Genomic DNA, 57,671 nt, shown 5'->3' on the forward strand with positions numbered 1-57,671 from the left:
CTATACATGTCTGGTGACGATGGCGAAGAGGTCACACCCGTTCCCATCCCGAACACGGAAGTTAAGCTCTTCAGCGCCGATGGTAGTAAGGGGACTCCCCTTGCAAGAGCAGGACGTTGCCAGGCAATCAAAAGGCATTCTCAAATGAGAGTGTCTTTTTTTTGTTCAATGCCGAAGGCAATAAAAAGAAACATACACCATGTTAAGGTAGTAAGTACTCCTGAAAAAGCGGAGGAACTACCTCAATCGGGCTATTGAGACAGTATGTACCCCTGAAAAAGCAGATAAACTACCTCAATCGAGCTATTGAGGTAGTAAGTACCCTTTAAAAAGCAGAGGAACTACCTCAATCGGGTTATTGAGGTAGTAAGTGCCCCTGAAAATGCAAAGGAACTACCTCAATAGGACCATTAAGATAATAGTACCTCTGATATAGGGTGTGATTCGCTAGGAAAATAAAAAAGGTTAGGATTCCAGCACGAAATAACTATAGTTCATGACGAGATATGGATATTGCTCAGAATATCTTTTCTTAAACTTTACCGAACCCACCCCACCAACCCTTTACAAAAGCTTCTTACTTAAATACTCCTCAACCAGAAATGGTCCTTTTTTTTCCGTGATTTCAAGAAATGATTTTATAAAAGGATAATCAGAATTTGGAGTTGTTTTTATTAAATCAATCCACCATTCTGTTTCATAGCGTGAAATCATGCTTAAATTATAGAGTAATAAGTAATGGACGATCATATCTGGCAGCCCCATATTAGAGTGTTTTTCTGCAGGGAGATAAAGGTTTTGGTTGAAAATATGATAGCGAAAAGGAGGAGAAATGATTTTTTGTTTTTTAAAAGCAGGTAACTCTAGTTTTTCATCGTCCCATAGGATCTCCTCAACATATTTACCATTCAAATATTCTTTAAGTCTTATTCTATCCATATAGTAGGATTCATAGATTTTTTTTGGAATTACCCACTTTTTCTCATCAATTCGTTCAAGGGAAATCATATTAGATCGCCCCAAAATAGGCAGCATTACATCTTCTAACTCAACAATTAGCGTTAGAAGGTCAACCATGTGAAATTTTTCTCCTTCTAAGTGTTTCACGTGGAACAGTTGTTCCGAAAAAAAGGTACATAGGCCGTTTTTTTGCACTTTAATTTCATCATGTAAAAATTTATAATGTCGTTTTTTTCGTTTCCTCGTTGTTACTCCATGTGCTAATACGGATGTGGAACTTGGATAAAATGGATCAACCGTTAGAAGACAGGCTTTAATTAAGTGAATAAGACCATAAAATAACAAAATAGGTCTAATTGATAATGGAGATAAAGATGCTTGTCTATAAAATACTTCACCTTGTTCAAGGTAGTACATAAATGCAAAGCAATTATCGTAACTTTTTGTATCGACTTCATTATTTATTATTCCGGAATAACACTTTTTTAAATAGTGTTGTGTCGTTTCAGCAGATTGGAAAACAGTAAAGCGTTTCCATATATCGTCCTCTATATACAAGCTTAAAACCTCCAAATTGTTTGAAAAATAGAACATCAAGACATATCCTTGACAGTATTTTAACCAATTGATAACCTACTAATAATATTTTGGGCAGGGGGACGAAAAAATGTGGGAATCAAAGTTCGCTAAAGAAGGTTTAACATTTGATGATGTATTATTAATTCCGGCAAAATCGGAAGTTTTACCTAAAGACGTAAGTATGAAGGTGGAGCTGACTAAAACGTTGAAGTTGAATATTCCCATCATTAGTGCGGGAATGGATACCGTTACTGAATCTGCCATGGCGATCTCAATGGCACGTCAAGGCGGTCTTGGAATTATTCACAAAAATATGAGCATCGAGCAGCAGGCTGAACAAGTGGATAAGGTAAAACGTTCTGAGAGCGGTGTTATTACGGATCCTTTCTTTTTAACTCCTGAACATAAAGTGTACGATGCCGAGCATTTAATGGGTAAATATCGGATTTCGGGTGTTCCTATTGTAAATAATGAAGAGGATCGAATTTTAGTAGGGATCATTACAAATCGCGATATGCGTTTTATCCAAGACTATTCTCTATTGATTACAGACGTTATGACGAAAGAAAACCTTGTAACTGCCCCAGTTGGAACATCCCTTGCAGAAGCAGAGAGCATTTTACAGCAACATCGTATTGAAAAATTACCTCTTATTGATGAAAAAGGTGTGCTGCAAGGATTAATTACGATTAAAGATATTGAAAAAGTGATTGAGTTCCCTAACTCTGCCAAAGACGATAAAGGTCGATTATTAGTGGGAGCTGCTGTTGGCGTTACAAAGGATACAATGAAACGAGTGGAAATGCTCGTGAAATCCCATGTCGATGTCATTGTCGTTGATACAGCCCACGGACATTCAGCAGGCGTTATATCGACTGTAAAAGAAATTCGTGATCAATTCCCTAATTTAAACATTATTGCGGGAAATGTAGCAACAGCTGCGGCGACTGCAGAGCTATTTGAAGCAGGAGCGGATGTTGTAAAAGTAGGAATAGGGCCGGGTTCTATATGTACAACACGTGTCGTAGCAGGAGTAGGTGTTCCGCAAATTACAGCTGTTTATGATTGTGCGACAGAAGCTAGAAAACGCGGGAAAGCAATTATAGCGGACGGTGGAATTAAATATTCAGGGGATATCGTCAAAGCACTGGCTTCAGGTGGACATGCTGTCATGCTTGGAAGCATGCTTGCAGGAACGTCTGAAAGTCCTGGGGAAACAGAAATTTTCCAAGGACGCCGTTTTAAAGTATACCGAGGAATGGGCTCGGAGGCAGCAATGGAAAAAGGCTCAAAGGATCGTTATTTCCAAGAAGATGCGAAAAAATTTGTACCTGAGGGCATCGAAGGCCGTCTGCCGTACAAAGGACCTCTTGCTGATACACTATATCAATTAACTGGCGGTCTGCGTTCAGGAATGGGCTATTGCGGCGCAGCGGATTTACAGGACCTCCGCGAGCATGCCCAATTTATTAAAATGACAGGTGCCGGTTTAAGAGAAAGCCATCCTCATGATGTGCAAATTACGAAAGAAGCTCCAAACTATTCTATTTCATAATAGTGTTCGAAAAGATTTCATATTTTAGTGTCAAAGGCGCTTTCGCTTTTTTTTGTCTAGCTACAGCGCCTATCGACTAGCAAACTTCCTGTCCTTCTTCCTACGATAAGGAAGCCAGATTCGTCCTATCGGATTCATCGTGTTTCCTTTATCTCAGTCGATGGCCCTGAAGTTTGTACGTCGATGAACAGGCGCTTTCGCTTTTCTTTAATGGTGGGACCATGTGCTTCCATGCTCATGAGTTTCTGCCATTTTTTTGTTAGAGATGAAATACCTTTGTAATCTACAAAAACACCATTTTCTATGTTAAAATGACAAAGGTGTACATATTACGTTGGAGGGCTAACTTGTGAAAAAAAGATCGTACAAAGTTTTTGTTGCTTTATCCTTGGCCATATTAATGCTTTTGAGTTCGATACAGTTACCAAATCGCGCTTTTGCACAAGATACTTTAAATATACATGCAGATGCTGCTATCCTCATAGAAGCGAGTACAGGCAAAGTCCTATATGCTAAAAATGAAGATACCGCTCTAGGTATTGCATCTATGACGAAAATGATGACTGAGTATGTTATGTTTGAAGCGATCCACGAAGGAAAAATCAAATGGGATCAAGAGCAAACGATTAGTGATTATGTAAATAAAGTTTCAGTAGATACAAATCTATCAAATGTCCCGCTTGAAAAAGGGAAAAAATTTACGATTCGTGAATTGTATGAAGCGATGGCGATTTATTCTGCAAACGGTGCAACGATTTCCATTGCCGAAGCGATTGCCGGTTCAGAATCAAAATTCGTTAAAATGATGAATAAAAAAGCAAAAGAACTTGGATTGAAAAATTATAAATTTGTAAACTCTACTGGATTAAATAATCGTGATTTAAAAGGTATGCATCCTGAAGGAACTGGTGCAGAGGATGAAAATGTGATGTCAGCTAGGTCTACTGCACAATTAGCTGCATATTTATTAAGAGATTATCCAGAAGTATTAGAAACGACAAGTATCACAAAAAAAGAATTCCGTACAATGCCTGGCGAAATGAAAAACTGGAACTGGATGCTTCCTGGATTGGTATACGAATATGATGGAGTAGATGGACTGAAAACAGGGACGACTGATTTTGCAGGATATTGCTTTACAGGTACTGCGATACGGAATGATTTAAGGGTTATCACTGTTGTCATGAACGCGAAAAATGCGCAAGGACAAGGTGATTATAAATCACGCTTCGATGAATCTAAAAAAATGATGGAATATGCTTTTACGAACTTTTCAATTAAGGAACTATATCCGAAAAATTATGTCATTAAAAGCGATAAGTCATTGCCTGTTACAAAAGGGAAAGAAAAGTCCGTTAAAATTTATACGGATAAGCCTGTAAAAGTAGTAGTAAAAAATGGCGAAGAAAAGTTATATAAACCAACCTTTAAGGTTGATAAAAAGAAACTAAATAAAGAAAAGCAATTAACAGCTCCAATCAAGAAAAATGAAGAAGTAGGTACACTAAGCCTTGTTTACAGTGGAGAAAATGATTACGGCTACCTTTCAAAAGACTTTGCACCAAAAATCAAAGTCGTCACCCAAGAAAAAGTCGAAAAAGCAAATTGGTTCGTATTAATGATGCGCGGAATTGGTGGATTTTTCTCTGATATTTGGACAAGTGTAACGAAGACGGTAAAAGGCTGGTTCTGAGTGCCAGGCACCTGAACAACTCTGGAACAATTCTGAATTGTGTCGAAGTTGTTTGAGTGCCTGGCACTGTTGACACGTATGTGTTTTTGTAGTTAACTAAAATTATTCCGATAGTATTAATGAGATTAGAATTTTTTCATGAAAAAGGGGCGACTGGGAATGAAAACTGGAACAGATCGGGTGAAACGCGGCATGGCAGAAATGCAAAAGGGCGGCGTCATCATGGATGTAGTTAATGCGGAACAGGCGAAGTTGGCGGAGGAAGCTGGAGCGGTAGCGGTTATGGCGCTTGAGCGGGTTCCATCTGATATTAGAGCAGCGGGTGGAGTAGCTAGAATGGCTGATCCAACTATCGTTGAAGAAGTAATGAAGGCAGTTTCTATTCCAGTTATGGCAAAAGCGCGAATTGGACATATTGTGGAAGCTCGCGTCTTGGAAGCAATGGGTGTCGATTATATTGATGAAAGTGAAGTTTTAACTCCTGCGGATGAAGAATTTCATTTAAATAAAAAAGATTACACTGTCCCATTTGTGTGCGGATGCCGTGATTTGGGTGAAGCAGCTCGCCGTATCGGTGAAGGAGCTTCAATGCTTAGAACGAAGGGTGAACCTGGGACAGGCAATATCGTTGAAGCGGTGCGCCATATCCGTAAGGTCAATGCGCAAGTACGTAAAGTCGTTAATATGAATGAAGACGAATTGATGACGGAAGCAAAGCTTCTTGGAGCTCCTTATGAGCTATTACTAGAAATCAAACGTCTTGGCCGCTTGCCAGTTGTAAATTTTGCAGCGGGTGGTGTAGCTACGCCGGCGGATGCTGCTTTAATGATGCAGCTTGGAGCTGACGGTGTTTTTGTAGGATCAGGAATTTTTAAATCTGAAAACCCTGCAAAATTTGCGCGTGCGATTGTCGAAGCAACAACTCATTATCAAGATTATGAATTGATTGCTGAACTTTCAAAGGGTCTAGGGACTGCGATGAAAGGTATTGAAATTTCTACACTTACAAAAGAAAATCGTATGCAAGAGCGCGGGTGGTAATATGATCACGGTCGGCATACTCGGATTGCAGGGAGCGGTTCGTGAACATGTAAACGCCGTAGAGCAATGCGGAGCGAATGCAGTTGTAGTAAAAACGGTTGAACAGTTGACTGAGCTGGACGGATTAATCCTTCCCGGCGGCGAAAGCACGACGATGCGTAGATTGCTGGATCAATATCATTTTATTGAACCATTGAAGGAATTTGCTGCAAGTGGAAAGCCGATGTTTGGTACATGTGCTGGGCTAATCCTTCTTGCGAAGCGGATTGGTGAAACCGAGGAAGTGCATTTAGGTCTGATGGATATTACGGTTGAACGGAATTCTTTCGGGCGCCAGCGAGATAGCTTTGAGGCAGATATTGCCATAGCGGGAGTAGCGGACTCTATGGCAGCTGTTTTTATTAGAGCACCGCATATCGTTGAAGCTGGAGAAAACGTTGAGGTTCTTGCGAAATATAATGGAAGAATTGTTGCAGCAAAAGAAGGTCAGTTCCTTGGCTGTTCATTCCATCCAGAATTAACGGATGATACACGTTTTACGCAGTATTTTATTGATATGTGTAAAAACGCAAAAAGGGTTGCAATCGACGTTTCGATATAGTATATTATGAAGAAATTTATCATGAGTAATGCAATGAGAGGAAATAGTAGCAAGCTATGTAGTCAAAAAGAGAGCCGATGGTTGGTGTGAATCGGCGGCGCATACTGTGAATCCATCCTCGAGTAAAATGCTGAACGCTATAAGCCTGTAAGCATTTTCGGTTCAGAGCCGTTATCTATTAAGTGGAAGGCGAAAGCTTTCAATTTGGGTGGCAACGCGGGTAACTCTCGTCCCTTTTTAGGGGACGGGAGTTTTTTGGTTTTTTAGGAAAAATTTTTAGGAGGAATGAAAAAATGCTTGATATTAAATTGTTGCGTGGCAATTTAGAAGAAATTAAAGCAAAGTTGCAGCACCGGGGCGAAGATTTAAGCGACCTGGACAAATTTGAGACTTTGGACCATAAACGACGTGAATCGATTGTAAAAGTCGAACAGTTGAAAAGCAAGCGCAACGAAGTTTCTCAACAAATTGCTAAAATGAAAAAAGAAAAGCAAAATGCCGATGAATTAATTGCCGAAATGCGTGCAGTTGGAGAAGAAATAAAAGAGCTTGATACGACAATTCGAGAAGTGGAAGAAGAGTTGGATCATTTAATGTTATCGATCCCGAACATTCCACATGAAAGTGTACCCGTTGGTGAAACTGAAGATGATAATGTGGAAATCCGTAAATGGGGTGATGTTCGGGAGTTTGATTTTGAACCAAAGCCGCATTGGGAAATTGCTGGTGATCTTGAAATTTTAGATTTTGAACGAGCAGCGAAAGTAGCAGGCAGCCGGTTTGTTTTTTATAAAGGATTAGGAGCGCGCTTAGAGAGGGCACTCATGAGTTTCATGTTGGATCTTCATGTAGAAGAACACGGTTATGAGGAAATCATGCCTCCTTATCTCGTGAATCGTGCAAGTTTGACAGGGACTGGGCAACTTCCAAAATTTGAGGAAGATTCTTTCCTAGTTGGGGAAGAAGATTATTTCTTAATTCCAACAGCGGAAGTGCCTGTAACAAATTATTATCGTGATGAAATTATTGACGGCGATCGGCTTCCAATAAACTATGCTGCATATAGCGCTTGTTTCCGTTCTGAAGCGGGTTCAGCTGGTCGGGATACTCGCGGTCTCATACGTCAGCACCAATTTAATAAAGTGGAATTGGTGAAGTTTGTAAAACCTGTGGAATCTTATGCAGAGCTTGAGAAATTGACGAGCCACGCGGAAAAAGTGTTGCAGCTTCTTAAGCTGCCATACAGAGTTTTGAGCATGTGTACGGCAGATCTTGGTTTTACTGCAGCCAAAAAATATGATTTGGAAGTATGGATTCCGAGCCAAGAAACATACCGCGAAATTTCTTCTTGCTCAAACTTTGAAGCATTTCAAGCAAGACGTGCAAATATTCGCTACCGTCCTGAACTAAATGCGAAGCCGCAGCATGTCCACACATTAAATGGTTCTGGATTGGCGATTGGAAGAACCGTAGCGGCAATTTTAGAGAACTTCCAACAAGCGGATGGAACAGTCATCATTCCTGAAGTGCTTCGTCCATATATGAGAAATAAAGAAGTTATTGGTTAAAAAGTGAGCCCTGTGAAGAAAATCACAGGGTTTTTTATTTTTTTGTTGACTTTAAAACTTGGCACTGTTAAAATAATTTTTGTTGCCATGGAGGAATACCCAAGTCTGGCTGAAGGGATCGGTCTTGAAAACCGACAGGCGGGTTAAACCGCGCGGGGGTTCGAATCCCTCTTCCTCCGCCATAACATTAACATAGCATAACTTTGGAGATAGAAAACCCGCTTGCGAGTACGCAGCGGGTTTTTATATTACTTCTTCTTTACCACATGAAAATTATCTGTTATTAAGAGCCAATTTTGTGGAAATGATAATCCAAGCTTCCAGTAGCTGACTCCCCGAAGTTTTAATTCCTTAACGAGGTCAAATTTAGCTTGTATAGATCTTGCATCTTCGAACCATACTTCATGCTTTTTCCCATCTTGCGCTGTATACGTAAAAAATGGCGCCTGTGCTTTTTGGTCATATTGGATGGATACATTATTGGCGGCGGCGATTTCTATCGCACGTTGCGGACTGACTGCTTTGGCGGTCGTTCCCTTCACAAATGGGAGTGTCCAATCGTACCCATATAAATTTTGACCCATCATTATTTTATTTGCAGGTATTTCCGTTAAGGCATACCTCAATACGTCGCGAACAGGTCCAATGGGTGAAACTGCCATTGCCGGCCCTCCGCTATAGCCCCACTCATATGTCATGATGACAACATAATCAACAATCTCACCATGAGCTTTGTAATCGTGGCCTTCATACCATTCGCCTTTTTGAGTGGAGCTTGTTTTAGGCGCAAGTGCAGTAGAAATCATTAAACCTTCGTTATGCAATCGGTCCCTAGCGGTTCGCAAAAAGCGATTATACGGTTCACGATCCCTTGGAAAAAGTCGTTCCAAATCAAAGTGGACGTCACCAAAGCCAACCCGTTTTGCTTCTTTAACGATATTATTTAAAAATGTGTTTTGAACCTGTTGATTTGTCAGTAAAACGTGACCTAATTCTGAGCTGAATTGTCCAGCTTCCTGATTGGCAATCACCATTACTAATGTGTCACGATTCGCACGAGCAATAGCTGGAAAATTATTAAGTGGAGGAGCGGTCAATGACCCGTCGCTTTTTGCTAAATATCCGAACGGTGATAAATACGTTAAATAGGGTGCCGCTTGTCTTGCACTTGTTTCGAGAGCCGCGGAGACGGTGCCCCCAAATGGTTCAACATAGGCGTTAAATTCTCGATTTGACTTTGGTCTTTCAGGAATATAAAGACGTAAGCCAACATGAATCGGATGATTAACGGGAATTCCATTGATACGGGCAAGCTCCTGATAGGGAATTCCAAATTTATGTCCAATTGACCAAAGGCTGTCCCCGCTTTGCACCCAATAAAAACTTCCTACGATTGGAATGACTATTGCCTGGCCAACAACTAATTGATCGGGATTGGGAAGATCATTTGCTTCTGAAATGGTATTGGGTGGTATGCTATACCTCGCAGCAATTGACGTTAATGTCTGATTAGGCTCGACAATATGAATTTGCATATATTTCAACCTCCTTAAACTTAGAAAAGCGTAAGCGCCTAGCTCATCGACGTACAAACTTCAGGGCCTTTGACTTGCGATAAAGGAAACACGACGAGGAACGAGTCGATGTTGACTACGCAAGCGAAAAGGACAAGAAGTTTGCTAGTCGATAGGCGCTGAAGCTGGACATTACAACCTAAATATAAAATGGAAGGCATTGTAAATTTTATATTTTCAATAGAACCAAAGAGATGGTTGTAACCATTTTATGAGGTGAAAATTGGGAATAGACATGATTTACATGTAAAATAAAAGATATTCATGAACGGGGAGAAATTCAATGGAACAAACTGATGAACACTATATGCGAGCGGCGATTATGGAAGCAGAAAAGGCTAGAGGCTGCAATGAAGTACCGATTGGAGCGGTTATTGTGTTAGATGGGGAGATTATTGCAGCTGCCCATAATCTGCGGGAAACAGAGCAAAATGCTACCGCACACGCCGAAATTTTAGCGATTGAAGAGGCTTGTAAAAAACTCGGAACATGGCGATTGGAAAACGCAAAAATTTATGTGACTCTAGAACCATGTCCGATGTGCAGCGGTGCGATAATTTTATCAAGAATAAAAAAAGTCGTTTACGGGGCAGCCGATCCAAAAGCGGGATGTGCGGGAACATTGATGAACCTACTACAAGACGAACGATTTAATCATCAAAGCGAGGTTGTGGAAGGTGTACTGAAGGATGAATGTGGGAAGCTATTAAGTGATTTTTTTCGGAACTTAAGAGAAAAAAAGAAACTGGAAAAAGAAAGCAAGCAGTAACTGCGTAGAGACATTGATTTTTTAGCTAAAAGATAGTATACTAATTGATACGCGGAACTAGTTTCGCTAATGAATATTGGTATCAATTTTGCCGTGCTAGATGGGGAAGTAGCGGAGCCCTGTAACCCGCAATCCGCTCCAGCGGGGTTGAATTCCTTCCCGAGGCTGTTGTACTGTAGGGTCTGCCTCAAGTAAGTGGTGTTGACATCTGGGTCCTGCGCAATGGGAATCCATGAACCATGTCAGGTCCGGAAGGAAGCAGCATTAAGTGGAATCTCTCATGTGCCGCAGGGCAGCCTGGATTGAGCTAACTGCTTGAGTAACGCTTATGGTGCACAGTCAGAGGAAGGTGTGCGGCAGTTTAAATGGTATACAAAAACCCATTCACTTTGTGGATGGGTTTTTTATTGTTGAATCCTTTTATATTTTCATTCGTATTGCTAAGTAGAGGTGATTACATGAAAAGAAGCTTCATAGTTGCTTTCGTTATCTTTTTTATATTGATGATACCTGTGCAAGTATTTGCGGTAGATTTTTCAATTACTAATGTGAAAATTGATGCCTACATGTTAGAAAATGGAGATGTAGATGTTAAAGAAGTCCATACCTATTCATTCGAAAGTAAATTTAATGGCATTACCCGGGAAATAATCCCGAAAAAAGGTGCTGAAATAACTAATTTCCTAGCGAATGAAGATGGAAAAACACTAAAAGTGGAGAAAAAGGGACATTTATATAAGGTGCACCGAAAAGGCAAAAATGAAGAAATTAATGTTGAACTTCAATATAAGATTAAAAATGGCGTAAGTAAATATACAGATATGACAGAGTTTTATTGGCCATTTTTTGATCAAAGAAATGAGTCACCTTATGGAGAGATGACAATCATTATCCACCCGCCAAAACAAACAGATGATGTGATAGCATTCGGTTATGATCGGTCATTTCGTTCTGAACAGATTAATCAAAATGGTATTGTACAATTCAATCTTGGCAAGGTTTTGGATGGTGAAAATGGAGATATAAGAGTCGCTTACGATTCCTCACTTTTTCCTGGGATGACAACGACGTCTAATACAAAAATAAAAGATCAACTTGTAAAGGAAAAGGAGAGCTTAGAGATAAAAGCGGAGCAATTCGCTGAGAATCAAAAAAACATGTCCATTTTTGGCATATACGCCATTATCATTACCTTAATACTATTAATCGGAATATCTGCGATTGAATATTTAAGTGCAAAACGCAAACGGGCATTGGTTATTCAAGAAATAGAGAAGCTAAAATTGCTTGTTCCGTCCCAGAAAATGAGCATGGCAGCTACCATCATGCATACGAAAGGTCTAACACAAACGGGAATAGTGGCAGCTTTGCTGGACCTAGTTCGTAAAGGGAACGTGGAACAAGTATCTGATGATGAATTTATCATTCTGAATCGAAATAGCGAGCAAAATCATGAAAAAATACTAATAGAGTGGTTGTTTGATGAAATTGGCGAAAATGGGGTATTTCGTTCCGGGGATATAGATGAATATATAAAAAATAAGAAAAACCTTCAAACATACAATGGAAGCTGGCTAAAATGGTACCAAGCAGTAAAAAAGGAAGTAAAGGATTTTGGTGTGTATGAAAAGAAGGTAATTGTGAAAGGTCTTTTTGGGCTTATTAGTATTTTAATGATCCCACTTAGTGTTTTGTTAATAAACTATGAATTATTTCTATTATTGTTCTTTTCAATCGTATTATGTATGTTCGGTCTTGGAATGGCTATTTTTTACAAACCACTTTCATGGGAAGGACTTACAATCAGACATGAATGGTGGCTATTTTCAAATCGACTTAATAAAATAATGAGTTTAGATTGGAAAAACACAACTGAAGATACACGAATGAGAGCTGTAATGTATCAGTTAGGAACTGAAAAGAAAGTAAATCCGCGAAGTCAAAAAAATATAGAGCCTTGGCAGAACGAAATTGGTAGAGCTGATGATTCTATGATGATGTATTATTTAATCACAGCACCAGTTTTAACATCTGGATTTAGCCGTGCTGAAGCGAAATATAAACAATCCGTAGCTGCTGATTCAAGCAGCAGTGGTTCAAGTAGTGGGGGTGTAGGCGGTGGTGGTGGTGGTTCAGGAGCATTTTGATATCAAAGTCAGATCTCTATTCTCGAATCTGACTTTTCCATTATAAGATTTTTTACGCTAGTTTCACTTTGTAAATACATCCCTGAATAAGGTATAATAAAAGGACGAGAACAAAGTGGGAAGTAATAAAAGGAGGGGAGAGGCATGATGTACCAAGCACTTTATAGAGTATGGAGACCACAATCATTTGTCGATGTAATAGGGCAGGAACATGTCACCAAAACATTGCAAAATGCTCTCCTCCAACAAAAGACTACCCATGCGTATTTGTTTTCAGGACCTCGAGGTACAGGGAAAACAAGTGCAGCAAAGATTTTAGCTAAAGCAGTCAATTGTGAAAGAATGCCGATTGCAGAACCATGCAATGAATGTTCGGCTTGTCTAGGGATTATGGATGGCTCCATTCCTGATGTAATTGAAATTGACGCTGCTTCTAATAACGGGGTCGAGGAAATTCGCGATATTCGCGATAAAGTGAAATATGCACCTAACGCTGTTCCATATAAGGTCTATATTATTGACGAGGTGCATATGCTTTCCATTGGTGCATTTAATGCCCTTTTGAAAACATTGGAAGAACCGCCTAAACACGTGATTTTTATATTGGCAACAACAGAACCTCATAAAATACCGCTAACGATCATTTCCCGATGCCAACGCTTTGATTTTAAACGAATAACAGCTCAAGATATAGTTGGGAGAATGGCTCATATTGCGACGGAATCGGGTCTTCAATATGATGAAAAGGCGTTGCATATTATTGCACGTGCTGCTGGCGGTGGAATGCGTGATGCATTAAGTCTACTTGACCAAGCTGTTTCTTTTAGCACAGATCTTGTCACTGTAGAAGATGCATTAACGGTAACAGGTTCAGTTTCTCATAATTATTTAAATAAAATAGGCAGATCGATTTATGAAAAAAACATTCCAGAAGCGTTAGCAACACTTGAAAAATTGATGCTTGAAGGAAAAGATCCGGCTCGATTTGCGGAAGATTTGATTTTGTATTATCGAGATATTCTCCTTTACAAAACGGCTCCGAACCTTGAGGAATCGTTGGAACGCGCCATGCTTGATGACGATTTTACAAAACTCTCAAGTGAAATACTACCGGAGCAAATATATGACTACATCGATACACTAAATCATACTCAGCAAGAAATGAAATTTTCCAACCATGCACGTATTTATTTGGAAGTTTGCTTAGTCAAGCTATGCCAAACGGAATTAAAGAATGCGGTAGAGTCGGTTGGTGTTCAAGAACTACATGCTAAAATAGCGTCGCTTGAAAAAGAAATCAATGAATTGAAAACAAATCGCCCAATTGTTGAGGAAGCTTCAGGCTCCCAGTCTCCTAAGAAAACAGCCCGTCCATCAAAAGAATTCCGAGCAAATACGCGGATGATAAGGGAAATTTTAACGGACGCGACGAGGGAAGATTTAAATTCCGTCAAAAGTCATTGGGGGGAATTGTTGGAGCAGTTAAATAGTAGGCAAATGCGTTCCCAATCCGCTTTATTGAATGATGCTGAACCAGCAGCGGCTTCGGCAACTGCATTCATATTAAAATTTAAGTATGAAATACATTGTAAAATGGCGATGGAAAACCAGTCATTCTTAAATATTACATCAAGTATCCTTGAAGAAATTACAGGGAAAAAGCTTCAGTTTGTCGGGGTTCCGGAAGACCAATGGATGCAAATCCGCGAGGACTTTTTACAAAATCAAAAGCAAGATGGAAAGCAAAATGAGGAAGAACATGAGGATCCACTAATAGCTGAGGCGATGAAGCTAGTGGGCGCTGACCTTGTTGAAATTAAAAACTAAATGATTAATTGGAGGTAGTGTAAGATGATGCGAGGAATGGGAAATATGCAAGGTATGATGAAACAAATGCAAAAAATGCAAAAGAAAATGGCTGAGGCTCAAGAAAAACTAGGTGAAGAGCGAATCGAAGGTACAGCTGGCGGCGGCATGGTAACAGTCGTTGTATCTGGCCATAAGGAAATAGTTGAAGTGAATATTAAGGAAGAAGTTGTGGACCCTGAAGATATTGAAATGCTGCAGGACTTAATACTTGCTGCAACGAACGATGCGTTAAAGCAAGCAGAAGATTTAACTAATCAAACAATGGGGCAATTCACTAAGGGAATCAACCTTCCAGGGTTTTAGGAGGATTCACGATGCATTATCCAGAACCAATATCAAAGCTGATCGACAGCTTTATGAAACTGCCGGGGATCGGGCCGAAAACAGCAGCCCGCCTGGCGTTTTTTGTTCTTAATATGAAGGAAGAGACAGTGCTGGACTTTGCAAAAGCTCTTGTCAATGCGAAACGAGACTTAGGCTATTGTTCCGTTTGTGGTCATATTACGGACCAGGATCCTTGTTATATTTGTAAAGACCCACGTCGCGATCGCAGTGTTATTTGTACAGTTCAGGAGCCAAAAGACGTGATTGCGATGGAAAAGATGAAGGAATTTAATGGGCTTTACCATGTTTTACACGGGTCCATATCCCCAATGGAAGGGATTGGCCCCGAAGATATTAACATACCTGATTTACTGAAAAGGCTTCAAGATGAAACGGTCCAAGAGGTTATTTTGGCAACAAACCCGAATATTGAAGGGGAAGCGACAGCCATGTATATCTCACGTCTCTTGAAACCATCTGGAATTAAAGTAACGAGGATTGCACACGGGCTCCCGGTTGGTGGAGACTTGGAGTATGCTGATGAAGTGACTCTATCAAAAGCACTTGAAGGCAGAAGAGAAATTTAAAGGCGGAGGAATCTTGAAGTGTTTAAGAAAAAGCAAAAACTCCGTAAGGAATATGATCAGAAACTAATTGAACTGATGGATACCACTAAAAATGATTGGATGATCCAATCCCAACTTATCAATTTGAGTTTTGAGAAAAGTGATGATTTAGAGGCCATTACTCAACTTGCAAAAGCAAAATACTTTTTTTTGTTTCAAGAAGCGAAGGTAAGAAAAATCGCCATCATTAAATAACGTCGTTAAACAAAAGTTCTTTTCGGACAATCCTTTCATACAATGAATTAAAGGATGGATTCGGGAGGGACGGTTTTTGGAGTCAATTATTATCATATCTGCCATTTGTGTGTTAATTATTTTCTTATTAATGGCTGGCTTGCCGGGCAAGGCTTTGAAGTGGATCGGCCAAGCTTGTATGAAACTAGTAATAGGAGCATTGTTTTTATTTTTCTTGAATGCCGTTGGAAATCAATTCGGGATATTTGTACCAATCAATTTTGCCACTTCCGCGATCTCAGGGTTCTTAGGAATACCAGGAGTAGCTGCACTTGCAATGATTCAGTTATGGATTATTTAAAATTCACTTTCGAATGAAGGTGGATTTTATTTTTTTGCAAAAACGGGTAATTGACACTACATCATAACCGTGTTAGGATATAAAAGTCGTTTGTGAATTTTTAAATGTGGGCCTGTAGCTCAGCTGGTTAGAGCACACGCCTGATAAGCGTGAGGTCGGTGGTTCGAGTCCACTCAGGCCCATCACCCCACATTGATAACGGGAACTTAGTTCCGCTTTCAGTATAAAGGGCATGATTTGGTGAACACCATTTCTTGTCCTTTTTTTGATTATCTATACAGTACAAACACAGCAACTGTCCCCGCTGCATACAATTAGAATGCAGGGATTCGCAATATGTAAAATCTTAAAAATAGTGTATACAAATAAAGGAAGATGCACAAACTGATATGTATGGAGGTGGAGTTGTGGAAAAATGCATAATTTGTGAGGAAACGGGGAAACAAGGTATTCATCTTTATACATCTTTTATTTGTACAGATTGTGAGAAAGCTATGATTGCCACAAGTACGAAGGATCCGATCTATAAATATTATATTAAACAATTAAAAGCGATTACTGAAACGAAGATATTTTCATAAATTTACGAATGCCCAGGCTAAAAAAGAATACAGCCTGGCTTTTTGCTGTCTAAATAGTAAAATAAAAGGAAAGAAATGAAGTAAGAGAGGTTTTTACATGCATCAAAGGAACATGCCTCTATATAATCGTTTGATCACGCATATTTCGAATAAACCGATTTCCTTCCATGTGCCTGGGCATAAGAATGGTGAATTGCTAGAGGAGGAAAATCCATTTAAGGAATTTGCTCAATTTGATGTCACTGAGCTTACGGGCCTGGATGATTTACACGATTCACAGGGAGCCATTAAGGATGCTCAACATTTGTTGACAGAGCTATATAATTCTAGAAAAAGCTATTTTCTTGTAAATGGAAGTACAGTGGGGAATTTAGCGATGATTTTAGCAACTTGCCACGAAGATGATACTGTCTTGGTGCAGCGCAACTGCCATAAATCTATATTGAATGGCCTAATGCTGGCAAAAGTAAATCCCATTTTCTTTTCACCGGAAATGAATAAAAGCCTTTCGATTCCAGCTGGACCAAATCCAGAACTTATCCGGCATGCCATCGGGGAGTACCCGCACGCCAAAGTATTGATACTCACGTATCCTGATTATTATGGACAAGCTTATCATATTAAGGAAATTATTGATATTGCACACGAACATAATATGATTGTACTCGTTGATGAGGCTCACGGTGCACATTTTCAGCTTGGTGACCCGTTTCCAGCATCATCGCTTGAGCTTGGCGCCGATATTGTGGTTCATTCCGCGCACAAAACATTGCCGGCGATGACGATGGGTTCATTTCTACATATTAATAGTGAAAAAATTTCTGAGCAAAAAGTTGAATTTTACTTAAATGTCCTTCAGTCAAGCAGCCCTTCTTATCCAATTATGGCTTCACTTGATTACGCGCGTTATTATTTAAGTAATTTTACAAAAGAGGATATAGCTTTTTTCATCCAAGAGAGACATTTATTTATTAAGCAATTGCAAGAGGGTTCAGGGCTCGCTGTCATTACAACGGATGATCCGCTAAAATTAATAGTGCGTCACGAAAGCTTAACTGGCTTTGAATTACAATCTCAGTTTGAAAAGGCAGGTATTTTTTCTGAACTGGCGGACCTCTATCAAGTGTTGCTAATACTCCCTTTAGTAAAACAAGATACGAGATTTCCATTTTCAGAAGCCATCGAAAGAATTCGTCTGTTGTCTTTGGAATCACGAAAAACTTCCGATGAAATCAATATCTTTACGGAAATAAAGAATCCCGTCGACTTAATGGAATTATCCTATACGTATAAAGAAATGCTCAATATGCCATATGAGTGGGTATATATAAATCATTCCGTTGGAAGGATTGCAGCCAAAATGATTATTCCGTATCCTCCGGGTATTCCATTGCTTTTACCTGGGGAGAAAGTTACGGAAGAGCATCTACAACATTTACAAGCACTTATTCAAGGAGGCGCGCGCTTTCAAGGTGAGACAGAAAAGATGGCAGTTTTTATTGATGTTCATGAAACTTGAATAGTATACTAATATCACAATCAGCGGAGGAAAATAATGCAAGGATTATTTATTACGATGGAAGGGCCAGAGGGAGCGGGGAAAACAACGATTCTTCAAAAATTGGCAAAGGAATTGGGCGAGCGTAAATTTGATGTTGTGTTAACCCGTGAACCAGGCGGAATCCACATTTCGGAACAAATCAGACAAGTTATTTTAGATCCGAATCATACAGCGATGGATAGCCGTACAGAAGCATTGTTATATGCGGCGGCTCGGAGACAACATTTAATTGAAAAAGTTGTTCCGGCATTGGAACGGGGAGCCATCGTTCTGTGCGATCGATTTATTGATAGTTCCCTTGCGTATCAAGGCTATGCAAGAGGACTTGGAATTGAAGAGATTTTTACAATTAATCAGTTTGCGATACAGGATTTAATGCCTGAGAAAACTTTTTATTTTGATATTGAGCCGGAAGTTGGTTTAAAAAGAATTGAGCAGAATAAAGGACGGGAGATAAACCGTCTTGACCTGGAAAAGTTAGATTTCCACCATCGTGTCAGGGAAGGGTATAAAACTCTACTAAAAATGTTTCCTGATCGTATCGTGGAAATTGATGCTAGTGAACCAATTGAAACGGTTTTTCAGCATACAAAAAGATTACTAGAAGAGTTAATTGCAAAAAATGATATGTAAATTGGCGAGAAAATTCGCGATTATCGATGTAACATACTGAGAATAGCTGATATAATAAGTAATAAGGAGATAGTTAGCAAATTTATGGAGGGGTGAATGGTAATGAAATTAATAATGGCAGTTGTACAAGATCAGGACAGCAATCGGTTAATGAGTGCGTTGGTTGAGAATAATTTTAGAGCAACAAAATTAGCAACGACAGGCGGATTTTTAAAATCTGGTAATACGACATTTATGATTGGAACTGAAGATGTCAGGGTTAATAAGGCTCTTCAAGTTATTAGGGATAATTGCAAATCACGTGAACAGCTGATGGCACCTGTTTCTCCGATGGGCGGCAATGCAGATTCATACATTCCCTATCCCGTAGAAGTTTCTGTTGGAGGAGCCACTGTATTTGTTCTTCCAATCGAGCAATTCCATCAATTTTAACGCAATATTATATACGTTAGCGAGTGAATGATGCCATGAATTGGCAAGACTTTGAACAAGAGCAGCCGTTTGCGGCGAAAATGTTAAAAAGCAGCATCGAAAAAAAGCGTGTGGCCCATGCCTATTTGTTTGAAGGGGAGCATGGTACTGGAAAGCGTGCTGCAAGCCTATTAATGGCTGAGAGCTTATTTTGTGAAAATCTACAACAAAACTTCATTCCGTGCGGCGACTGTGTGAATTGCAAAAGGATAAGAAGTGGCAATCATCCTGATATTCATATAGTAGAGCCGGACGGATTATCAATAAAAATCGAACAAATTCGTTCATTAAGAACGGAGTTTAGTAAATCTGGGGTAGAATCAAAGAAAAAATTATATATCATCATAGATGCAGAAAAAATGACAATTCCAGCAGCCAATAGTTTGTTAAAGTTTCTAGAAGAACCAAATGTAGAAACAACTGCTCTTCTCGTTACGGAACAACCTCAGCGTATCCTTCCTACTATTTTATCGCGCTGTCAAACAGTGTCATTTAAGGCGATACCGGTTGAAGTGTTTACTAAAAAACTGCAGGATGCTGGAATAAACAACGTAAAAGCCCCGCTTTTAGCAGCCATTACCAATCATTTACAGGAAGCATTGGAGTTGAATGGCGATGATTGGTTTGCACAAGCAAGAAAAATAGTGTTAAACTTATATGAAGTCCAGAAGAAGGGTACACTTTACGCCATGACTTCCCTTCAGGACGAATGGATACACCATTTCAAAGAGAAAGCGCAAATCGATTTAGGGTTAAATCTTTTGCTTCTAATATATAAAGATATTCTATATATTCAATTGGGGAAAGAAGAGCAGCTTGTCTATCCCGACTTTCGGGATGTATTTGCAGCGGATGCGCTGCAAACCTCTTCAAGAAGGCTGTCTGAACAAATGACTGCAATTTTGGAAGCCAAACGGAAATTAAATGCAAATATGAATGCCCATCTTTTGATGGAGCAGCTTGTGCTAAATTTGCAGGGGGGACCTTCTTGTGTATAATGTTGTAGGTGTCCGGTTTAAAAAAGCCGGTAAAATATATTATTTTGATCCGGGTGATCACCCAATCCGCAAGAATGATTTTGTGATTGTGGAAACGGCTCGTGGGATTGAATATGGAAAAGCCGTTACAGAAAAAAAACAAGTCCATGATCATGATGTAGTTCTTCCGCTAAAAAAAGTAGTGCGGATGGCGGATCAGAAGGATCAATTAAACGTTGAAGAAAATAAAACAGCTGCTGCGGAGGCATATCAAGTCTGCAATGAGAAAATTATTGAACATAGTCTTGATATGAAGCTAGTAGATGTTGAATATACATTTGATCGCAATAAAGTTATTTTTTATTTTACAGCTGATGGACGAATTGATTTTCGTGACCTCGTAAAGGACTTAGCGGCTATTTTTAGAACGAGAATTGAGCTAAGACAAATTGGCGTAAGAGACGAAGCGAAAATGTTGGGTGGAATTGGTCCCTGCGGCCGTATGCTCTGCTGTTCTACCTTTTTAGGTGATTTTGAGCCAGTTTCAATTAAAATGGCAAAGGATCAAAATTTGTCTTTAAATCCGACCAAAATTTCGGGACTTTGCGGACGGCTTATGTGCTGTTTAAAATATGAAAATGATGAATATGAGGCAGCTAAGGCAGAATTGCCGGATGTTGGTGATGCCATTAAAACACCTGATGGATCAGGGAAGGTCATTGGGTTAAATATATTAGAGCGCTTAATCCAGGTAGAATTACCGGAGCAAGAGCGCATATTGGAATATACGCTTGAGGAAATTGCTAGTGAAAGTGCAACATCTGTCCCGGCTAGGGAATAATGAGGTGTAAGTCATGGATAAAAAGGAGTTCTTCGATTCAGTCAGTAGCATGGAAATGCAAATAGGCCATCTATATCAACAGCTTGGAGAACTAAAACAATATCTTGCTGAATTAATTGAAGAAAACCATGTGTTAAAACTGGAAAATGACCATTTGCGCAAGGTAATGGAAACAGAAGCTCCAGAATCGGATGCCTCGCCTGAAGAAAGAAATAGTCCAGGAAAAAGTGTGTACGAAAAGATTTCTGAAATTGGCGAAGGCTATGATAATTTGGCTAGACTGTATCAAGAAGGCTTCCATATTTGTAATGTCCATTTTGGCAGCCCCCGCCGTGACGAAGACTGCTTGTTTTGCTTATCCTTTTTGAATAAAAAATAATGCTAAGCCCTTCCTCTTCTATATGAGGAGGGTTCTTTTTTTGGAGAGTGTACGGTTTATGGTAAATCTTTATGAAGATGAACGTTTAGATTACTTGTTAGCAGAGAATCTGCGGATTATTCAAAGTCCATCTGTATTCGCATTTTCGTTAGATGCCGTTTTATTGGCACGTTTTACGTATTTGCCGATTCAAAAGGGCAATATTATCGATCTTTGCAGCGGCAACGGTGTTATCCCTCTTTTACTTAGCCCTAAAACGAAAGCGAAGATTATTGGTGTTGAAATCCAAGAGAGGCTATATGATATGGCCATTCGGAGCGTTTCATACAATGATTTGGATGATAGAATTCACATGATTCACGGGGATATAAAAGATATGCCAAAGCGACTTGGGCATGATCGATTTGATGTCGTCACATGTAATCCACCGTATTTTTTATCACCATCCGCTGACGTGATCAACCCAAATGAGCACTTAGCAATCGCGCGCCATGAGATTCTTTGTACACTTGAAGATGCCGTGAAAACGAGCAGTCAGCTCCTTAGGCAAGGTGGGAAAGCTGCGTTTGTACATAGACCGGAGCGATTAATGGATATTTTAACCATCATGAGGGAGTATCGCTTGGAGCCGAAAAGACTTCGATTCGTCTATCCAAAGGCAGGGAAAGAGGCAAATACGATCTTAGTTGAAGGGATTAAGGATGGAAATGCAGGATTGAAGGTATTGCCTCCACTTTTTGTCTATAATGAAGAAAATGAATATACAGATGAAGTGAGAGAAATCTTATATGGAAGCAAATGACCATTATTTTTATGTGCTGGAATGTAAGGATGGCTCTTATTATGGCGGCTACACAGTTGATCCTTCCCGTCGACTTGCTGAGCATAATAGTGGAAAAGGCGCCAAATATACGAGAGTGCGGAAGCCTGTGAAGATGATTTATGCTGAAAAACATGATAGTAAAAGTGAAGCGCTTCGGGCAGAATATGCCTTTAAACAATTGACTCGAAGAAAAAAAGAACAATTTCTTAGTGAAGCAGGTGAGTGGGATGCAAATTCAGAAGAGTTTTAGCCAAGCGGAAAAAGGAATTCTGTATTTGGTGCCGACTCCAATTGGAAATCTTGAGGATATGACATTTAGAGCGATTCGGATGATGAAAGAAGCCGATGTAATTGCCGCGGAGGATACGAGAAATACGAAAAAACTATGCAATTATTTTGAGATTACTACTCCTTTAATCAGTTACCATGAACATAATAAAGAAATAAGCGGAAAAGAGATCGTAAGGCGATTAGAGGCAGGAGAAAAGGTTGCTTTAGTAAGTGATGCTGGCATGCCGTGCATTTCTGATCCAGGTTATGAGCTTGCTGCTGAAGCGATTCAAGCGGGAATTACTGTTGTCCCTCTACCAGGGGCGAATGCTGCCTTAACGGCTTTGATTGCCTCTGGAATTAAGACGCAGCCTTTTTATTTTTATGGTTTTTTATCGAGAGGAAAAAAAGAGAAAAAGCAAGAATTAGAAGAATTAAAAAAACAACAGGCAACTCTCATTTTTTATGAAGCACCTCATCGTTTAAAAGAAACGCTGAAATCAATGCACGATATTTTAGGAAACCGAAATATCGTTCTTTGTCGGGAACTGACTAAGAAGTTCGAGGAGTTTATAAGAGGAACTTTGGAAGAAGCCATTCAGTGGGCAGAGCAAGAGGAAGTTCGCGGGGAATTTTGTTTAATACTTGAGGGAAGCAGCGAAACGGATGAACATGATGAAGAAGCGGTGTGGTGGTCATCCATCGAAATAAAGGCACATGTTCAGCACTATATCGATGAAAAAGGATTTCCTTCAAAAGAGGCGATCAAAAAAACGGCTAAAGATCGGAATCTACCAAAACGAGATGTTTATCAAGCATACCATGTGGAGTGATTTTCAAAGAAGAATGTTGGGATAATCCTACACATTCTTTTTTGTTTTTATTTATTTAAAAGAGTGTGCTAATCCTATCACAAATACATATTTGATTAAGTCTTTTTTACGATTGTTTTTTTAGGCAACTAATGATAAATTGAATAATATAATAATTCCGAGTAATTTCATCTGAAAAGAGGGATAAAGATGTCCACTGACTTTACGGCGTTGTTCGATGAATGGTCTGATTCTTATGATGAAACGGTTGCGGGGCACGACCCAGAGTATAATGAAGTTTTTCAAAATTATCTTCATATATTAGAAGAGGTCGTGAAAAAGGCAAAAGGAAATACAATCGAATTTGGGGTTGGAACAGGCAACCTAACAGAATTGTTAGTGAAAAGTGGGAAAAAAGTATGTGGCATTGAACCTTCGGCGGGAATGAGAAAAGTGGCAAAGCAAAAATTATCGGAGGTAAAGATTTTACAAGGAGATTTTCTTACATTTACCCATCCATTTCAATCTGTTGACACAATCGTCAGTACGTACGCCTTTCATCATTTAACAGATGATGAAAAAGAGATTGCGATACGCAAGTATAGTTCCATTCTCGAAGACGATGGTAAAATAGTATTTGCAGATACAATATTTGAAGATGAAAACGCTAAACTTAGTATGATTCGAAAAGCTGAGAATAAAGGATTTCATCGATTGGCAAATGATTTACGAACTGAATATTATACGACGATGCCGATTTTAAAAGGTCATTTCGAACAAAACGGTTTTACGGTTACTTTTACACAAAAAAATGAATTCGTATGGTTAATCGAAGCAACTAAACAAAGGAGAGAATAAGGATGACTGTAGAAAAAAAGATGAACGTGGAAAGTTTTAATTTAGATCATACAAAGGTTAAAGCTCCTTACATCCGGCTTGCAGGTGTAAAGACTGGTTATAATGGTGATGAAATTCGTAAATATGATATTCGTTTCTGCCAGCCGAATAAAGAACATATGGAAATGCCAGCATTACATTCGTTGGAACATATGATGGCGGAATTCAGCAGAAATCATTCAGACAAAATCGTCGACATAAGTCCAATGGGTTGCCAAACAGGCTATTACTTATCTGTCGTTAATCATGATGACTATGAAGACATTTTAAACATTGTAGAGAACACACTAAAAGATGTACTGGCAGCTACAGAAGTTCCTGCTTGCAATGAAATTCAATGTGGTTGGGCGGCAAGCCATAGTCTTGAAGGAGCAAAGGAAATTGCTGAAAAAATGCTTTCACGTCGGGAAGAGTGGACGGAAGTTTTTTAAATGAAATATGCGGGGAGTATTCATGAATTAGTCGGGAATACGCCGTTATTGGAAATTACTAGCTTTCCTCTCCCTGATGGAGTGAAGCTATTTGCAAAATTAGAATACTTCAACCCTGGGGGAAGTGTAAAGGATAGACTTGGACAATATTTACTTAAAAAAGCAATTCAAGATGGCAGCCTTAAAAAAGGCGGCACCATTATCGAACCAACCGCGGGGAATACTGGAATTGGACTCGCGCTAGCCGCCCTTCGATATGGTGTAAAAGCTATTTTTGTAACTCCCGAGAAATTTAGCCGTGAAAAGCAAATTTTAATGCGTGCACTTGGAGCGGAAGTGATCAATACCCCTACTAAACTTGGAATGGAAGGGGCAATTCAAAAAACGAAGGAACTTCTTGCAGAAATTCCCGGGGCCTTTTATCCGGGACAATTTCAGAATCCTCATAACCCAGCTGCGTATTATGAAACGATGGGTCCGGAATTGTATGAAGCGTTAGAAGGAAGCATTGACATCTTTGTCGCCGGTGCGGGATCTGGTGGAACCTTTATGGGGACTGCTACATATTTAAAAGAGCGGATTAGCGAAATAAAATGTGTGGTTGTTGAACCAGAGGGATCGATTTTAAATGGAGGGGAGCCCGGCTCTCATCGAACGGAAGGAATAGGCCTGGAATTTATTCCTTCTTTTATGGACACTTGCCTTTTCGATGAAATCTATACGATATCTGACAAGGAAGCTTTCGATACTCTTAAAGAAGCAGCAAAACTGGAAGGGCTATTAATAGGAAGTTCATCAGGAGCGGCACTTGCTGCCTCATTGAAAGAAGCAAGAAAAGCAAAACCAGGTACGAATATCGTAACGATTTTTCCAGATAGTAGTGAGCGGTATATAAGCAGTCATATTTATGACGGAGGTGAAGTGAGTTGAAAAAGAAAACGAAATTGATTCATGGCGGCGTTGGCAGAGACCCATACACAGGAGCTGTTTCAATTCCAATCTATCAAGCTAGTACATTTAAGCAAGATGGAGTTGGGAATTTTAAATACGAATATGCGAGGACAGGCAATCCGACAAGGGAAGCGTTGGAAAAGTTAGTAGCTGATATTGAAGGTGGAACTAGAGGATTTGCATTTGGTTCCGGTATGGCAGCCATTACAGCTGTTGTCCAGCTTTTTTCGGCAGGCGATCATTTCATTTTAACGGATGATGTATATGGCGGAACATTTAGAGTGATGACAAAGGTATTCAACCGTTTTGGGATTGACGTTTCATTTGTCGATACTACCGATTTAGATAAGGTTAAAAAGGCGATTCAGGTGAATACAAGAGCAATTTACATCGAAACGCCAACTAACCCTTTATTGAAAATAACAGATTTACAAGCAGTCAGTACAATCGCAAAGGAACGAGGGTTACTAACAATTGTCGATAATACGTTTAGCACCCCTTATTGGCAAACCCCGATTTCCCTAGGTGCTAATATTGTTCTTCATAGTGCAACGAAATATCTTGGCGGACATAGTGATGTAGTGGCGGGCCTCGTTGTCGCAGCCGATGATAAATTGGGTGAAGAACTGCATTTTATTCAAAATTCGACAGGCGGTGTTCTAGGACCGCAAGATAGCTGGCTTTTAATGCGTGGAATCAAAACGCTAGGTGTAAGGATGGAAGAAATTGAATCGAGTACTAGAGTGCTTGCAGCTTACCTTGCAGAACATCCATCAGTAGGAAAAGTATATTATCCAGGATTTTCGGATCATCCAGGTCATGATGTCCACAAAGAGCAAGCGGGCGGTTTTGGTGGAATGATATCCTTCACGGTGGAAAGTGAAGCAAAAGCATTAGATTTATTGAAAAAAGTTCAATATTTTACCCTTGCTGAAAGCTTGGGGGCGGTGGAAAGTTTAATTTCCATCCCGGCATTAATGACACATGCTTCAATTCCGCGGGAAAGAAGATTGGAGCTAGGAATAGAGGATGGCTTAGTGCGAATATCAGTCGGCCTTGAAGATGTGGAGGATTTATTGAAGGACCTTGGTAGAGCTTTGGATTAAATAAAATCTATGAATATATTAAAAAGCCAGCTCACATTTGAGCTGGCTTTGATCATTTATTTTTTAAAGGCATTTTGAATTTCATTAATAAGCTCGTCGGCACCTTCACGGCTAAGTACTAATTTTCCACCCGCTAATACAACATTATCCTCTGAAACGTTGCCTGTAATATGGCATGTCATGCTTGGCTTATATTTTTTCAAGATGATTTTATCATCATCGACATAAATTTCAAGCGCATCTTTTTCCCCTATACCTAAAGTGCGTCGCAGTTCAATTGGAATGACCACACGGCCAAGCTCATCTACTTTACGTACTATACCAGTCGATTTCATATTCTTATTTCCTCCCCATAATTCCGGATCTCTATTTTTAGTTTCATCGCCATTTTTCGACAAAGTTCTTCTTTTCCAATGATATCAGTTCTTCCAATTAAAGTCAATTGGCAAAATAGGACATGCCTAAGTTGCGTAAATGCTAATTTTCACGTATATTTTGATGATATAAGAGGTAATCATGCGTAGTATAGTCAGAAAAGCGAAAGGCGCCTGTTCATCGACGTACGAACTACAGAGCCTTCGATTGAGATAAAGGAAACATAATGAGCCTGTAAGACGAATTGATGTTGACTTATCGAAGGGAGAAGGCATGAAGTTCGCTAGTCGATAGGCGCCTGTAGCTAGACAAGAAAAGCGAAAGGCGCCTGTTCATCGACGTACGAACTACAGAGCCTTCGATTGAGATAAAGGAAACATAATGAGTCTGTAAGACGAATTGATGTTGACTTATCGAAGGGAGAAGGCATGAAGTTCGCTAGTCGAAAGGCGCCTGTAGCTAGACAAGAAAAGCGAAAAGCGCCTGTTCATCGACGTACGAACTACAGAGCCTTCGACTGAGATAAAGGAAACATAATGAGCCTGTAAGACGAATTGATGTTGACTTATCGAAGGGAGAAGGCATGAAGTTCGCGAAAGGCGCCTGTAGCTAGACAGACTCAAGAATATAATGATGGAGGGGAATCTTGGTGAAAGAAAAATTAAAAACATTTTATATAACTACCCCGATCTATTATCCGAGCGGGAATTTACATATAGGTCATGCCTATACATCTGTAGCGGGAGATGCAATGGCACGGTATAAGAGAATGCGTGGATACGATGTCATGTATTTAACAGGCACGGATGAACATGGGCAAAAAATCCAACAAAAGGCGGAAGAAAGTGGCTTGACTCCTCAAGCGTACGTCGATGAAATTGTCAGTGGAATTCAAGATCTTTGGAAAAAACTTGATATTTCCTATGATGATTTCATTAGGACAACTGAAACGCGCCATAAACAAGTGGTCGAGAAAATTTTTAAACAGCTATTGGACCAAGGAGATATTTATCTAGATGTATATGAAGGTTGGTATTGTACCCCGTGTGAATCCTTCTTCACTGAACGTCAACTGGAAAATGGGAACTGCCCTGATTGTGGCCGTCCAGTAGAAAAAGTGAAGGAAGAATCGTATTTCTTCAAAATGAGTAAATATGTCGATCGATTGTTGGCATATTATGAGGAAAATCCTGGATTCATCCAACCTGAATCTCGAAAAAATGAAATGATCAATAATTTCATTAAGCCAGGATTAGAAGATTTGGCCGTTTCAAGAACTACATTTGATTGGGGAATTAAAGTACCTGGGAATCCGAAGCATGTCATTTATGTTTGGATCGACGCGTTAACAAACTATATTACAGCACTCGGTTACGGAACAGATGACGACTCTAAGTATGTTAAATATTGGCCGGCTGATGTCCATCTCGTCGGAAAGGAAATTGTTCGCTTCCACACGATTTATTGGCCAATTATGCTGATGGCCCTTGATTTGCCATTGCCTAAAAAAGTATTTGCTCACGGCTGGCTGCTCATGAAAGACGGAAAAATGTCTAAATCAAAAGGAAATGTAGTCGATCCTGTCTCCCTAATTGATCGTTTTGGACTCGACGCCCTTCGCTACTATTTATTGCGTGAGGTTCCGTTTGGAGCGGATGGAGTGTTCACACCAGAAGGCTTTGTCGAAAGAATCAATTTTGATTTAGCGAATGATTTAGGAAATCTATTAAATAGAACCGTCGCAATGATCAATAAATATTTTAATGGACAAATTCCTTCATTCAATGGTTCTATTACAGCCTTCGATGATGATTTACAAAAAGTAAATGAGGACACGATTACACAATACGAAGCAGCAATGGAAAACATGGAGTATTCTGTCGCCTTATCTTCTGTTTGGCAATTAATTAGTAGAACGAATAAATATATAGACGAAACTCAGCCTTGGGTATTGGCGAAAGATGAAGAAAAGCGTCAAGAACTAGGCAGTGTCATGCTCCATTTGGCTGAATCATTAAGAAGGGTTTCAATTTTACTAAAACCATTTTTAACAGAAACTCCGAATAAAATCCTTAGTCAGTTAAATATTACAGATGAACAATCTTCTTCTTGGGAAAGTTTGGAGAAATTTGGCTCCATTCCAGAAGGTACATCCGTTGTCGAAAAAGGGGAACCTATCTTCCCGCGTCTCGATATGGAAGAAGAAATAAACTACATCAAAAACCAAATGCAAGGTGGATCAGCACCTGCAGAAGAACAAAAGGTTGAGGATGCACTCGAAGAACGGCTCCCAGAAATTACAATTGATGATTTTAGGAAGGTCGAGTTACGAGTAGCAGAGGTTATACATTGTGAGCCTGTTAAAAAAGCGGATAAACTATTAAAGCTTCAATTAGATCTTGGATTTGAAAAACGTCAAGTTATTTCGGGAATTGCGGAATTTTACAAGCCTGAAGATTTGATTGGAAAAAAGGTTATTGTAGTGGCGAATCTGAAACCAGTGAAGCTTCGTGGAGAATTATCGCAAGGAATGATTCTTGCGGGGGAGAAAAATGGGGTTCTCTCTGTAGCTAGCGTCGATCAAAATTTACAAAATGGCGCAATTGTAAACTAAATTTAATATTTCTGTTCATTCAGAACATTGAACAAATGCAGATAACATAGAGAGATTACAGCAATAAAGCGGTTTTTTATTTACTCTCTATGTTATTTCGTTTTGTAATACAAATGTTAGTTAGCTGTGATAAATGATATGAAATAAAAGAGTATAATCATTAAAGGAGTCGGAATTATGTTATTTGATACACATGTTCACCTAAATGATGATCAATATGCTGAGGACATGGATGAAGTCATCGCCCGCGCGAAAGATGCGGGAGTTGAATATATGGTTGTAGTGGGGTTTGACCGAAAAACAATCCAAAAAGCATTGGAGATCATTCATGAACACGACTTTATTTATGCTAGTGTTGGCTGGCATCCCGTCGACGCAATAGATATGACAGAAGACGATCTTATATGGCTTGAAGAAGTTGCAGCACATCCCAAAGTGGTAGCTTTAGGTGAAATGGGTCTTGATTATCATTGGGACAAATCGCCAAAAGATATCCAAAAAGATGTGTTTCGTAAACAAATCAGGCTTGCCAAAAAAATAAATATGCCAATTATTATACATAATCGTGATGCTACGCAAGATATTATCGAAATTTTACGGGAAGAAAATGCGGAAGAAATTGGGGGCATCATGCATTGTTTCAGTGGAAGTGCTGAGGTGGCGAAACAATGCTTGGATTTAAACTTTTATATATCTCTCGGTGGTCCTGTAACATTTAAAAATGCAAAAAAACCGAAAGAAGTTGCTATTCAAGTCCCGCTAGACCGTCTATTAATTGAGACGGATTGTCCGTATTTGGCTCCGCATCCTTATAGGGGCAAGAGAAACGAGCCTAGTTATGTAAGGCTAGTAGCTGAACAAATTGCCGATTTAAAAAGCTTAAGTTTGGAAGAAGTAGCACAGATCACAACAGCAAATGCAAAAAAAGTGTTCGGCATCGATTGACAAAATCTAGTAACGGCAAATACTAGAGTACATCAAGTTATTTAATAGGGATTCCAGTAAATTCTACAAAACTTTACTTCTTCCTAAACAGGGGTTGTCGATAACTCACCCTTTTCTTTTCAAGCTTGTCTATGCATAATAGAGCTTACCTTACGAAAAGGGATGTGAGTTGACAATTTGCAAACGTAGTTTGTATAATCTCTCGGAGAAGAAGGAGGCGTGTTTGTATGAACACAAAACCCGCAATATACTCATATTTTTCTTCAATAACCCGAAAGAAATTAGGTCTTTTCATTGCTAGTTTCCTAGTATTTATTGCCACTTTGACGATACTTGTATACGAGGGAACGAAAAATACGGTAGCACTTTCGGTGGATGGAGAAAAAATGATAGTGAAGACCCACGCTGAAACAATAGGGGAAATACTGAAAGATTTAAATGTCGTAGTAGATGAAGATGATTATATCTCGCATTCTTTAAATACCGTTGTACAAAATAAGCTAAACGTGGTGTGGGAACCGGCCAAGAAAGTTGAAATAAAGGACGGTAAGCATACGGAATATGTATACACGACAGCAAAGACAGTAAAAGAATTTATGGAGAGTCAGAGATTAGACATTAACAATCACGATAAAATTAATTTTGACCTTGAAGATCCAATATATGAAAATCTGAAACTCGTAATTGATCGAGCTTTTCCGCTTGTATTAAAAAATGGGAAACAAGAGGAGAAAGTATGGAGCACTTCGACTACGGTCGCTGACTTTTTATTGCAACAAGGGATTACACTAGGGAAATTTGACCGTGTGGAACCAGGCTTAAAGAAAAAAGTTAAACCAAACGGTAAAGTAAAAATTGTCCGAGTTGAAAAGGTCACCGATGTGGTGGAAGAACCAATTGATTATGCGGTTATTACTAAAAAAGACTCTAATTTAGCACAAGGAACTGAGAAAGTTATACAGAGTGGCCAAGAAGGCCTAATGAAAAAAGAATACGAAGTGACTAAGGAAAACGGTAAAGAAGTTAAACGAAAGTTAATGGCGGAAACAAAAGTAAAAAATAGCATAAACAAAATTGTTACTGTCGGAACGAAGGTAATGGTTGCTCAAGTTTCGCGCGGGAAATCAGTATCAGCAAATTCAGATACCCCTAGCGGCGGAAAAGAAATGTATATGAATGCAACAGCATATACCGCGTATTGCAACGGCTGTTCCGGTATTACTGCAACTGGCATCAACTTACGTGCAAACCCTAATTTAAAGGTGATTGCTGTTGATCCTAGAGTGATTCCGCTTGGTTCGAAAGTATGGGTTGAAGGCTATGGCTATGCCGTGGCAGGAGATACGGGCGGCGCCATCAAAGGCAATCGTATCGACATCTTTGTTGCCTCTAAAGAAGAGGCCTATCGATTCGGCAGAAGGCAAGTTAAAATTCGTGTTTTAAATTGATGACTTTTCACGCAGAGGAAATATCCTCTGCTTTTTTCTTTTTATGAATTATAGTTATAATAATATTAATTTAAAAAAGGTCGATCATCTCCTGAACCGCTTGTAATGATGCAAAAGATAATCGACAAAGAAGATAGGGGAAAACTATCTTACTATATTAGACGTTCATATTACAAAAATGTTTCAACTTTTTTGGAGGAAAAATGAAAATAAAAGAAATAATCGTTGTTGAGGGAAAAGATGATACGCGGGCTATACAAAAGTCTGTAGATGCAGACACGATTGAAACGAATGGATCCGCGATTTCGATGGAAACGATTGAAAAAATTAAATTAGCCCAGCAAGTAAGAGGCGTCATTATTTTTACTGACCCCGACTATCCGGGTGAAAAAATTCGTAAAACCATTTCGGAGCATGTTCCCGGATGCAAGCACGCCTTTATCGATAAAAAATTCGCTAAGCCCAAATCTGGTCATGGAATTGGAGTCGAGCACGCTTCCAGGGAAGTCATACAAGAGGCTTTAAAGGAAGCACAAACAATGAGAGAAGCAACCGGAGAATTAATATCTAAAGATGATTTAATCGACGCAGGATTAATCGGAGGGCCAAAAGCGAAGGAACGCAGGGAAAGGATTGGAGAGTTGCTTAAAATTGGCTATACGAATGGCAAGCAGCTGCATAAGCGATTAATGATGTTTCAAGTATCGAAGGAAGATTTTATTAAGGCGCTAAAATGTGTCTTACAGGAGGAAAAACAATAGTGGAAAAAGACATTGCCACACCAATACGTACGAAAGATATTTTAAATAAATATGGATTTTCATTTAAAAAAAGCCTTGGGCAAAATTTTTTAATTGATCCTAACATATTGCGTAATATCACCAAGTTTGCTGGTTTAACAAAGGAAACTGGAGCCATTGAAATCGGTCCGGGGATTGGCGCATTGACCGAGCATTTAGCCAGGGAAAGTAAAAAGGTCGTTGCCTTCGAAATCGATGGCCGATTATTTCCTATTCTTAAAGACACGCTTTCCCCTTATGATAATGTTGAAATTCTCCACCAGGATATTTTGGATGCAAATTTGCAGGAAATTATAGAGGAGAAGTTTACAACTATTCAGGATGTAATGGTCGTTGCTAACCTTCCTTATTACGTAACGACACCGATTATATTAAAATTGCTAGAAAACAATCTTCCGATACGCGGAATGGTCGTCATGCTGCAAAAAGAAGTGGCAGATAGGATATCAGCCAAACCCGGTACAAAGGATTATGGATCATTATCGATTGCCATCCAATATTATACAACAGCTGAAACGGTCATGATTGTACCAAAAACTGTTTTTATGCCGCAGCCGAACGTGGACTCAGCGGTCATTCGTTTAATTAAAAGAGAAAAACCAGCTGTGGACGTTTTGGACGAGCCTTTTTTCTTTCATATCATTCGCACTTCATTTGCGCAGCGTAGAAAAACCATATTGAATAATTTAACGAATGGACTTGAAAAGGGGAAGGAAAAGAAGGAAGAGATTTTGAAGGCTTTAAGCGCCGTAGGGATTGACCCACAAAGAAGAGGGGAAACTCTTTCTATTCAAGAATTTGGATTGCTGAGTGACGCCCTGTTTCCATTATTTCGTTAAAGGAATAAATTTTGTGTAACTATGAGAATAAATAGGCGGAGGGTTTCCGGTTAATGTATAATACACCATCTTAAAAAGCAGGAATAAGAGGAGATATTCCGGTTTACTGCTCTAAATATAACAAAATCCAATGATTTGTACCATATAGACGAAAAATCTCCCCTTATTTTTAAGGAAATAGGGAGATTTCCCAAAACAAACGGAATTTTTCCGTTTATTTTTCAAACGTCTTGACATCAACATTCAGTTATAACAGGGTCTTTATTTCAAAAAGCAAACTAATTCACATTGATCAAGTCGTCTGCATAGCCTAATCCATGAGGAACATAATTTATTCACTGTTCATTGGAGTTGACGACCGTGATTAAAATCAATATGATTGTCGGCCGTATGTCCTATCAATGTGACATTTTATTCAGAGTCATCGATATCATGGAGATTGACGGTCAAAGGACTGCTATATTATACGGGGAAGACTACCGGCTTGCAGCAGACTCGCCTATTGATGACTTAGTCCCTATTAGTGAATCTGAACGTTTTGAGAGGACATCGGAAGTCCGTTCACTTGAAGAACAATCATTTGAGTTATTTAGGCAAGATATTGACCTTATTCGATTAGAACAAGAGTATAAAGTAACTTCTGGTTATAAACGGGATTTTAATTATTTTCAAATGCCTGGGAGAGTCCTCCATCTTGACGGTGACCCCAACTATTTGGAAAAATGCCTAGATTTGTATGAGAAACTTGGTGTAGCTGTAATCGGCATACATTGCAATGAAAAAGAAATGCACCTCCGAGTCGGTCAATTAATCGAACAATACCGCCCGGATATTCTCGTAATCACCGGACATGATGCCTATTCAAAAGCTAAAGGGAAAAAGGTTGATCTCAATGCATATCGACATTCAAAGTTTTTTGTAGAAACTGTTAAAGAAGCTCGAAAAAAAATACCAAACCTTGATCAACTCGTCATATTTGCAGGTGCCTGTCAATCACATTTCGAATCACTCATTTTTGCAGGAGCCAATTTCGCAAGCTCCCCTCTCCGTGTCAATATACACGCTCTTGATCCAGTTTATATTGTTGCAAAAATCAGTTTTACTCCTTTTATGGAAAGGATTAATGTGTGGGATGTCTTGCGAAATACACTTACTGGGGAAAAAGGCCTTGGGGGAGTGGAAACAAAAGGTGTGTTGCGAACAGGGATGCCTTTTAAACCACCAATCGATGAATAAAGCATTGGAGAGTTTATCCAGTGCTTTTTCCATGAGGAAATGTCATAACCTGTACATAAGATACCAAAAACAGTACATAATAAAAATTGTTGGAAAAGGGGATAAAATGTAAATAAAAAAGTATTGACAACAGGCAGGAATGATTGATAAAATAAATAATTTATTTGACTTTATTTGTTCGCCGTGCTATAATTAAAAACAGTGAGGTGGAGCGAAATGCCAAAAACATTAGCAAGCATTAAAAAATCCCTTGATTCAAACTTGGGTAAAAGATTAATGTTAAAAGCCAATGGAGGCCGCAGGAAAACCATTGAACGTTCTGGGGTTTTGGCAGAAACTTATCCATCGGTTTTTGTCATCGAATTAGACCAAGAGGAAAATGCATTTGAGCGTGTTTCCTACAGCTATGCAGATGTACTTACTGAAACGGTTGAACTTACATTTTTTGAAGATACAGCAGGAAGTCTAGCACTGGGACAGCAGTAAACATTCATTGTTTACTGCTGTTTTTTCATTCAGGCAAGATTTAACTCTATAAATCGCTCCCTTTTGCCCACACTATAAAAGCGGGTATAAGGAGGAATTTTCTTGGGGCGAAGAAGAGGGATCATGTCAGATCAGACGAAAGTTGAACTAGCGAAAGAGCTTGGATTTTATAATGTTGTCCAGGAAGAAGGATGGGGCGGAATAAAAGCCCGAGATGCTGGTAATATGGTTAAACGTGCCATCGAAATAGCTGAACAACAGCTTGCCAATAAACAATGACATTGGAATATCCAAAAACCTAAAGATATTCAATTACCCGCAGCCGAAGCTCATGCTTCGGTTTTTTTTCTTTTAAACAGAAGAAGTTTATGTCTTTATTCCATTTCATGTTAAAATGGAAAAAGTGAAAAGACGGAGAGACAAGCAGGTGATGACATGAGACTGTTAATGAAAGCCCCAGCTAAAATTAATTTAACATTGGATGTGCTTGGCAAAAGAGCGGATGGCTATCATGAAGTGGAAATGGTCATGACGACTATCGATTTAGCTGACAGGATTGAACTTGAAAATAGAGACGATAGTAAAATCGTTATTATATCGCATAGCCGTTTTGTACCCGATGATCAACGAAACCTTGCATTTCAAGCGGCAAGGCTTCTAAAGGACAAATGTAATATTCGTCAAGGGGTTACGATTTCTATCGATAAAACAATCCCAGTTGCCGCAGGTCTTGCAGGAGGAAGCAGTGATGCCGCAGCCACTTTACGAGGGCTGAATACATTATGGGAACTTAACTTATCTATGGATGAATTGGCCGAAATTGGATCAGAGATTGGTTCGGATGTAGCTTTTTGTGTATATGGTGGTACAGGTTTGGCTCGTGGAAGAGGAGAGAAAATTACAAAACTGCCAGCTCCGCCGAGCTCTTGGGTTATTTTGGCAAAGCCTACTATAGGGGTTTCGACAGCGGATGTATATAGAAATGTTAATGTAAATCAAATCGACCATCCAAATACGGAAGCAATGGTGAACGCTATTAAAAATAGTCAATACGAAGAAGTGTGCCGCCATTTAGGGAATGCCTTAGAAAAAGTTACGTTGCAGATGTATCCTGAGGTTCTTCATATTAAAGAGCAAATGGAGAAGTTTGGTGCAGATGCGGTATTAATGAGTGGTAGTGGACCGACTGTATTCGGCCTCGTCCAACATGATTCTCGTATGCAAAGAATTTATAATGGACTTAGAGGATTTTGCGATCAAGTATTTGCCGTAAGAATGTTGGGCGAGTAACATTCAAATTCTCCTAAACCTTGCCAATATACGTACAATCATGTATATTTACAATAATAATATTCGCATTTGGGTTATTCAGGAGGTAAAAAGATGAAATTTCGCCGCAGCGAGCGTCTCGTAGATATGACTCATTACTTAATGAATCATCCGCGGGAGCTTGTTTCGTTGACTTATTTTTCGCAATGCTATCATTCAGCCAAATCGTCGATCAGTGAGGATTTAGTCATTATAAAAGAGACATTTGAAAGTCAGGGGATTGGCACTTTGCAAACCCTTCCAGGGGCAGCTGGCGGGGTGAAATATATCCCTAAGGTTAAAAAAGAACATGCAGAAGAATTTATTAATCGTTTATGCCAATTAATTGCCGATCCCGATCGTTTACTTCCCGGCGGTTACTTATTTATGACGGATTTGTTAGGGGATTCGCAAATATTAAATGAAGTGGGAAAACATCTTGCTTCTGCCGTTTCTAATCGGGATATTGATGTGATTATGACAGTGGCGACGAAAGGAATACCTATAGCACAAACGGTTGCCCATCATTTGAATGTACCGTTTATTGTCGTTAGGCGTGATAGTATCGTAACGGAAGGCTCGACGGTAAGCATTAATTATGTGTCCGGTTCATCTAAACGCTTGCAAATGATGTCCCTTTCTAAAAGAAGCCTAAAAGAAGGCGCTAAAGTGTTGATTGTGGATGACTTTATGAAAGCAGGAGGCACAATCAATGGAATGGTAAACCTTCTTGCGGAATTTAATGCAATTGTTGCCGGAACTGCAGTTTTAGTTGAATCGGAGTTTGAGGAAGAGCGTTTAGTTGATGACTATATTTCTCTTATTAAGCTTACTGATGTTAATGTGAAAGAAAGACAGATTAACGTCTCAAAGGGAAATTATTTTACAGTTCAATCAGATTTTTTGTAAGAAATTAAATTTATTTCGAAGGAGAGAAGGAAATGCACTACGTATCTACAGAAAAAGCACCAGCTGCAATTGGTCCCTATTCACAGGGAATCATCGTTAACAATATGTTTTATAGTTCTGGACAAATACCTTTGACGCCAGAGGGATCCATTGTTTCTGGAGGCGTTGTTGGACAAACTCATCAAGTTTTTCAAAACCTTCAAGCAGTGTTGGAAGAAGCAGGGGCTTCTCTTGAGTCTGTCGTAAAAGCTACGGTCTTTATTAAAAACATGGATGACTTTGCTACGATTAACGAAGTATATGGTGAATACTTCTCTATTCACAAACCAGCTCGTTCGTGCGTAGAAGTGGCTCGTTTGCCAAAAGATGTACTGCTTGAAATTGAAGTCATTGCACTTGTAAAATAGCTTGATTTTAGTTTTGGCCAACAAAGGCCAAAAACGGCAAATACTTAAAACGCTTACAATACGATGGTCATTGAAACTGCATATTATAAATATTTAAAAAAATTTTACAATTAAAGCAGGAAATTTCCAATCTGTGTTGAATACATAATTATGGTTCTATCTAGGAGGAGAAGGTGGTGAGCACAATGGAAGTAACAGATGTGAGACTACGCCGCGTCAACACAGAGGGTAGAATGAGAGCGATTGCTTCAATTACCCTAGATAACGAATTTGTCGTCCACGATATTCGTGTTATAGACGGTAACAATGGTCTATTCGTGGCGATGCCAAGCAAACGCACTCCGGACGGAGAATTTCGCGATATTGCTCATCCAATAAACTCCAACACAAGGAGTAAAATCCAGGATGTCGTATTAGCAGAATACCATCGTTTGGGAGAAGTTGAAGAACCGGAATTAGAAGAAGCCGGTGCTTCATGAAATAGAAATGCAGCGAGAGCCTACTTCATAAGTATGGCTCTTTTTTATTTGTCCTTTTTTCCTTTCAATATTGATTTCTACTTTTTAAAAAGGTTTTGTCTAGCTTCAGTGCCTATCTAACTACATAACTTCTCCCTACGATATGTGCTTCCGCTTTTCTATTTTATGAACATTTTCTATACATTCTCTCGATTTCTTGAAAAAAGATAGTAATTAAGATATATTCATTATGGAAAAAAAGGTTATTGGGGGCCCGTTTATGACAAATCGATTCGCTGTAATACTGGCTGCTGGCCAAGGAACACGAATGAAGTCAAAACTTTATAAAGTACTTCATCCTATCTGTGGGAAGCCAATGGTAGAGTTCGTTGTTGACAATATTTCAAATGTGAACGTCGACAAAATCGTCACTGTTGTTGGACATGGAGCGGAGCTTGTAAAGACTAAATTGGAAGGAAAAAGTGATTTTGTTCTTCAGGATGAACAGCTTGGAACTGCCCATGCGGTCATGCAGGCAAAAGAAGTGCTGCAAAATAAGAATGGTACAACTCTAGTCATATGCGGTGATACACCTCTTATTAAAGCTGAAACGATGGAAGCATTGATTGCGCAACACGAAATGCAGGAAGCGAAAGCAACAATCTTAACAGCTTTTACGGAAAGACCTGACGGCTATGGCAGGGTCATTCGCAATTCTAATGGAACTGTAGAAAAAATCGTTGAACATAAAGATGCAAATGAACAAGAACGAAAAGTGAAAGAAATAAATACAGGGACGTATTGCTTTGACAATCAGGCGTTATTTGAAGCTTTAGAAGGGGTTTCGAATGATAATGCCCAAGGTGAGTACTACCTTCCCGACGTAATTGAAATATTAAAGAATAAAAACATGAGCGTATCTGCCTTTCAAACGGCGGATTTTGACGAAACAATGGGTATTAATGATCGAGTAGCCTTAGCCGAAGCAGAAAGACTCATGAGAAAAAGAATTAATGACGTTCACATGCAGAGTGGTGTAACAATCATTGACCCTGCTAGTACGTATATTGATACTGACGTGAATATCGGCATGGATACAATCATTTATCCAGGAACAATCATTAAAGGACAAACTGAGATAGGGGCTGATTGTCATATTGGTCCAAACAGTGAACTGGTAAATGCCCAAGTTGGTTCCGAAACGGTGATAAAACAATCTGTCATACACAATAGCTCGGTCGGTTCTAACGTTCACATCGGACCTTTTGCACATATTCGTCCTGAATCAATCATTCATGATGAAGTTAAAGTCGGAAACTTCGTCGAGATTAAAAAGGCCGAAATTGGAAAAGGAAGTAAAGCGTCGCATTTAAGCTATATTGGTGATGCTGAAGTTGGTTCTAATGTGAATATTGGCTGTGGTTCCATCACGGTTAACTATAATGGCAAAGATAAGTTTTTAACGAAAATAGAAGACAATGTGTTTGTTGGCTGTAACTCTAACCTAGTTGCGCCTGTAACGATTAAGGAAGGTGCTTATATCGCTGCGGGTTCCACCATTACAAAAGATGTGCCGGAGGAAGCTCTCTCCATCGCGCGCGCCAGGCAGGTTAATAAAGAAAATTACGTCAAGAAACTAAATTTGAAAAACTAAAACGGAGGTTCAACATGTCAAATCAATATCTTGACCCTAGCTTGAAAATATTCTCATTAAGTTCTAATCGTGCTTTGGCGCAAGAAATCGCAAATTTTATCGGTCTTGAGCTTGGGAAATGTTCTGTTAATCGATTCAGTGATGGAGAAATTCAAATTAATATTGAGGAAAGCATACGTGGATGCGATGTATACGTTGTTCAGTCTACGAGTGACCCTGTCAACAATCATTTGATGGAGCTCCTTATCATGATTGATGCATTGAAACGAGCTTCAGCAAGAACAATCAACCTTGTCATGCCTTATTATGGCTATGCCCGTCAAGATCGTAAAGCGCGAGCACGTGAACCAATCACAGCGAAATTAGTTGCTAACCTAATTGAAACAGCTGGGGCGACGCGGATGATTAATCTTGACCTTCATGCTCCGCAAATTCAAGGCTTTTTTGATATCCCGAATGATCATTTAATGGGTGTGCCTATTTTAGGAGAATATTTTAAAACAAAGAATTTGTATAAAGATGATATCGTGATTGTTTCCCCTGACCATGGCGGTGTTACGAGAGCAAGAAGACTTGCGGATCGTTTAAAGGCTCCAATCGCAATCATTGATAAGCGCCGCCCTCGTCCAAACGTGGCGGAAGTGATGAATATTGTCGGTAATGTTGAAGGCAAGATTGCCATCTTGATCGATGATATTATCGATACAGCTGGAACAATTACGCTTGCGGCCAATGCTCTTACAGAGAGTGGTGCGAAGGAAGTATACGCATGCTGTACACATCCAGTTTTATCAGGGCCTGCTATTGAAAGGATTCAAAATTCCAATATAAAAGAGTTAGTTGTAACAAACTCAATTGTATTACCGGAAGAAAAGAAAATTGATAAAATTAAAGAGCTATCCGTAGCGGCATTGCTAGGAGAAGCGATTATTCGCGTTCATGAGAACCAATCTGTAAGTACATTATTTGATTAAGATAAAGAAACTAAATAACCACTAGAAGAGCGATTAATGCTCCTTAGATTGCCGAGAAGAAGTATGTTTTCTCGGCAATTTTCATTTAAAATCTATTTCTAGACCCGTTCGTTGATTTCCGCTCCAGGCGGACGCTTTCCGGGAGGCGTGCGGTGAGCTTCCTCGTCGCTTCGCTCCTGCGGGATCTCACCTCTCACGCTAATCCCCCAGGAGTCGCCGCCTTCCGCTCCAATCAACTTCGTGCCAAAAATAAAAATGAGCTTAATTAAGGCTTTTAAAAAATATTTCTTTTGTATCATTTTTTTACATTTATGAATATGATAAATTTGGTGTTATTATAGAATTCCATTTTTGAAAAATGTTATAAACAAACGTCCCTTCTCGCTAGAAGATGTAAACTACATTTTGATAACTCGTCTTCTTTTTCAAAAACATTATTTTTCGACTTTTATAGAACAACCTTTTTAGGTTGTTCTTCATAATTTAACTCAATTTTTGTATTCAGTTTAACGGATCTACATCCTTTTCAATATTGTAGGTCTGCACTTTTCAGTAAGCTTTAATAAAACTCATGGGATTTGAGGACACTTAAAATTGCTCGTTTTTTAGAGGGAATAAAAAATAGTGGCTCATTTCCTCTGAATTTAGGTAATATACTATTTTGTTTTTAACAACGTTAAAAGTCGTTGTTGTATTTTTAACACTGTTGATTGGAGCGGAAGGCGGCGAAGACTCCTGCGGGAGTACGGGGCAGGGGAGACCCCGCAGGCGCTTGCGCCGAGGAGGCTCCCATACCGCCCGCGAAAGCGAAGCCGCCTGAAGCGCAAATCAACAAACAAGTTTAAGCGCCTTAATTTTAAGGGTCTTTTTTAGAGCCATCTGTGTATGCGTGTGTTTTTTCATTCTAGCTCCAGCGCTTTTTTTCATAAAATTAGAAGTTTATTTTCCTTTGTGTTAGGGTATTAATAGAGATGCATTACATAATAGGGAGAGGGAGTGTCATACTTATGAGTACAGTACTAGTGGCAAAAAGCCGTACGAATGGCAAACGTTCGCAATTAACGGACATTCGTATGCAAGGTAGTTTTCCGGCAGTAGTTTACGGGTACCGGGTGGAAAATACCCCAATTTCAGTTAATAGTGCAGATTTCTTAAAAACAATGCGCGAAGTCGGACGAAATGGTGTTATTTCTTTGGATCTTGAAGGGAAAAAAGTAAATGTAATCCTTCACGAATACCAAGAAGATCCATTGAAAAAAGATATCGTTCATGCTGATTTCCTAGCTGTTGACCTAACTCAAGAAATTGAAGCTAATGTTAGGGTGGAAGTATCGGAAGACTCGGAAGGCGTTAAGAGTGGAGGAGTTCTTCAGATTTTGCTGCATGAACTTTCTGTAACAGCTGTTCCTGATAAAATTCCAGAAGTTCTTCAAATTGATATTTCAAACTTAAACATTGGAGAGTCAATAACAGTTGGAGACGTTCGCGGCAATTTCTCGTGTACAATCAATCACGAAGATGATGAGCCAATTGCGAATATCCAGCCTCCACGTACTGAGGAAGAAGATCCAGATGGAGGAGTTCGAGAAGAAGATCCACCTGAAAATAGCAACGATGACAAAGCAGAAGGTGAAGACGTATAATTTATAAAGTGAAGCGCAGCCAGAGGGTTGCGCTTTTGTTTCCGTTTCAGTCGCTTTTAACGTATAATAGATGAAATAGATGTAAGTTGGGGTGTTTGGGATGAAGTTAATTGTGGGGTTGGGGAATCCCGGTCTTTCATATAAAAAAACAAGACATAATATCGGGTTTGTCATTGTGGATGAATTAGCAAAAAGATTCGGAACAACCTTGTCCGAGAAAAAATTCAACGGAATCTATACGGTTATTCATAAAAATGGGGAAAAGGTTATTTTACTTAAACCGTTAACATATATGAATTTATCGGGAGAAAGTATTAGGCCGCTTATGAATTACTATGACATACCCGTGGAAGATTTACTTGTGATTTACGATGACCTTGATTTACCAGTTGGAAAAATCAGGCTTAGACAAAAAGGCAGCGCCGGTGGGCATAATGGCATAAAGTCTACGATTGCGAATCTTGGTACTCAAGATTTCAAAAGGATAAGAGTCGGAATTGATCGTCCTCCGATTGGAATGACTGTACCCGATTATGTATTAAGTAAGTTTCGCAAAGACGAAAAAGACGAAATTCAATCTGTTGTGGACAAATGCGTAGATGCATGTGAAGCATGGTTGGATAAACCTTTTCTCGAAGTCATGAACCAATTTAATGGTTAGCTCTGAATAACTCCTTGCAAAGATGTTCATACTATGTGAACCGATGCTTTTTTGTGAGGAGGGCTCATTATACCAATTCATTATTATTGCCGCCATTGTTCAGCAAAAATGGCAACCATTGATGAAGCTGTTTTACAAGAAGAACAACTTGGCATTCATACATTAACCGATAGTGAAAGACAAGAAATGGTCATGTACGGATCGAATGGAGATATTCATATTCAAGCAATATGCGATGATTGCCACGAGGCATTTGTAAAGAATCCCGATTTGCATCAGTATGACTATCTTATTCATTAAAAGCTTTGGAGGGAAATCCAAAGCATTTTTCCGTTCTGATGGCTCACAAGTTTTTTGGCATTTTTAAATTCGGAAAATAAGAAAATAAATAGATTCTAGTTAACCTCTTAAATTCCTGCCATTTTTCTACGAAGAGGAGATAAACATGCAAGGCATTAAAAACTTAATTATACAGCAAAATGAAATACAAACGATTCTTTCTGGCGTTGAAGAAAATCTTCGAGAACAATTAATAGCTGGACTTACAGGATCGGCAAGGTCGGCATTTATTGCGGCCGCTGCTGAAAAATCTGGAAAATCAGTTATGGTCATCACCCATAATCTTTTGCAAGCGCAAAAGCTTTATGAGGATCTTGTTCAATTTATGGACGAAGATGAGCTTTTTCTTTATCCCGCCAATGAATTAATTGCAGCCGAACTTAGTGTTGCAAGCCCAGAACTGCGTGCCCAACGAATTGAAGCGCTTAATTTTATGGCGTCGGGCCGTCGCGGTGTTTTTGTCGTTCCTATTGCTAGTTTAAGAAAAATGTTGCCGCCACCTTCCGTTTGGCAAAAATACCAACTAGTTATTGAAGTCGGACAAGATTTAGATCTTGAAAAAGACTTATTGAAGTTTGTTCAAATGGGGTACAGCCGCACGGATATGGTTAGTGCACCAGGTGAATTTAGTTTGCGTGGGGGAATATTAGACATATATCCCTTGACCGAATCAGATCCGATACGAATAGAGCTTTTTGATACAGAGGTTGATTCGATTCGAACTTTTTCCCTTGATGATCAGCGTTCCAAAGAAAAAAGAGAGAAAATATTAATTGGTCCCGCCTCAGAAACGCCAGTAAATAAAGATCAATTGGCAATAGTCGTAGATCAGCTTGAAGCTGGTCTATCACGTTCCTTGAAGAAACTAAGAAATGAAAAAGCGAAAGAGCTCTTATCAGAAAACATTGGATATGATTTAGAGCTGCTTCGAAATGGTCAAAAGCCAGAGCAATTTTATAAATATATATCTTACGCCTATGAACCTGCTGCAAGTTTGCTAGATTACCTATCTACGAATGGATTATTAGTCTTTGATGAATTAAGCCGTATTCAGGAAATGAATGAAAGACTCGACAAAGAAGAGGCCGAATGGCATACATCCTTACTAGAGCAAGGTGAAATTATTCATGATCTTGCCGTGTCCAATCAGCTCTCGCATTTATTATCAAAACATCAACTGCCTAAAGTCTATTTGTCATTATTTATGAGGCATGTTCCTAACACGAGTCCCCAAAACATATCTAATATCCCTTGTAAACTCATGCAAAACTTCCATGGTCAGATGCATGTTCTTAAAGGTGAGGTGGATCGCTGGCAAAAAAATCGCTATTCAGTTATTTTCCTTGCACCAAATGCTGAAAGGGCGAAAAAAATACAATCTGTTTTATATGACTATGAAATTGAAGCGTCTATCGTAAAAAATGGAGATTATCCCGGATCAGGAATACAAATTATTCAGGGAGCTTTAAATACAGGCTTTGAGCTGCCAGGCGCAAAAATGGTTGTTATAACAGAAGAAGAAATTTTTAATAAAAAGACCCGTAAATCAAAGCGTAGGCAAAAGCTTTCAAATGCTGAACGGATAAAAAGCTATTCAGAATTGAAGGTTGGAGACTATGTTGTCCATGTCAATCATGGGATAGGGAAATATTTAGGGATTGAAACTCTTTTAATCAATGGTGTTCATAAGGATTATTTACATCTTAAATATCAAGCTAGTGATAAGCTTTATGTGCCAGTTGAACAAATCGATCTCGTTCAAAAATATGTGGGCTCAGAAGGTAAAGAGCCAAAGGTATATAAATTAGGCGGCAGCGACTGGAAGCGTGTAAAGAAAAAAGTAGAATCTTCTGTGAAAGATATTGCGGATGACTTAATCAAATTATACGCGGAGAGAGAAGCCGCCAAAGGGTATGCATTTTCTCCAGATAGTGATTTGCAGCGAGAACTCGAAGCTTCTTTCCCATATCAAGAAACAGAAGATCAGCTGCGTTCCATCGTAGAAATCAAACGAGATATGGAAAGAGAAAGACCGATGGATCGCCTGTTATGTGGAGATGTTGGCTACGGAAAAACAGAGGTCGCCATCCGTGCAGCGTTTAAGGCGATTATGGACGGGAAGCAGGTCGCAATTTTAGTGCCGACAACGATATTAGCCCAACAGCATTTTGAAACTATTAAGGAGAGATTTCAAGATTACCCAATTAATATTGGCTTGCTCAGCCGTTTTCGTTCCAAAAAACAGCAAACTGAAACAGCAAAAGGGCTGAAAAATGGAACGGTGGATATAGTAATCGGCACCCATCGTCTTCTATCAAAAGATATTCACTATGCCGAACTCGGTCTTTTAATCGTGGATGAAGAGCAGCGTTTTGGTGTGACGCATAAGGAAAAAATCAAACAGCTAAAGTCGAATATTGACGTGTTAACGTTGACTGCGACTCCTATCCCAAGAACACTCCATATGTCGATGTTAGGTGTAAGGGATTTATCTGTTATTGAAACACCGCCAGAAAATCGTTTTCCTGTGCAAACGTATGTAATGGAATATAACGGCGCACTTGTTAAAGAGTCAATTGAACGTGAATTAGCAAGGGGCGGTCAAGTTTATTTCCTATATAACCGTGTTGAAGATATTGAAAGAAAAACGGAGGAAATTTCCATGCTTGTCCCTGATGCACGGGTGGCTTATGCACATGGACAAATGACTGAAACGGAACTTGAATCGGTCATTCTAAGTTTTCTCGATGGTGAATTCGATGTATTAGTGACGACAACGATTATTGAAACGGGCGTCGATATCCCGAATGTAAATACATTGATTGTACATGATGCAGATCGAATGGGACTTTCACAGCTATATCAGTTACGAGGTCGGGTTGGCCGCTCCAATCGGATTGCGTACGCTTATTTTACGTATAGAAGAAACAAAGTTCTTACTGAAGTGGCTGAAAAAAGATTGCAAGCCATTAAAGAATTTACAGAATTAGGCTCCGGTTTTAAAATTGCGATGCGTGATTTATCCATCAGGGGTGCGGGTAATTTGCTCGGTTCCCAGCAGCATGGGTTTATCGATTCTGTCGGCTTCGATTTGTACTCGCAAATGCTTAAGGAAGCCATTGATGAACGAAAAGGAACCATTGATCAGCAGAACATACCTTCCTTCGAAGTAGAACTTGAACTGGACGCATATATTCCGGATTCTTACATTAACGATGGCTATCAAAAAATAGAAATGTACAAACGTTTTAGAAATATTGATTCCCTTGAAGAAATGGAAGAATTACAAGAGGAGATGATCGATCGTTTCGGCGACTATCCGGAACAAGTCGGTTATTTATTTACGGTAGCTGAAATGAAAGTGTATGCGCGCCAAGCGAAGCTGGAACTCATTAAACAATCTAAAAGTGAAATATCCATTTTTATGTCAGAAGAAGGAACGAAAGAAATTGATGGTACGAAAGTTTTTGCTACTTGCAATCGACATGGAAGAATAGTTGGCCTTGGAATGGATGGGTCCCGTTTGAAGATTACGATTCAAATAAATCGACTACAAACAGATGAATACTTGCGGATTTCTACAGAAATTATGAAGGAATTGGATAAGGCGAAAAAGTAAAATTTGCTTTCATCTACCAAAAAAATGAATAACAATGTATAGAACTCTCTAACTGAAAGATACTAAATTCAATAACCGATGGTAATGAATTGAAAAAACGGAAGCTTTTCTTTAAATTAAGGTGCTTCATTATTCCGGAAGCTTTCGTAAAATCATCTGATGAAAGAGAGGCAACTTAGGATGAAGGCAACTGGTATTGTTCGTCGAATTGATGATTTAGGAAGGGTCGTGATTCCGAAGGAAATTCGGAGGACTCTTAGAATTCGTGAAGGTGACCCATTGGAAATTTTTGTAGACCGTGAAGGCGAAGTGATTTTAAAAAAATATTCTCCAATTAATGAATTGGGGGATTTTGCAAAGGAATATGGAGAAGCATTATATGAAAGCTTGGGAAGCTCAATCTTGATTTGCGATAGAGACGCAGTCATCGCCGTCAGTGGCAGCTCCAAGAAAGAATATTTGAATAAAAGCAATGGTGAAATAATAGAAAAGGCAATGTCTGAGCGCTCCACCCTACTTGAAAAAAACCCTAATAAAATCGCGCTCATTGATGGGCATGAGGAAGAACTTTCCTCTTACACGATATCTCCAATCATCGCAAGCGGGGATCCTATCGGCGCCGTTGTAATATTCTCGAAAGACCAAACCATCGGTGAAATAGAAAAAAAATCTGCGGAAACTGCAGCAAGCTTCCTAGCAAGGCAAATGGAATCTTAATAGTCATTCTGATAACCCGGAGAGAATACGCTCTTCGGGTTTTAATTTTTTTAAAAATAGAGGGTTATCTTGGCTTGTTTTTAAAACGTAAATAGAGGTCTCAACATGGGGGAATCTTAAAGGGTGAGGAGCGTTATGTTATAATAATTTCCATGAAGATTTTACCATGGAAAGGCGAGGGCGGGTTTGCCTAAAGAACAATCAAATCAGTATATGCACGGTGCACTTATTCTGACGATGGCCGCTTTTATTGTAAAAATATTAAGCGCGGTATATCGGGTGCCCTTTCAAAATATCGTGGGTGATGTAGGCTTTTACATTTATCAGCAGGTATATCCAATTTACGGAATAGCAGCTGTTCTTGCGAGCTCCGGTTTTCCAGTTATTATTTCGAAATTAGCTGCAGAAAGTGAAATAGGGAAACGAAATCACCTTGCACATAGTTTGCAAGCTGCTTTTCTTACTCTGTTGCTAATAGGGGCTTCGTTGTTTTCTTTCTTTTTTTTCGGAGCAACATTCATATCTGTTTGGATGGGGGATGCTGGGTTAGCCCCTTTAGTTAAAATCTCCGCCTTTATGTTTTTGTTTTTACCGTTCTTATCAATAGGGAGAGGTTATTTTCAAAGTGTTGGGAAAATGACGCCTACTGCTATCAGCCAGGTGACTGAGCAGCTAGCAAGAGTCACTGCTATCTTGCTCATCGCTTTCCTGTTTGTGTCAAAAGGATATTCCCTGTATGAAGTTGGGAGGGGTGCTGTTGCGGGCTCTATAATTGGTACAGCTTTTGGTCTTTTTATTCTCGCTTTTTTTGTTTGGAGATATAGGGCGCTTCGCCTTCTGTTTACAAAAGGTTTATCTTTTCGCAAGTTTTATAAAACGGCTCAAATTGTACTTATACATGGTACGGCTATTTGTTTAAGCGGGATGCTCCTTATCCTTTTTCAAATGATTGACTCATTTAGCCTTTATTCTTTACTCGTTCAATCGGGTATAAGTGTGGAAGAATCAAAGGTCTTAAAGGGAGTATTTGATCGAGGGCAGCCTTTACTTCAGCTTGGAACGGTTGCAGCTTCATCATTTTCCTTGGCTTTAGTTCCGCTTATAGCATCCGCTTGGTTAAGGGATGATGAGGATGTGATTCATCAGAAAGCAATCAGCGCCATTAAAATAACCACCATTATTGGCTTTGGTGCTGCCATAGGGCTCGTTAACATTATGAAGCCCACCAATATAATGCTATTCGCTAATGGAGACGGCTCATCTGTTCTTTCAGTTTTAGCCATTGCCATATTTTTTAGCTCTATCATTTTGATTTGCTCTGGAATTTTACAAGGCTTGGGTCATGTCTTTGCCCCTGGAAGGTACATCATCGTGGGTCTTTTAACAAAAATTACTTTAAACTTTTTATTCATACCGTCTTTAAGTACGATGGGTTCTGCTATCGCTACGATAATAAGCCTCGCGGTCGTATCAATTCTTATGATAAAAAAATTAAATAAAAAAGTGGCTGTTTTAGCGGTTTTGAAAAAAATGACTAGCAAATTTATTGTTGCTGGTCTTGCCATGACAGTCGCTTTGCAATTATGGCTATACATAACGTCTTTAATCGGAGATGGCCGCTTAATTAATACTTTTATGGCATTAAGTAGTGTGATGTTGGGAGCGGGAGTTTTTTTGGTTATGATAATGAAAAGTCATTTATTAACAGCTGAGGAAATATCGCTAATTCCTTTTGGCAAGCGACTTGTTGGAAAAGGACGGGAAAGGAAGTAATCATGGAAAAGGAAATCATTATAATCGGGCTAGGATCAGGCGATTTGGAGCAGCTGCCACTCGGGGTATATAAATTAATGAAGCATGGTGGCCGCCTGATGTTAAGAACGAAAGAACATCCAGTTGTGGCAGAATTGGTTCAGGAAAGCATTGATTTTAAATCTTTCGATGAAGTGTATGAAAAACATGGTCAATTTGAAGCGGTGTATGAAGAAATTACTGATACGCTATTAAAAATGGCGGAGAAGGAAAGAATTATTTATGCCGTCCCCGGACACCCAATGGTAGCGGAGCGGACAGTACAATTGCTGCTAGAGCAAGGCCCCTTGCATGAAATTGATATAAAGATAGGCGGCGGCCAAAGTTTTTTAGATAGTCTATTTACTGCAGTAAAGGTAGATCCGGTAGAAGGATTTCAATTACTTGATGGGACGCTACTCCATAAAGAGCAGATTAGGATTGGTCAACATGTCATTATTGCTCAAGTGTACGATGCTTTTGTGGCGTCGGATGTAAAACTAACACTAATGGAAAAATATCCAGATGATTATGAGGTTATGATGGTCACCGCAGCAGGCAGTAAGTTGGAGCGGGTCACAAAAATTCCATTGTATGAATTAGACAGGCAAATGAAGCTCGATAATTTAACGAGCCTTTACGTACCGCCAATATCCTCAAGGGAACTTACGTATAAGGAGTTCTCCACATTGAGGGATATTATCGCCGAATTACGAGGGCCGAACGGCTGCCCATGGGATAAAGAACAGACACATGAATCATTGAAACAATATTTAATAGAAGAAGCCTATGAACTTCTTGATGCGATTGATCGAGACGATATCGATAATATGATTGAGGAACTCGGAGATGTTTTGCTGCAAATCCTCCTTCATGCACAAATTGGTGAGGATGAAGGAATGTTTTCGATAGAGGATGTCATTCAAGCTATTAATGAAAAAATGGTCCGCCGTCATCCACATGTTTTTGGAGATGTTCAAGCCGAAGACTCTGAGCAAGTTGTCGCGAATTGGGCGAAAATTAAAGCTGAGGAAAAAAAAGATGCAGCAATCAGAAAATCGTTGCTAGAGGGAACGAGCAAGGGATTTCCAGCCTTGCTCCGATCGTATGAGTACCAAAAATCTGCGGCAAAGGTCGGTTTCGATTGGGGCGCTCCTGAAGAGGCGTGGGAAAAAGTAAAAGAGGAAATGCAGGAATTTGAGGATGAATTGACGAATGGAAATAAACATGATCAGCTTATGGAATTCGGTGATTTACTATTTGCATTGGTGAATGTAGCGAGGCTGCTTAAATTTCATCCTGAAGAGGCGATGCAAACCTCGAATGAAAAGTTTTTTCGCCGTTTTTCATTCATAGAATCAAAGGTCCATGAGAGCGGGAAACCATTTGAGGACTACAGTCTGGAAGAGCTTGATCAATATTGGAATGAAGCTAAAAAAGCAGGATTATAGAGGGGTGAACTAAATGGCAACAATGCGGTTGGATAAATTTTTAAAAGTATCACGATTAATAAAAAGGCGCACTCTTGCAAAAGAAGTAGCGGATAAAGGTAGAATTGCTATTAATGGACAAGTTGCGAAGGCTAGCTCCAACGTAAAAGTAGGGGATGAACTTGAAATTCGTTTCGGGCAAAAAACCGTAACCGTTAAAATTGACATGCTTCAAGAGTCTTCCAGAAAAGAAGAAGCTGCTAGTATGTATACAGTTTTAAAAGAAGAAAAGGTTGCAAGGGAAGAACTTTAGGATTGTCTAGCTAAGTCGCTGAACAGGCGCTTCCGCTTTTCAGTTGTCTAGCTCAGCGCCTAGCGGCTAGCGAACTACATGACTTTTCCCTACGATAAGTCAACATCGATTCGCCTTGCGGCTCATCGTGTTTCCTTTATCTCAGTCGAAGTCACTGGAGTTTGTACGCCGCTGAACAGGTGTTTCCGCTTTTCAATTGTCCAGCTGCAGGCGCTAGGGGCTCGGGGTCAAATAACCTCCAACCCTGGAAGTTAAAAAGCAACTTCCAAGGTTGGAGAACATTTGCCTGTCGCCCCTTACCAAGCGCCTTCCGCTTTTCATATAGCTTGTTCTATAATTATATATTCTCTCATATGTATTAAACAAAATTAGTACGAAAATGAGGGATGAAAATGAACCAATATTACGAAACTATGCCTTCAAAAGGTACAATGCCTGAACACGATGTTGTGATGAGAGGAAGAAAAACCCTTGATATAACAGGTGTAAAGCAAGTAGAAAGCTTCGATAATGAAGAATTCTTGTTGGAAACTTCTATGGGCTTTTTGGCGATCCGCGGGCAAAATTTACAAATGAAAAACCTTGATGTGGATAAGGGGATCGTCTCGATAAAAGGGAAGATATTTGATCTTGTCTATTTAGATGATCACCACGCGGAAAAAGCAAAAGGATTCTTTGGGAAGTTGTTTCGATGAGTTTATCTACTCAGTTTTATACAATGCTTTCCATGATCGCCATGGGAAGCTTTTTTGGCGCATCCCTCGATACGTATCAGCGGTTTTTAAATCGTAAGAACCGAAAAAGGCTGCTCATTTTTATCAACGATATCTTGTTTTGGGTCATTCAAGGATTGATTGCTTTTTATATTTTGTATCTTGTCAATTATGGAGAGCTTCGTTTTTACCTCATCTTAGCACTTCTTTGTGGCTTTTCAGCTTATCAAGCATTATTAAAAAAGGTTTACTTAAAAGTCCTTGAATCAGTCATTCATTTCACGAAAAGAACCATTCTTTTTATTCGCAAGTTACTGATCGCACTTGTCTATAATCCGATCAAATGGCTCATTCTATTTTTGGTAGGAGTTCTATTGTTTATAGGGCGAGTCCTTTTGACACTTGTAAAATTTGTGGGAAAAGTGTTATTATGGGTGTTAAAGGTTGTCCTATATCCGTTTAAATTGATTGGAAAAGGACTTATTCGCCTCGTTCCAAAACAAGTGAAAAAGGTCTTCCAAAAATCTTACAGCGTTTTGGCAGGATATTTTAAATCCATCAAGAATGTATGTATTAAAGCGTTTCATTTTATGAAAAGTTTGTTTGGAAAATAAATAAAAGGGAGGCCACTGGATGGGTGTAAGAAAAATCAACCCGATCACTTCGCTAGAAACCAACTATATGAAGCAGCAAGAAGTCATCATGAGAAGAACGGCGAAAAGAAAAAAACTTCTCATTCGAAGATTGTCTATTTTTCTCATCCTTACTGTGGCATTATCCTACTTGATCATCTCTACTTTTATTTTTAGATCAGATGTTTTGGAAGCTAAGAAAAAGGAAGAAGCGAAGCTGGAAAAAACGTTGGCTGAGTTAGAAAAAAAACAATCATCGCTTGAAAATGAAATTGTCAAACTCAATGATGATGATTATATAGCAAAGCTGGCTAGAAGTGAGTATTTCCTTTCAGAGAAAGGCGAAATCATTTTTAATATCCCAGAACCGAAAAAGAAAAAGAAAGAAGATAAGGTGTCTTATTGACACTTTTTTTATAAGTTTTATATAATGTAGAATAAGGCTTATTTTTTATACTTTAAGGAGGATAAATTTTTTTATGTCGATCGAAGTAGGCAGCAAGTTACAAGGTAAGGTAACAGGCATCACTCATTTTGGGGCGTTCGTTGAATTGCCCGAAGGCACAACAGGTCTTGTTCACATTAGTGAAGTAGCCGACAATTATGTGAAAGACATTAATGAACATTTAAAAGTTGGCGATGAAGTCCTAGTAAAAGTCTTAAATGTTGAGAAAGACGGAAAAATTGGCTTGTCAATCCGCAAAGCGAAAGATCAGCCACCTGCTCAATCTCATTCAAATCCACGTCCACGACCAAATAGGGTTAATGATTTCCGTACAAAAGAAAGCTTTGAACAAAAAATGAACCGCTTTTTGAAAGATAGTGAAGACAGATTATCTTCATTAAAACGCAATACGGAATCGAAACGTGGCGGAAGAGGAGCGAGAAGAGGTTAACTTGCTGTCTGTTTTATAAAATAAACGGAACTGCCTTAGGCTTTATAATGGCCTTTGGCAGTTCTTTCGTATTATGAAGATATTAGTGAGAAACGCACTTCTTGTAAAAATATGATTGACAAGTTTTTAAGAGGTCTGTATTATAGACATTGTGCCTTTTATAAGGTTCATGGCGGCGTAGCTCAGCTGGCTAGAGCGTACGGTTCATACCCGTGAGGTCGTGGGTTCGATCCCCTCCGCCGCTATAAAGAAAAGCGAAAGCGCCTGTCCAGCGGCGTACGAACTACAGCGACTTCGACTGAGATAAAGGAAACACGATGAGCCGTTAGGCGAATCGATGTTGACTTATCGTAGGGAGAAGTCATGTAGTTCGCTAGCCGCTAGGCGCAGTAGCTAGACAACACGAAAAGCGAAAGCGCCTTGCTCAGCCCCGACGAGCAAATGTTCTGGGGCAAAAAAGGCGCTTTTTTGCCTTTTATGCCCCAGGTTATTTGATCTCGAGGGGCTAGGCGCAGCAGCTAGACAGCCCGAAAACCGAAAGCACATGAAGCATAAGACATTCTTCCCATGAGGAATAGTCTTATGCTTTTTATTTTGCCCAAATTAGTCGAACTCTTTTTTTAGTCATCTCCATCAAATTGACAAAATATTAAAACAAGCCCCTTTATAATGAAAACTATTAAAAATAGTGGGGAGTGTATGTAAAGTGGAAAGAGGAGATCTAAGTATCATTGCGCCATTACGGAATATGGAGCTGCAAGAAAATAAATTTGATATTTCAAAGAAGCTAAAGGCAATTCAGCAAAAGCTAGATTATTTATTCCTGCAAAAGGGTATTGCCCTGCTTCTCGTGTCTCTACTTCTTGGCCGAGCTTTAATATTATCCCATTTAACTCCATTTGTATTACCATTCTTCGCGGTCGTCTACTTATCAAAAAGAGATAAGGCACCGACTGTCCTTCTTGGTCTCTTAGCAGGGTCTCTCACGCTTTCCGTAGGAAATGCCGCATACACCTTTACCTTATGTATTTTATTCCTTATTACGTTCAAGCTTTTGGAAAATTTATTTAAGCATGCTTTTAAGATTTTACCTTATGCTGTTTTATGTCTTTCCTTTTTTTCAAAGTGTGGATTCCAATACGTGCAAAATGGTCAAACACTGTCTCGCTATGATGGTGCAATGGCTGCAGTTGAAGCAAGTCTTGCATTTGTCCTTGTCTTTATTTTTATGCAAAGCATCCCATTTCTTTCCCAACGAAAAAGAAAAAAGTCTCTTAAGACGGAGGAAGTGATTAGCCTTATCATTCTGCTTGCTTCTGTTTTAACGGGAACCATTGGCTGGACGGTCTATGAACTATCCATTGAGCATATTCTTTCACGCTATCTTGTCCTTCTTTTCGCTTTTACTGCCGGCGCGACAATTGGATCGACAGTAGGAGTCGTGACAGGTCTAATCTTTAGTCTTGCTAGTGTTGCAAGCCTTTATCAAATGAGCCTGCTCGCTTTCTCAGGGCTCCTCGGAGGCCTTCTTAAAGAGGGGAAACGAATTGGTTCTGCCATAGGTCTAATGGTGGCGACCGTGCTGATTGGACTGTACGGCGAGTCGAATGCCCCACTTGTTTTAACAGTCTATGAATCATGTGCGGCAATTTTACTATTTTTCTTAACCCCTTCAATATTGACGGAAAAATTGGCCCGTTTTATTCCAGGTACTCCTGAACATGCTAAAGACCAGCAGCGGTATGCTAGAAAAATTAGAGACATTACTGTTCGCAGGGTGGAACAGTTCTCGTCTGTCTTCCAAGCCCTATCCAATAGTTTTTCCCAACCTGAAAAATGGGAAGATGATAAAAATGAAGAACAAGAATTTGATCTTTTTCTCAGTCGTGTGACAGAGAAAACTTGCCAAAATTGTTTTAAGCGTAATCAATGTTGGAGTGCCAACTTTGATAAAACATATGAATTAATGAGGACAGTTATGCATGATATGGATGAAAATTCTGGAACTCTATCACCAACCGTTTACCGACAGTTGGACAAGCATTGTAATAAAACAAAAAAAGTGCGTGACGTGATGCACAAGGAACTCACGATTATGAATGCAAATCAGCAATTGAAAATACAGTTGCAGGAAAGTAGGAAACTTGTCGCCGAACAATTACTGGGTGTATCTGAGGTAATGGGAGATTTCGCAAAGGAAATACAGCGAGAACAGGAAAATCACCATCGTCAGGAGGAAATGATGCTTGATGCATTGCAGGATTTCGGAATTGAGATTGAGCAAATAGAAATTTATAATCTTGAACCCGGAAATGTCGATATTGACATCACCCTTCCTCATTCCAGCAGTTTAGGAGAATTTGAGAAAATAATTGCACCAATTCTTTCCGACATTTTAAACGAAACCATTGTCGTAAAGGGCGAAGAATATGATGATTATCGGTCAGACCTATCTTATGCAACACTCAGGTCCGCTAAGGCTTTTGTCGTAGAAACAGGTGTCGCACATGCGGCGAAGGGAGGAGGCTTTTTATCTGGGGACAGTTATTCCACAATCGAATTGGGACCAGGAAAATTTGCTGTTGCGATTAGTGATGGGATGGGGAATGGAGAAAGAGCTCATCATGAAAGCAGTGAAACATTGAAGCTCTTGCAAAAGATTCTCAAATCCGGCATTGAGGAGAAGGTGGCGATTAAATCTGTCAATTCAGTTTTATCATTAAGAACAACGGATGAAATATTCTCCACATTAGATCTTGCCATGATCGATTTGCATAATGCGCAAGCGAAATTTCTTAAGATTGGTTCAACCCCTAGTTTTATCAAAAGGGAAAATAAAATATTAAAAATTGAATCTGGTAATTTACCGATGGGAATCTTACAAGAATTTGATGTAGATGTCGTTACGGAACAACTTCGTGCTGGGGACTTGCTCATCATGATGAGTGATGGCATATTTGAGGGGCCAAAAAATGTAGAAAATTATGAGTTATGGATGAAACGGAAATTGAGGGAAATTGAAACGGAAGAACCGCAGGCTGTTGCAGATTTAATTATGGAGGAAGTGATAAGAACACGATCCGGCGTCATTGCGGACGATATGACGATTGCGGTTGTAGCCATTAAACATAACACTCCAAAATGGGCCGCCATTCCGGTAAGAAGCAGACATATGAAAATATCATAATAAGTAGTATAAAAAAAGTGGCTCCCGGCGAGGATGATAGCAATGAAACAGTTAATGGAACTGTTAAACCTGGAGGGGAGTACATGAAAAAAGGCAGCTTGAAGCAAATTTTATTAATTACTGATGGATGTTCCAATCAAGGTGAAAATCCAGTAGCGATGGCCGCACTTGCGAAAGAGCACGGAATCACTGTTAATGTGATTGGTGTAGTGGAAAACGATTCAATTGAAGAGAAGGGTATAAAGGAAATCGAAGGGATTGCCGCTTCAGGCGGCGGTATTAGTCAAGTCGTTTTTGCTGAAGCATTATCGCAAACAGTGCAAATGGTGACAAGAAAAGCAATGACGCAGACACTGCAAGGTGTTGTAAATAAGGAACTGCGACAAATTCTAGGAAAGGATATGGATCTAGAGGAGCTTCCGCCTGATCAGCGAGGGGAAGTGATGGAGGTTGTTGATGAACTTGGTGAAACAACAGATGTAGAGGTTGTTGTATTAATTGATACGAGCGCGAGTATGAAATCAAAACTTCCTACAGTGAAAGAAGCGTTATTAGATCTTTCATTAAGTTTGAATGCGAGAATGGGCAATAATCGCTTTGCGGTATTAATATTTCCCGGGAAAAGAAAAGAAGTTGAAAGGTTGTTGGATTGGACACCTAATTTAGATCTCTTGACAAGTATTTTCCCTAAGCTCGCAGTTGG

At 39.4% G+C, this 57,671-nt stretch carries 57 protein-coding genes, 3 tRNA genes, 1 rRNA gene, 1 other RNA gene and 1 other annotated feature (1 of these 63 running past the window's edge); of the genes, 59 read left to right on the top strand and 3 right to left on the bottom strand.

All coding sequences use genetic code 11. From position 1 onward, the window contains the following. The first annotated feature begins 9 nt into the window (after positions 1-9). Positions 10-125 (top strand): 5S ribosomal RNA (rrf, locus tag NQ185_RS17085). A gap of 439 nt (positions 126-564) precedes the next feature. On the opposite strand, the gene NQ185_RS17090 is transcribed toward rrf, so the two are convergent. Then, on the bottom strand, positions 565-1,518 hold the full coding sequence (locus NQ185_RS17090; protein WP_257583237.1) for a YaaC family protein: 954 nt from the start codon (positions 1,516-1,518) through the stop codon (positions 565-567). A 109-nt stretch (positions 1,519-1,627) separates the two neighbouring features. Between NQ185_RS17090 and guaB the strand changes: the two genes are divergently transcribed. The 6 genes from guaB (at position 1,628) to NQ185_RS17120 (ending at position 8,179) form a co-directional block, all read left to right on the top strand. After that, on the top strand, positions 1,628-3,094 hold the full coding sequence (gene guaB, locus NQ185_RS17095) for an IMP dehydrogenase (protein WP_257583238.1): 1,467 nt from the start codon (positions 1,628-1,630) through the stop codon (positions 3,092-3,094). A gap of 400 nt (positions 3,095-3,494) precedes the next feature. Beyond that, on the top strand, positions 3,495-4,787 hold the full coding sequence (locus NQ185_RS17100; protein ID WP_257583302.1) for a serine hydrolase: 1,293 nt from the start codon (positions 3,495-3,497) through the stop codon (positions 4,785-4,787). Between the two features lie 159 nt (positions 4,788-4,946). Then, complete coding sequence (gene pdxS, locus NQ185_RS17105) at positions 4,947-5,828, top strand: pyridoxal 5'-phosphate synthase lyase subunit PdxS (protein ID WP_257583239.1); 882 nt, start codon at positions 4,947-4,949, stop codon at positions 5,826-5,828. A gap of 1 nt (position 5,829) precedes the next feature. Continuing rightward, positions 5,830-6,429 carry a pyridoxal 5'-phosphate synthase glutaminase subunit PdxT gene (pdxT, locus tag NQ185_RS17110; protein ID WP_257583240.1) on the top strand — a complete coding sequence of 200 codons (600 nt, stop codon included), beginning with the start codon at positions 5,830-5,832 and terminating at the stop codon, positions 6,427-6,429. 24 nt (positions 6,430-6,453) lie between these two features. Continuing rightward, positions 6,454-6,667 (top strand) — a binding site (T-box leader). Positions 6,668-6,722: 55 nt separating this feature from the next. Continuing rightward, the gene (gene serS, locus NQ185_RS17115) at positions 6,723-7,997 is read left to right on the top strand and encodes a serine--tRNA ligase (protein ID WP_257583241.1); all 1,275 of its coding nucleotides are present in this window, start codon (positions 6,723-6,725) and stop codon (positions 7,995-7,997) included. Positions 7,998-8,086: 89 nt separating this feature from the next. Further along, positions 8,087-8,179 (top strand) — tRNA-Ser (locus NQ185_RS17120). Positions 8,180-8,245: 66 nt separating this feature from the next. On the opposite strand, the gene NQ185_RS17125 is transcribed toward NQ185_RS17120, so the two are convergent. Further along, complete coding sequence (locus tag NQ185_RS17125) at positions 8,246-9,532, bottom strand: glycoside hydrolase family 18 protein (protein WP_257583242.1); 1,287 nt, start codon at positions 9,530-9,532, stop codon at positions 8,246-8,248. 322 nt (positions 9,533-9,854) lie between these two features. Between NQ185_RS17125 and tadA the strand changes: the two genes are divergently transcribed. The 23 genes from tadA to NQ185_RS17240 all read left to right on the top strand — a co-directional run bounded on the left by tadA (position 9,855) and on the right by NQ185_RS17240 (position 26,574). After that, positions 9,855-10,340 (top strand): tRNA adenosine(34) deaminase TadA, encoded by a 486-nt coding sequence (gene tadA / locus NQ185_RS17130; protein WP_257583243.1) that lies wholly within the window; start codon positions 9,855-9,857, stop codon positions 10,338-10,340. Positions 10,341-10,431: 91 nt separating this feature from the next. After that, an RNA gene (ffs, locus tag NQ185_RS17135) (signal recognition particle sRNA large type) lies at positions 10,432-10,697 on the top strand. Positions 10,698-10,798: 101 nt separating this feature from the next. Then, a complete protein-coding gene (locus tag NQ185_RS17140) occupies positions 10,799-12,487 on the top strand; it encodes a DUF2207 domain-containing protein (RefSeq protein ID WP_257583244.1) in 1,689 nt (562 codons plus the stop codon). A gap of 144 nt (positions 12,488-12,631) precedes the next feature. Then, positions 12,632-14,314, top strand: coding sequence for a DNA polymerase III subunit gamma/tau (dnaX, locus tag NQ185_RS17145; protein ID WP_257583245.1), 1,683 nt, complete (start codon positions 12,632-12,634; stop codon positions 14,312-14,314). Between the two features lie 27 nt (positions 14,315-14,341). After that, a complete protein-coding gene (locus tag NQ185_RS17150) occupies positions 14,342-14,659 on the top strand; it encodes a YbaB/EbfC family nucleoid-associated protein (RefSeq protein ID WP_213131661.1) in 318 nt (105 codons plus the stop codon). A gap of 11 nt (positions 14,660-14,670) precedes the next feature. Further along, the gene (recR, locus tag NQ185_RS17155; RefSeq protein WP_257583246.1) at positions 14,671-15,267 is read left to right on the top strand and encodes a recombination mediator RecR; all 597 of its coding nucleotides are present in this window, start codon (positions 14,671-14,673) and stop codon (positions 15,265-15,267) included. An 18-nt stretch (positions 15,268-15,285) separates the two neighbouring features. Then, positions 15,286-15,501, top strand: coding sequence for a YaaL family protein (locus NQ185_RS17160; protein WP_257583247.1), 216 nt, complete (start codon positions 15,286-15,288; stop codon positions 15,499-15,501). A gap of 76 nt (positions 15,502-15,577) precedes the next feature. Then, the gene (locus tag NQ185_RS17165) at positions 15,578-15,841 is read left to right on the top strand and encodes a pro-sigmaK processing inhibitor BofA family protein (RefSeq protein WP_257583248.1); all 264 of its coding nucleotides are present in this window, start codon (positions 15,578-15,580) and stop codon (positions 15,839-15,841) included. A 108-nt stretch (positions 15,842-15,949) separates the two neighbouring features. After that, positions 15,950-16,023, top strand: a tRNA-Ile gene (locus NQ185_RS17170). A 225-nt stretch (positions 16,024-16,248) separates the two neighbouring features. Beyond that, positions 16,249-16,422, top strand: coding sequence for a sigma factor G inhibitor Gin (locus NQ185_RS17175; protein WP_373370826.1), 174 nt, complete (start codon positions 16,249-16,251; stop codon positions 16,420-16,422). A gap of 97 nt (positions 16,423-16,519) precedes the next feature. After that, the gene (locus NQ185_RS17180) at positions 16,520-17,941 is read left to right on the top strand and encodes an aminotransferase class I/II-fold pyridoxal phosphate-dependent enzyme (protein ID WP_257583250.1); all 1,422 of its coding nucleotides are present in this window, start codon (positions 16,520-16,522) and stop codon (positions 17,939-17,941) included. Positions 17,942-17,977: 36 nt separating this feature from the next. Beyond that, positions 17,978-18,616 carry a dTMP kinase gene (gene tmk / locus NQ185_RS17185; RefSeq protein ID WP_257583251.1) on the top strand — a complete coding sequence of 213 codons (639 nt, stop codon included), beginning with the start codon at positions 17,978-17,980 and terminating at the stop codon, positions 18,614-18,616. 102 nt (positions 18,617-18,718) lie between these two features. Beyond that, positions 18,719-19,048: a cyclic di-AMP receptor DarA gene (gene darA / locus NQ185_RS17190; RefSeq protein ID WP_213111928.1), complete on the top strand. Its 330-nt coding sequence runs from the start codon at positions 18,719-18,721 to the stop codon at positions 19,046-19,048. Between the two features lie 35 nt (positions 19,049-19,083). Further along, positions 19,084-20,085 carry a DNA polymerase III subunit delta' gene (gene holB / locus NQ185_RS17195; protein ID WP_257583252.1) on the top strand — a complete coding sequence of 334 codons (1,002 nt, stop codon included), beginning with the start codon at positions 19,084-19,086 and terminating at the stop codon, positions 20,083-20,085. Next, positions 20,078-20,905, top strand: coding sequence for a PSP1 domain-containing protein (locus NQ185_RS17200; protein WP_257583253.1), 828 nt, complete (start codon positions 20,078-20,080; stop codon positions 20,903-20,905). The genes holB and NQ185_RS17200 overlap by 8 nt, the downstream gene beginning before the upstream one ends. A gap of 13 nt (positions 20,906-20,918) precedes the next feature. Then, positions 20,919-21,284 (top strand): DNA replication initiation control protein YabA, encoded by a 366-nt coding sequence (gene yabA / locus NQ185_RS17205; protein WP_257583254.1) that lies wholly within the window; start codon positions 20,919-20,921, stop codon positions 21,282-21,284. A gap of 58 nt (positions 21,285-21,342) precedes the next feature. Then, positions 21,343-22,086 (top strand): tRNA1(Val) (adenine(37)-N6)-methyltransferase, encoded by a 744-nt coding sequence (locus tag NQ185_RS17210; RefSeq protein ID WP_257583303.1) that lies wholly within the window; start codon positions 21,343-21,345, stop codon positions 22,084-22,086. Continuing rightward, entirely contained in the window at positions 22,073-22,357 is a 285-nt protein-coding gene (locus NQ185_RS17215) for a GIY-YIG nuclease family protein (RefSeq protein ID WP_257583255.1), read from the top strand. Before NQ185_RS17210 ends, NQ185_RS17215 begins: the two co-directional genes overlap by 14 nt. Beyond that, complete coding sequence (rsmI, locus tag NQ185_RS17220; protein WP_257583256.1) at positions 22,335-23,210, top strand: 16S rRNA (cytidine(1402)-2'-O)-methyltransferase; 876 nt, start codon at positions 22,335-22,337, stop codon at positions 23,208-23,210. Before NQ185_RS17215 ends, rsmI begins: the two co-directional genes overlap by 23 nt. Positions 23,211-23,399: 189 nt before the next feature. After that, positions 23,400-24,047 carry a class I SAM-dependent DNA methyltransferase gene (locus NQ185_RS17225; RefSeq protein WP_257583257.1) on the top strand — a complete coding sequence of 216 codons (648 nt, stop codon included), beginning with the start codon at positions 23,400-23,402 and terminating at the stop codon, positions 24,045-24,047. A gap of 2 nt (positions 24,048-24,049) precedes the next feature. Then, the gene (locus NQ185_RS17230; protein WP_257583258.1) at positions 24,050-24,517 is read left to right on the top strand and encodes an S-ribosylhomocysteine lyase; all 468 of its coding nucleotides are present in this window, start codon (positions 24,050-24,052) and stop codon (positions 24,515-24,517) included. Beyond that, positions 24,518-25,447, top strand: a complete 930-nt coding sequence (locus NQ185_RS17235) for a PLP-dependent cysteine synthase family protein (protein ID WP_257583259.1) — start codon at positions 24,518-24,520, stop codon at positions 25,445-25,447. Next, positions 25,444-26,574: a bifunctional cystathionine gamma-lyase/homocysteine desulfhydrase gene (locus NQ185_RS17240; protein WP_257583260.1), complete on the top strand. Its 1,131-nt coding sequence runs from the start codon at positions 25,444-25,446 to the stop codon at positions 26,572-26,574. Before NQ185_RS17235 ends, NQ185_RS17240 begins: the two co-directional genes overlap by 4 nt. Before the next feature lie 56 nt (positions 26,575-26,630). Here NQ185_RS17240 and abrB read toward each other — a convergent pair whose 3' ends face one another. Continuing rightward, complete coding sequence (abrB, locus tag NQ185_RS17245; RefSeq protein WP_257583261.1) at positions 26,631-26,909, bottom strand: transition state genes transcriptional regulator AbrB; 279 nt, start codon at positions 26,907-26,909, stop codon at positions 26,631-26,633. 689 nt (positions 26,910-27,598) lie between these two features. Between abrB and metG the strand changes: the two genes are divergently transcribed. The 29 genes from metG to NQ185_RS17390 all read left to right on the top strand — a co-directional run. Beyond that, a complete protein-coding gene (metG, locus tag NQ185_RS17250; RefSeq protein WP_257583304.1) occupies positions 27,599-29,563 on the top strand; it encodes a methionine--tRNA ligase in 1,965 nt (654 codons plus the stop codon). A gap of 177 nt (positions 29,564-29,740) precedes the next feature. Beyond that, positions 29,741-30,508: a TatD family hydrolase gene (locus tag NQ185_RS17255; RefSeq protein ID WP_257583262.1), complete on the top strand. Its 768-nt coding sequence runs from the start codon at positions 29,741-29,743 to the stop codon at positions 30,506-30,508. A 227-nt stretch (positions 30,509-30,735) separates the two neighbouring features. Beyond that, complete coding sequence (locus NQ185_RS17260; protein ID WP_257583263.1) at positions 30,736-31,956, top strand: resuscitation-promoting factor; 1,221 nt, start codon at positions 30,736-30,738, stop codon at positions 31,954-31,956. A 203-nt stretch (positions 31,957-32,159) separates the two neighbouring features. Continuing rightward, entirely contained in the window at positions 32,160-32,717 is a 558-nt protein-coding gene (gene rnmV, locus NQ185_RS17265; RefSeq protein ID WP_257583264.1) for a ribonuclease M5, read from the top strand. After that, the gene (gene rsmA, locus NQ185_RS17270; protein ID WP_308784606.1) at positions 32,717-33,595 is read left to right on the top strand and encodes a 16S rRNA (adenine(1518)-N(6)/adenine(1519)-N(6))-dimethyltransferase RsmA; all 879 of its coding nucleotides are present in this window, start codon (positions 32,717-32,719) and stop codon (positions 33,593-33,595) included. Before rnmV ends, rsmA begins: the two co-directional genes overlap by 1 nt. Before the next feature lie 375 nt (positions 33,596-33,970). Beyond that, positions 33,971-34,831: a sporulation peptidase YabG gene (yabG, locus tag NQ185_RS17275; protein ID WP_257583305.1), complete on the top strand. Its 861-nt coding sequence runs from the start codon at positions 33,971-33,973 to the stop codon at positions 34,829-34,831. 216 nt (positions 34,832-35,047) lie between these two features. After that, entirely contained in the window at positions 35,048-35,317 is a 270-nt protein-coding gene (gene veg, locus NQ185_RS17280; protein ID WP_213131619.1) for a biofilm formation stimulator Veg, read from the top strand. Positions 35,318-35,419: 102 nt separating this feature from the next. Then, complete coding sequence (locus NQ185_RS17285; protein WP_257583266.1) at positions 35,420-35,596, top strand: small, acid-soluble spore protein, alpha/beta type; 177 nt, start codon at positions 35,420-35,422, stop codon at positions 35,594-35,596. 156 nt (positions 35,597-35,752) lie between these two features. Then, complete coding sequence (ispE, locus tag NQ185_RS17290) at positions 35,753-36,607, top strand: 4-(cytidine 5'-diphospho)-2-C-methyl-D-erythritol kinase (protein ID WP_257583267.1); 855 nt, start codon at positions 35,753-35,755, stop codon at positions 36,605-36,607. A gap of 93 nt (positions 36,608-36,700) precedes the next feature. Further along, on the top strand, positions 36,701-37,534 hold the full coding sequence (gene purR, locus NQ185_RS17295) for a pur operon repressor (protein WP_257583268.1): 834 nt from the start codon (positions 36,701-36,703) through the stop codon (positions 37,532-37,534). A gap of 32 nt (positions 37,535-37,566) precedes the next feature. Beyond that, positions 37,567-37,941 (top strand): RidA family protein, encoded by a 375-nt coding sequence (locus NQ185_RS17300; RefSeq protein WP_257583269.1) that lies wholly within the window; start codon positions 37,567-37,569, stop codon positions 37,939-37,941. A gap of 185 nt (positions 37,942-38,126) precedes the next feature. After that, positions 38,127-38,420 carry a septation regulator SpoVG gene (gene spoVG, locus NQ185_RS17305; protein ID WP_213100123.1) on the top strand — a complete coding sequence of 98 codons (294 nt, stop codon included), beginning with the start codon at positions 38,127-38,129 and terminating at the stop codon, positions 38,418-38,420. A gap of 259 nt (positions 38,421-38,679) precedes the next feature. Next, positions 38,680-40,053, top strand: coding sequence for a bifunctional UDP-N-acetylglucosamine diphosphorylase/glucosamine-1-phosphate N-acetyltransferase GlmU (glmU, locus tag NQ185_RS17310; protein WP_257583270.1), 1,374 nt, complete (start codon positions 38,680-38,682; stop codon positions 40,051-40,053). Between the two features lie 14 nt (positions 40,054-40,067). Next, complete coding sequence (locus NQ185_RS17315) at positions 40,068-41,027, top strand: ribose-phosphate diphosphokinase (protein ID WP_257583271.1); 960 nt, start codon at positions 40,068-40,070, stop codon at positions 41,025-41,027. A gap of 1,007 nt (positions 41,028-42,034) precedes the next feature. Then, positions 42,035-42,670 carry a 50S ribosomal protein L25/general stress protein Ctc gene (locus NQ185_RS17320; RefSeq protein WP_257583272.1) on the top strand — a complete coding sequence of 212 codons (636 nt, stop codon included), beginning with the start codon at positions 42,035-42,037 and terminating at the stop codon, positions 42,668-42,670. A 100-nt stretch (positions 42,671-42,770) separates the two neighbouring features. Further along, complete coding sequence (gene pth, locus NQ185_RS17325) at positions 42,771-43,331, top strand: aminoacyl-tRNA hydrolase (RefSeq protein ID WP_257583273.1); 561 nt, start codon at positions 42,771-42,773, stop codon at positions 43,329-43,331. A 75-nt stretch (positions 43,332-43,406) separates the two neighbouring features. Next, positions 43,407-43,631 carry an anti-sigma-F factor Fin gene (fin, locus tag NQ185_RS17330; RefSeq protein WP_373370827.1) on the top strand — a complete coding sequence of 75 codons (225 nt, stop codon included), beginning with the start codon at positions 43,407-43,409 and terminating at the stop codon, positions 43,629-43,631. A 145-nt stretch (positions 43,632-43,776) separates the two neighbouring features. After that, positions 43,777-47,289, top strand: coding sequence for a transcription-repair coupling factor (gene mfd / locus NQ185_RS17335; protein WP_257583274.1), 3,513 nt, complete (start codon positions 43,777-43,779; stop codon positions 47,287-47,289). Positions 47,290-47,469: 180 nt separating this feature from the next. Next, on the top strand, positions 47,470-48,006 hold the full coding sequence (spoVT, locus tag NQ185_RS17340; RefSeq protein ID WP_257583275.1) for a stage V sporulation protein T: 537 nt from the start codon (positions 47,470-47,472) through the stop codon (positions 48,004-48,006). Between the two features lie 186 nt (positions 48,007-48,192). Continuing rightward, a complete protein-coding gene (locus NQ185_RS17345; RefSeq protein WP_257583276.1) occupies positions 48,193-49,779 on the top strand; it encodes a putative polysaccharide biosynthesis protein in 1,587 nt (528 codons plus the stop codon). Positions 49,780-49,781: 2 nt separating this feature from the next. After that, positions 49,782-51,248: a bifunctional methyltransferase/pyrophosphohydrolase YabN gene (gene yabN, locus NQ185_RS17350; RefSeq protein ID WP_257583277.1), complete on the top strand. Its 1,467-nt coding sequence runs from the start codon at positions 49,782-49,784 to the stop codon at positions 51,246-51,248. Between the two features lie 22 nt (positions 51,249-51,270). Further along, positions 51,271-51,540 carry an RNA-binding S4 domain-containing protein gene (locus tag NQ185_RS17355; protein WP_257583308.1) on the top strand — a complete coding sequence of 90 codons (270 nt, stop codon included), beginning with the start codon at positions 51,271-51,273 and terminating at the stop codon, positions 51,538-51,540. Between the two features lie 392 nt (positions 51,541-51,932). Continuing rightward, entirely contained in the window at positions 51,933-52,235 is a 303-nt protein-coding gene (gene yabP, locus NQ185_RS17360) for a sporulation protein YabP (RefSeq protein WP_257583278.1), read from the top strand. Then, positions 52,232-52,867, top strand: coding sequence for a spore cortex biosynthesis protein YabQ (yabQ, locus tag NQ185_RS17365; protein ID WP_257583279.1), 636 nt, complete (start codon positions 52,232-52,234; stop codon positions 52,865-52,867). The genes yabP and yabQ overlap by 4 nt, the downstream gene beginning before the upstream one ends. A gap of 19 nt (positions 52,868-52,886) precedes the next feature. Continuing rightward, positions 52,887-53,291, top strand: a complete 405-nt coding sequence (locus NQ185_RS17370) for an FtsB family cell division protein (protein WP_257583280.1) — start codon at positions 52,887-52,889, stop codon at positions 53,289-53,291. Positions 53,292-53,364: 73 nt separating this feature from the next. Continuing rightward, positions 53,365-53,781, top strand: coding sequence for a S1 domain-containing RNA-binding protein (locus NQ185_RS17375; RefSeq protein ID WP_213131599.1), 417 nt, complete (start codon positions 53,365-53,367; stop codon positions 53,779-53,781). A 171-nt stretch (positions 53,782-53,952) separates the two neighbouring features. Then, a tRNA-Met gene (locus NQ185_RS17380) sits at positions 53,953-54,026 on the top strand. Positions 54,027-54,487: 461 nt separating this feature from the next. Then, complete coding sequence (gene spoIIE, locus NQ185_RS17385) at positions 54,488-56,968, top strand: stage II sporulation protein E (RefSeq protein WP_257583282.1); 2,481 nt, start codon at positions 54,488-54,490, stop codon at positions 56,966-56,968. Between the two features lie 83 nt (positions 56,969-57,051). Next, positions 57,052-57,671: the 5' portion of a VWA domain-containing protein gene (locus tag NQ185_RS17390; protein WP_257583284.1), read on the top strand. The gene runs 118 nt beyond the window's last position; 620 of the gene's 738 nt are visible here — the first part of the coding sequence; its start codon is at positions 57,052-57,054; its stop codon lies beyond the right edge, outside the window.

Origin of the sequence: Lederbergia panacisoli (assembly GCF_024626525.1) — a bacterium.
Lineage (GTDB): Bacteria > Bacillota > Bacilli > Bacillales > Bacillaceae_C > Lederbergia > Lederbergia panacisoli.

Excerpts from the sequence above, each read along its gene's own strand:
- pth (WP_257583273.1), top strand. The coding sequence starts at position 42,771 with ATGAAGTTAATTGTGGGGTTGGGGAATCCCGGTCTTTCATATAAAAAA.
- NQ185_RS17100 (WP_257583302.1), top strand. The coding sequence starts at position 3,495 with ATGCTTTTGAGTTCGATACAGTTACCAAATCGCGCTTTTGCACAAGAT.
- NQ185_RS17140 (WP_257583244.1), top strand. The coding sequence starts at position 10,799 with ATGAAAAGAAGCTTCATAGTTGCTTTCGTTATCTTTTTTATATTGATG.
- NQ185_RS17180 (WP_257583250.1), top strand. The coding sequence starts at position 16,520 with ATGCATCAAAGGAACATGCCTCTATATAATCGTTTGATCACGCATATT.
- spoVG (WP_213100123.1), top strand. The coding sequence starts at position 38,127 with ATGGAAGTAACAGATGTGAGACTACGCCGCGTCAACACAGAGGGTAGA.
- NQ185_RS17370 (WP_257583280.1), top strand. The coding sequence starts at position 52,887 with ATGGGTGTAAGAAAAATCAACCCGATCACTTCGCTAGAAACCAACTAT.
- tmk (WP_257583251.1), top strand. The coding sequence starts at position 17,978 with ATGCAAGGATTATTTATTACGATGGAAGGGCCAGAGGGAGCGGGGAAA.
- yabQ (WP_257583279.1), top strand. The coding sequence starts at position 52,232 with ATGAGTTTATCTACTCAGTTTTATACAATGCTTTCCATGATCGCCATG.
- NQ185_RS17210 (WP_257583303.1), top strand. The coding sequence starts at position 21,343 with ATGGTAAATCTTTATGAAGATGAACGTTTAGATTACTTGTTAGCAGAG.
- holB (WP_257583252.1), top strand. The coding sequence starts at position 19,084 with ATGAATTGGCAAGACTTTGAACAAGAGCAGCCGTTTGCGGCGAAAATG.
- NQ185_RS17225 (WP_257583257.1), top strand. The coding sequence starts at position 23,400 with ATGTCCACTGACTTTACGGCGTTGTTCGATGAATGGTCTGATTCTTAT.
- ispE (WP_257583267.1), top strand. The coding sequence starts at position 35,753 with ATGAGACTGTTAATGAAAGCCCCAGCTAAAATTAATTTAACATTGGAT.
- pdxS (WP_257583239.1), top strand. The coding sequence starts at position 4,947 with ATGAAAACTGGAACAGATCGGGTGAAACGCGGCATGGCAGAAATGCAA.
- rnmV (WP_257583264.1), top strand. The coding sequence starts at position 32,160 with ATGAAAATAAAAGAAATAATCGTTGTTGAGGGAAAAGATGATACGCGG.
- NQ185_RS17150 (WP_213131661.1), top strand. The coding sequence starts at position 14,342 with ATGCGAGGAATGGGAAATATGCAAGGTATGATGAAACAAATGCAAAAA.
- darA (WP_213111928.1), top strand. The coding sequence starts at position 18,719 with ATGAAATTAATAATGGCAGTTGTACAAGATCAGGACAGCAATCGGTTA.
- serS (WP_257583241.1), top strand. The coding sequence starts at position 6,723 with ATGCTTGATATTAAATTGTTGCGTGGCAATTTAGAAGAAATTAAAGCA.
- dnaX (WP_257583245.1), top strand. The coding sequence starts at position 12,632 with ATGATGTACCAAGCACTTTATAGAGTATGGAGACCACAATCATTTGTC.
- NQ185_RS17355 (WP_257583308.1), top strand. The coding sequence starts at position 51,271 with ATGCGGTTGGATAAATTTTTAAAAGTATCACGATTAATAAAAAGGCGC.
- NQ185_RS17300 (WP_257583269.1), top strand. The coding sequence starts at position 37,567 with ATGCACTACGTATCTACAGAAAAAGCACCAGCTGCAATTGGTCCCTAT.
- yabG (WP_257583305.1), top strand. The coding sequence starts at position 33,971 with ATGATTGTCGGCCGTATGTCCTATCAATGTGACATTTTATTCAGAGTC.
- NQ185_RS17315 (WP_257583271.1), top strand. The coding sequence starts at position 40,068 with ATGTCAAATCAATATCTTGACCCTAGCTTGAAAATATTCTCATTAAGT.
- mfd (WP_257583274.1), top strand. The coding sequence starts at position 43,777 with ATGCAAGGCATTAAAAACTTAATTATACAGCAAAATGAAATACAAACG.
- yabA (WP_257583254.1), top strand. The coding sequence starts at position 20,919 with ATGGATAAAAAGGAGTTCTTCGATTCAGTCAGTAGCATGGAAATGCAA.
- NQ185_RS17125 (WP_257583242.1), bottom strand. The coding sequence starts at position 9,532 with ATGCAAATTCATATTGTCGAGCCTAATCAGACATTAACGTCAATTGCT.
- NQ185_RS17255 (WP_257583262.1), top strand. The coding sequence starts at position 29,741 with ATGTTATTTGATACACATGTTCACCTAAATGATGATCAATATGCTGAG.
- veg (WP_213131619.1), top strand. The coding sequence starts at position 35,048 with ATGCCAAAAACATTAGCAAGCATTAAAAAATCCCTTGATTCAAACTTG.
- recR (WP_257583246.1), top strand. The coding sequence starts at position 14,671 with ATGCATTATCCAGAACCAATATCAAAGCTGATCGACAGCTTTATGAAA.
- abrB (WP_257583261.1), bottom strand. The coding sequence starts at position 26,909 with ATGAAATCGACTGGTATAGTACGTAAAGTAGATGAGCTTGGCCGTGTG.
- tadA (WP_257583243.1), top strand. The coding sequence starts at position 9,855 with ATGGAACAAACTGATGAACACTATATGCGAGCGGCGATTATGGAAGCA.
- rsmI (WP_257583256.1), top strand. The coding sequence starts at position 22,335 with ATGCAAATTCAGAAGAGTTTTAGCCAAGCGGAAAAAGGAATTCTGTAT.
- guaB (WP_257583238.1), top strand. The coding sequence starts at position 1,628 with ATGTGGGAATCAAAGTTCGCTAAAGAAGGTTTAACATTTGATGATGTA.
- spoVT (WP_257583275.1), top strand. The coding sequence starts at position 47,470 with ATGAAGGCAACTGGTATTGTTCGTCGAATTGATGATTTAGGAAGGGTC.
- glmU (WP_257583270.1), top strand. The coding sequence starts at position 38,680 with ATGACAAATCGATTCGCTGTAATACTGGCTGCTGGCCAAGGAACACGA.
- NQ185_RS17215 (WP_257583255.1), top strand. The coding sequence starts at position 22,073 with ATGGAAGCAAATGACCATTATTTTTATGTGCTGGAATGTAAGGATGGC.
- NQ185_RS17230 (WP_257583258.1), top strand. The coding sequence starts at position 24,050 with ATGACTGTAGAAAAAAAGATGAACGTGGAAAGTTTTAATTTAGATCAT.
- NQ185_RS17320 (WP_257583272.1), top strand. The coding sequence starts at position 42,035 with ATGAGTACAGTACTAGTGGCAAAAAGCCGTACGAATGGCAAACGTTCG.
- NQ185_RS17375 (WP_213131599.1), top strand. The coding sequence starts at position 53,365 with ATGTCGATCGAAGTAGGCAGCAAGTTACAAGGTAAGGTAACAGGCATC.
- purR (WP_257583268.1), top strand. The coding sequence starts at position 36,701 with ATGAAATTTCGCCGCAGCGAGCGTCTCGTAGATATGACTCATTACTTA.
- NQ185_RS17235 (WP_257583259.1), top strand. The coding sequence starts at position 24,518 with ATGAAATATGCGGGGAGTATTCATGAATTAGTCGGGAATACGCCGTTA.
- yabN (WP_257583277.1), top strand. The coding sequence starts at position 49,782 with ATGGAAAAGGAAATCATTATAATCGGGCTAGGATCAGGCGATTTGGAG.
- yabP (WP_257583278.1), top strand. The coding sequence starts at position 51,933 with ATGAACCAATATTACGAAACTATGCCTTCAAAAGGTACAATGCCTGAA.
- NQ185_RS17260 (WP_257583263.1), top strand. The coding sequence starts at position 30,736 with ATGAACACAAAACCCGCAATATACTCATATTTTTCTTCAATAACCCGA.
- pdxT (WP_257583240.1), top strand. The coding sequence starts at position 5,830 with ATGATCACGGTCGGCATACTCGGATTGCAGGGAGCGGTTCGTGAACAT.